The organism is Microbacterium ginsengisoli, from assembly GCF_000956535.1.
GTDB lineage: Bacteria > Actinomycetota > Actinomycetes > Actinomycetales > Microbacteriaceae > Microbacterium > Microbacterium ginsengisoli.
Genome location: NZ_JYIY01000072.1, coordinates 1 through 55,576, shown reverse-complemented (window position 1 = coordinate 55,576; position 55,576 = coordinate 1). Strand labels below are relative to the sequence as shown.

Annotated in this window: 59 protein-coding genes, 1 tRNA gene and 1 pseudogene (1 of these 61 cut by a window edge); 28 read left to right on the top strand and 33 right to left on the bottom strand. The window is 70.6% G+C overall.

The genetic code is table 11. The features are described 5' to 3' along the window. From RR49_RS07280 to RR49_RS07270, 3 genes are all read left to right on the top strand, one after another. Window positions 1-890, top strand: partial view of an ATP-dependent helicase gene (locus RR49_RS07280; RefSeq protein ID WP_045247414.1) — the end only. 3,742 nt of this gene lie to the left of the window's left edge; the window shows 890 of its 4,632 coding nt (coding positions 3,743-4,632); the start codon falls outside the window, past its left edge; it ends in the stop codon at window positions 888-890. Next, the gene (locus RR49_RS07275) at window positions 883-1,662 is read left to right on the top strand and encodes a DNA-formamidopyrimidine glycosylase family protein (protein ID WP_045247413.1); all 780 of its coding nucleotides are present in this window, start codon (window positions 883-885) and stop codon (window positions 1,660-1,662) included. Before RR49_RS07280 ends, RR49_RS07275 begins: the two co-directional genes overlap by 8 nt. A gap of 133 nt (window positions 1,663-1,795) precedes the next feature. Beyond that, window positions 1,796-2,440: a GntR family transcriptional regulator gene (locus RR49_RS07270; protein ID WP_045247412.1), complete on the top strand. Its 645-nt coding sequence runs from the start codon at window positions 1,796-1,798 to the stop codon at window positions 2,438-2,440. Between the two features lie 8 nt (window positions 2,441-2,448). Here RR49_RS07270 and RR49_RS07265 read toward each other — a convergent pair whose 3' ends face one another. From RR49_RS07265 to RR49_RS07245, 5 genes are all read right to left on the bottom strand, one after another. Next, the gene (locus RR49_RS07265) at window positions 2,449-3,198 is read right to left on the bottom strand and encodes an ATP-binding cassette domain-containing protein (RefSeq protein WP_045247411.1); all 750 of its coding nucleotides are present in this window, start codon (window positions 3,196-3,198) and stop codon (window positions 2,449-2,451) included. Next, the gene (locus RR49_RS07260; protein ID WP_045247410.1) at window positions 3,195-4,190 is read right to left on the bottom strand and encodes an ABC transporter permease; all 996 of its coding nucleotides are present in this window, start codon (window positions 4,188-4,190) and stop codon (window positions 3,195-3,197) included. Before RR49_RS07260 ends, RR49_RS07265 begins: the two co-directional genes overlap by 4 nt. 26 nt (window positions 4,191-4,216) lie before the next feature. After that, window positions 4,217-5,251: a substrate-binding domain-containing protein gene (locus RR49_RS07255; protein ID WP_048809108.1), complete on the bottom strand. Its 1,035-nt coding sequence runs from the start codon at window positions 5,249-5,251 to the stop codon at window positions 4,217-4,219. Between the two features lie 133 nt (window positions 5,252-5,384). Further along, complete coding sequence (locus RR49_RS07250) at window positions 5,385-6,452, bottom strand: LacI family DNA-binding transcriptional regulator (protein ID WP_045247409.1); 1,068 nt, start codon at window positions 6,450-6,452, stop codon at window positions 5,385-5,387. A 53-nt stretch (window positions 6,453-6,505) separates the two neighbouring features. Beyond that, window positions 6,506-7,891: an FGGY family carbohydrate kinase gene (locus RR49_RS07245; protein WP_045247408.1), complete on the bottom strand. Its 1,386-nt coding sequence runs from the start codon at window positions 7,889-7,891 to the stop codon at window positions 6,506-6,508. 132 nt (window positions 7,892-8,023) lie between these two features. Here RR49_RS07245 and RR49_RS07240 point away from each other — a divergent pair, with 132 nt between their 5' ends. Beyond that, window positions 8,024-8,992, top strand: a complete 969-nt coding sequence (locus tag RR49_RS07240; protein WP_045247407.1) for a ketose-bisphosphate aldolase — start codon at window positions 8,024-8,026, stop codon at window positions 8,990-8,992. Here the strand turns inward: RR49_RS07240 and RR49_RS07235 are convergent, their stop codons facing one another. Together RR49_RS07235 and gnd are read right to left on the bottom strand one after the other, a co-directional pair. Next, window positions 8,993-9,682, bottom strand: a complete 690-nt coding sequence (locus RR49_RS07235; RefSeq protein WP_045247406.1) for a YitT family protein — start codon at window positions 9,680-9,682, stop codon at window positions 8,993-8,995. It lies immediately after the preceding gene. After that, a complete protein-coding gene (gene gnd / locus RR49_RS07230; RefSeq protein ID WP_245610966.1) occupies window positions 9,679-10,749 on the bottom strand; it encodes a phosphogluconate dehydrogenase (NAD(+)-dependent, decarboxylating) in 1,071 nt (356 codons plus the stop codon). Before gnd ends, RR49_RS07235 begins: the two co-directional genes overlap by 4 nt. Before the next feature lie 275 nt (window positions 10,750-11,024). Between gnd and RR49_RS07225 the strand changes: the two genes are divergently transcribed. The 3 genes from RR49_RS07225 to RR49_RS07215 all read left to right on the top strand — a co-directional run bounded on the left by RR49_RS07225 (window position 11,025) and on the right by RR49_RS07215 (window position 13,072). Beyond that, window positions 11,025-11,432: a transferase gene (locus tag RR49_RS07225; RefSeq protein ID WP_045247405.1), complete on the top strand. Its 408-nt coding sequence runs from the start codon at window positions 11,025-11,027 to the stop codon at window positions 11,430-11,432. 114 nt (window positions 11,433-11,546) lie between these two features. Beyond that, the gene (locus RR49_RS07220; RefSeq protein WP_045247404.1) at window positions 11,547-12,311 is read left to right on the top strand and encodes a LysR family substrate-binding domain-containing protein; all 765 of its coding nucleotides are present in this window, start codon (window positions 11,547-11,549) and stop codon (window positions 12,309-12,311) included. Between the two features lie 44 nt (window positions 12,312-12,355). Further along, entirely contained in the window at window positions 12,356-13,072 is a 717-nt protein-coding gene (locus RR49_RS07215; protein WP_045247403.1) for a glutamine amidotransferase-related protein, read from the top strand. Between the two features lie 371 nt (window positions 13,073-13,443). Here the strand turns inward: RR49_RS07215 and RR49_RS07210 are convergent, their stop codons facing one another. From RR49_RS07210 to RR49_RS07180, 8 genes are all read right to left on the bottom strand, one after another. Continuing rightward, window positions 13,444-14,490, bottom strand: coding sequence for an isopenicillin N synthase family dioxygenase (locus RR49_RS07210; protein ID WP_045247402.1), 1,047 nt, complete (start codon window positions 14,488-14,490; stop codon window positions 13,444-13,446). Between the two features lie 156 nt (window positions 14,491-14,646). Next, window positions 14,647-16,392, bottom strand: coding sequence for a malto-oligosyltrehalose trehalohydrolase (gene treZ, locus RR49_RS07205; RefSeq protein ID WP_045247401.1), 1,746 nt, complete (start codon window positions 16,390-16,392; stop codon window positions 14,647-14,649). Window positions 16,393-16,414: 22 nt separating this feature from the next. After that, window positions 16,415-18,850: a malto-oligosyltrehalose synthase gene (treY, locus tag RR49_RS15970; protein ID WP_045247400.1), complete on the bottom strand. Its 2,436-nt coding sequence runs from the start codon at window positions 18,848-18,850 to the stop codon at window positions 16,415-16,417. A gap of 4 nt (window positions 18,851-18,854) precedes the next feature. Further along, the gene (gene glgX / locus RR49_RS07195) at window positions 18,855-21,068 is read right to left on the bottom strand and encodes a glycogen debranching protein GlgX (RefSeq protein WP_045247443.1); all 2,214 of its coding nucleotides are present in this window, start codon (window positions 21,066-21,068) and stop codon (window positions 18,855-18,857) included. Window positions 21,069-21,220: 152 nt separating this feature from the next. Next, window positions 21,221-21,715 carry a hypothetical protein gene (locus RR49_RS07190; RefSeq protein ID WP_045247399.1) on the bottom strand — a complete coding sequence of 165 codons (495 nt, stop codon included), beginning with the start codon at window positions 21,713-21,715 and terminating at the stop codon, window positions 21,221-21,223. An 18-nt stretch (window positions 21,716-21,733) separates the two neighbouring features. Beyond that, entirely contained in the window at window positions 21,734-22,405 is a 672-nt protein-coding gene (locus RR49_RS07185; protein ID WP_045247398.1) for a GTP pyrophosphokinase, read from the bottom strand. Between the two features lie 63 nt (window positions 22,406-22,468). Next, on the bottom strand, window positions 22,469-22,618 hold the full coding sequence (locus tag RR49_RS15700) for a hypothetical protein (protein WP_048809105.1): 150 nt from the start codon (window positions 22,616-22,618) through the stop codon (window positions 22,469-22,471). A gap of 95 nt (window positions 22,619-22,713) precedes the next feature. After that, complete coding sequence (locus RR49_RS07180) at window positions 22,714-23,037, bottom strand: DUF7882 family protein (RefSeq protein ID WP_045247397.1); 324 nt, start codon at window positions 23,035-23,037, stop codon at window positions 22,714-22,716. Window positions 23,038-23,165: 128 nt separating this feature from the next. Between RR49_RS07180 and RR49_RS07175 the strand changes: the two genes are divergently transcribed. Continuing rightward, window positions 23,166-23,852: a response regulator transcription factor gene (locus RR49_RS07175; protein ID WP_045247396.1), complete on the top strand. Its 687-nt coding sequence runs from the start codon at window positions 23,166-23,168 to the stop codon at window positions 23,850-23,852. Next, entirely contained in the window at window positions 23,849-24,859 is a 1,011-nt protein-coding gene (locus tag RR49_RS07170) for a sensor histidine kinase (RefSeq protein WP_045247395.1), read from the top strand. Before RR49_RS07175 ends, RR49_RS07170 begins: the two co-directional genes overlap by 4 nt. A gap of 28 nt (window positions 24,860-24,887) precedes the next feature. Here RR49_RS07170 and RR49_RS07165 read toward each other — a convergent pair whose 3' ends face one another. From RR49_RS07165 to RR49_RS07155, 3 genes are read right to left on the bottom strand one after another with little or no spacing between them, the layout of a single operon-like run. Then, window positions 24,888-25,703 (bottom strand): FAD:protein FMN transferase, encoded by an 816-nt coding sequence (locus RR49_RS07165; protein ID WP_045247394.1) that lies wholly within the window; start codon window positions 25,701-25,703, stop codon window positions 24,888-24,890. Beyond that, window positions 25,703-26,251 carry an FMN-binding protein gene (locus RR49_RS07160; protein ID WP_045247393.1) on the bottom strand — a complete coding sequence of 183 codons (549 nt, stop codon included), beginning with the start codon at window positions 26,249-26,251 and terminating at the stop codon, window positions 25,703-25,705. Before RR49_RS07160 ends, RR49_RS07165 begins: the two co-directional genes overlap by 1 nt. A gap of 50 nt (window positions 26,252-26,301) precedes the next feature. Next, window positions 26,302-27,729: a ferredoxin reductase family protein gene (locus RR49_RS07155; protein WP_045247392.1), complete on the bottom strand. Its 1,428-nt coding sequence runs from the start codon at window positions 27,727-27,729 to the stop codon at window positions 26,302-26,304. Between the two features lie 170 nt (window positions 27,730-27,899). On the opposite strand from RR49_RS07155, the gene RR49_RS07150 reads away from it, so the two are divergent. Beyond that, entirely contained in the window at window positions 27,900-28,223 is a 324-nt protein-coding gene (locus RR49_RS07150) for a DUF7882 family protein (protein WP_045247391.1), read from the top strand. Window positions 28,224-28,278: 55 nt separating this feature from the next. On the opposite strand, the gene RR49_RS07145 is transcribed toward RR49_RS07150, so the two are convergent. Beyond that, entirely contained in the window at window positions 28,279-28,665 is a 387-nt protein-coding gene (locus RR49_RS07145; protein WP_045247390.1) for a DUF1304 domain-containing protein, read from the bottom strand. Window positions 28,666-28,677: 12 nt separating this feature from the next. Beyond that, window positions 28,678-29,400, bottom strand: coding sequence for an NRDE family protein (locus tag RR49_RS07140; protein ID WP_045247389.1), 723 nt, complete (start codon window positions 29,398-29,400; stop codon window positions 28,678-28,680). A 53-nt stretch (window positions 29,401-29,453) separates the two neighbouring features. Here RR49_RS07140 and coaBC point away from each other — a divergent pair, with 53 nt between their 5' ends. Next, window positions 29,454-30,662, top strand: coding sequence for a bifunctional phosphopantothenoylcysteine decarboxylase/phosphopantothenate--cysteine ligase CoaBC (coaBC, locus tag RR49_RS07135; RefSeq protein ID WP_045247388.1), 1,209 nt, complete (start codon window positions 29,454-29,456; stop codon window positions 30,660-30,662). A gap of 21 nt (window positions 30,663-30,683) precedes the next feature. Here the strand turns inward: coaBC and RR49_RS07130 are convergent, their stop codons facing one another. Beyond that, window positions 30,684-32,411 carry an acyl-CoA dehydrogenase family protein gene (locus RR49_RS07130; protein WP_045247387.1) on the bottom strand — a complete coding sequence of 576 codons (1,728 nt, stop codon included), beginning with the start codon at window positions 32,409-32,411 and terminating at the stop codon, window positions 30,684-30,686. A 127-nt stretch (window positions 32,412-32,538) separates the two neighbouring features. Here RR49_RS07130 and RR49_RS07125 point away from each other — a divergent pair, with 127 nt between their 5' ends. Continuing rightward, a complete protein-coding gene (locus tag RR49_RS07125; protein ID WP_048809104.1) occupies window positions 32,539-33,021 on the top strand; it encodes a PaaI family thioesterase in 483 nt (160 codons plus the stop codon). Window positions 33,022-33,051: 30 nt separating this feature from the next. Here the strand turns inward: RR49_RS07125 and RR49_RS15150 are convergent, their stop codons facing one another. Beyond that, a complete protein-coding gene (locus tag RR49_RS15150; RefSeq protein WP_048809103.1) occupies window positions 33,052-33,993 on the bottom strand; it encodes a DUF4190 domain-containing protein in 942 nt (313 codons plus the stop codon). A gap of 163 nt (window positions 33,994-34,156) precedes the next feature. Between RR49_RS15150 and RR49_RS07115 the strand changes: the two genes are divergently transcribed. Continuing rightward, window positions 34,157-34,810: a hypothetical protein gene (locus RR49_RS07115; protein ID WP_157013175.1), complete on the top strand. Its 654-nt coding sequence runs from the start codon at window positions 34,157-34,159 to the stop codon at window positions 34,808-34,810. Window positions 34,811-34,913: 103 nt separating this feature from the next. Beyond that, on the top strand, window positions 34,914-35,279 hold the full coding sequence (locus RR49_RS07110; RefSeq protein ID WP_045247384.1) for a DoxX family protein: 366 nt from the start codon (window positions 34,914-34,916) through the stop codon (window positions 35,277-35,279). Here RR49_RS07110 and RR49_RS07105 read toward each other — a convergent pair. Then, a complete protein-coding gene (locus RR49_RS07105; RefSeq protein ID WP_048809102.1) occupies window positions 35,245-35,466 on the bottom strand; it encodes a hypothetical protein in 222 nt (73 codons plus the stop codon). The genes RR49_RS07110 and RR49_RS07105 overlap by 35 nt on opposite strands. A gap of 213 nt (window positions 35,467-35,679) precedes the next feature. Here RR49_RS07105 and RR49_RS07100 point away from each other — a divergent pair, with 213 nt between their 5' ends. Next, on the top strand, window positions 35,680-35,967 hold the full coding sequence (locus RR49_RS07100; protein ID WP_157013174.1) for a hypothetical protein: 288 nt from the start codon (window positions 35,680-35,682) through the stop codon (window positions 35,965-35,967). A 19-nt stretch (window positions 35,968-35,986) separates the two neighbouring features. On the opposite strand, the gene RR49_RS07095 is transcribed toward RR49_RS07100, so the two are convergent. Further along, entirely contained in the window at window positions 35,987-36,901 is a 915-nt protein-coding gene (locus RR49_RS07095; protein WP_045247381.1) for an NADP-dependent oxidoreductase, read from the bottom strand. Window positions 36,902-36,913: 12 nt separating this feature from the next. Further along, complete coding sequence (locus RR49_RS07090) at window positions 36,914-37,663, bottom strand: SDR family oxidoreductase (RefSeq protein WP_045247380.1); 750 nt, start codon at window positions 37,661-37,663, stop codon at window positions 36,914-36,916. A 97-nt stretch (window positions 37,664-37,760) separates the two neighbouring features. On the opposite strand from RR49_RS07090, the gene RR49_RS07085 reads away from it, so the two are divergent. From RR49_RS07085 to RR49_RS15845, 3 genes are all read left to right on the top strand, one after another. Then, the gene (locus RR49_RS07085) at window positions 37,761-38,384 is read left to right on the top strand and encodes a TetR/AcrR family transcriptional regulator (protein WP_045247379.1); all 624 of its coding nucleotides are present in this window, start codon (window positions 37,761-37,763) and stop codon (window positions 38,382-38,384) included. A gap of 105 nt (window positions 38,385-38,489) precedes the next feature. Then, window positions 38,490-38,717, top strand: a complete 228-nt coding sequence (locus tag RR49_RS07080) for a transposase (protein ID WP_048809100.1) — start codon at window positions 38,490-38,492, stop codon at window positions 38,715-38,717. Window positions 38,718-39,156: 439 nt separating this feature from the next. Then, a complete protein-coding gene (locus RR49_RS15845; protein ID WP_048809098.1) occupies window positions 39,157-39,522 on the top strand; it encodes a hypothetical protein in 366 nt (121 codons plus the stop codon). Window positions 39,523-39,643: 121 nt separating this feature from the next. On the opposite strand, the pseudogene RR49_RS16240 reads toward RR49_RS15845, so the two are convergent. Together RR49_RS16240 and RR49_RS16235 are read right to left on the bottom strand one after the other, a co-directional pair. Continuing rightward, window positions 39,644-39,991: pseudogene (locus RR49_RS16240) on the bottom strand (transposase); the annotation flags it as partial. 28 nt (window positions 39,992-40,019) lie between these two features. Next, window positions 40,020-40,397: a transposase gene (locus tag RR49_RS16235; RefSeq protein ID WP_273204780.1), complete on the bottom strand. Its 378-nt coding sequence runs from the start codon at window positions 40,395-40,397 to the stop codon at window positions 40,020-40,022. A gap of 344 nt (window positions 40,398-40,741) precedes the next feature. On the opposite strand from RR49_RS16235, the gene RR49_RS07065 reads away from it, so the two are divergent. The 3 genes from RR49_RS07065 to RR49_RS07050 all read left to right on the top strand — a co-directional run bounded on the left by RR49_RS07065 (window position 40,742) and on the right by RR49_RS07050 (window position 44,027). Further along, window positions 40,742-41,014: a helix-turn-helix domain-containing protein gene (locus RR49_RS07065; RefSeq protein WP_245610965.1), complete on the top strand. Its 273-nt coding sequence runs from the start codon at window positions 40,742-40,744 to the stop codon at window positions 41,012-41,014. Next, a complete protein-coding gene (locus RR49_RS07060; RefSeq protein WP_045247376.1) occupies window positions 41,011-42,255 on the top strand; it encodes a type II toxin-antitoxin system HipA family toxin in 1,245 nt (414 codons plus the stop codon). The genes RR49_RS07065 and RR49_RS07060 overlap by 4 nt, the downstream gene beginning before the upstream one ends. A gap of 612 nt (window positions 42,256-42,867) precedes the next feature. Continuing rightward, window positions 42,868-44,027 (top strand): IS3 family transposase gene (locus RR49_RS07050; protein ID WP_157013173.1). Its coding sequence is split into 2 segments (ribosomal slippage): window positions 42,868-43,156 and window positions 43,156-44,027, totalling 1,161 coding nucleotides; the frame shifts between segments, so codons are not numbered across the junction. Between the two features lie 143 nt (window positions 44,028-44,170). On the opposite strand, the gene RR49_RS07045 is transcribed toward RR49_RS07050, so the two are convergent. Next, window positions 44,171-44,261: transfer RNA gene (locus RR49_RS07045), tRNA-Ser, on the bottom strand. A gap of 62 nt (window positions 44,262-44,323) precedes the next feature. Next, a complete protein-coding gene (locus RR49_RS07040) occupies window positions 44,324-45,274 on the bottom strand; it encodes an LLM class F420-dependent oxidoreductase (RefSeq protein WP_245610964.1) in 951 nt (316 codons plus the stop codon). Window positions 45,275-45,321: 47 nt separating this feature from the next. On the opposite strand from RR49_RS07040, the gene RR49_RS07035 reads away from it, so the two are divergent. Both RR49_RS07035 and radA read left to right on the top strand, forming a co-directional pair. Then, a complete protein-coding gene (locus RR49_RS07035) occupies window positions 45,322-46,272 on the top strand; it encodes an L-lactate dehydrogenase (RefSeq protein WP_045247372.1) in 951 nt (316 codons plus the stop codon). Window positions 46,273-46,331: 59 nt separating this feature from the next. Then, entirely contained in the window at window positions 46,332-47,690 is a 1,359-nt protein-coding gene (gene radA / locus RR49_RS07030; protein ID WP_045247371.1) for a DNA repair protein RadA, read from the top strand. A 79-nt stretch (window positions 47,691-47,769) separates the two neighbouring features. Here radA and RR49_RS07025 read toward each other — a convergent pair whose 3' ends face one another. From RR49_RS07025 to RR49_RS07010, 4 genes are all read right to left on the bottom strand, one after another. Further along, the gene (locus RR49_RS07025) at window positions 47,770-48,174 is read right to left on the bottom strand and encodes a hypothetical protein (protein ID WP_045247370.1); all 405 of its coding nucleotides are present in this window, start codon (window positions 48,172-48,174) and stop codon (window positions 47,770-47,772) included. Window positions 48,175-48,178: 4 nt separating this feature from the next. After that, window positions 48,179-48,925 (bottom strand): gamma-glutamyl-gamma-aminobutyrate hydrolase family protein, encoded by a 747-nt coding sequence (locus RR49_RS07020; RefSeq protein WP_045247369.1) that lies wholly within the window; start codon window positions 48,923-48,925, stop codon window positions 48,179-48,181. A gap of 53 nt (window positions 48,926-48,978) precedes the next feature. Continuing rightward, window positions 48,979-49,653, bottom strand: a complete 675-nt coding sequence (locus tag RR49_RS07015) for a hypothetical protein (protein ID WP_245610963.1) — start codon at window positions 49,651-49,653, stop codon at window positions 48,979-48,981. A gap of 83 nt (window positions 49,654-49,736) precedes the next feature. Further along, window positions 49,737-50,279: an amino-acid N-acetyltransferase gene (locus tag RR49_RS07010; RefSeq protein ID WP_045247368.1), complete on the bottom strand. Its 543-nt coding sequence runs from the start codon at window positions 50,277-50,279 to the stop codon at window positions 49,737-49,739. A gap of 69 nt (window positions 50,280-50,348) precedes the next feature. Between RR49_RS07010 and RR49_RS07005 the strand changes: the two genes are divergently transcribed. The 5 genes from RR49_RS07005 to RR49_RS06985 all read left to right on the top strand — a co-directional run bounded on the left by RR49_RS07005 (window position 50,349) and on the right by RR49_RS06985 (window position 55,514). Further along, on the top strand, window positions 50,349-51,119 hold the full coding sequence (locus tag RR49_RS07005; RefSeq protein ID WP_045247367.1) for an isocitrate lyase/PEP mutase family protein: 771 nt from the start codon (window positions 50,349-50,351) through the stop codon (window positions 51,117-51,119). A gap of 86 nt (window positions 51,120-51,205) precedes the next feature. After that, window positions 51,206-52,339 carry an o-succinylbenzoate synthase gene (gene menC / locus RR49_RS07000; protein WP_245610962.1) on the top strand — a complete coding sequence of 378 codons (1,134 nt, stop codon included), beginning with the start codon at window positions 51,206-51,208 and terminating at the stop codon, window positions 52,337-52,339. After that, window positions 52,336-52,905, top strand: coding sequence for a hypothetical protein (locus RR49_RS06995; RefSeq protein WP_045247365.1), 570 nt, complete (start codon window positions 52,336-52,338; stop codon window positions 52,903-52,905). The genes menC and RR49_RS06995 overlap by 4 nt, the downstream gene beginning before the upstream one ends. A 79-nt stretch (window positions 52,906-52,984) precedes the next feature. Beyond that, a complete protein-coding gene (locus tag RR49_RS06990) occupies window positions 52,985-54,370 on the top strand; it encodes a glycine--tRNA ligase (RefSeq protein WP_045247364.1) in 1,386 nt (461 codons plus the stop codon). Between the two features lie 7 nt (window positions 54,371-54,377). Further along, window positions 54,378-55,514 (top strand): pyridoxal phosphate-dependent aminotransferase, encoded by a 1,137-nt coding sequence (locus RR49_RS06985; RefSeq protein ID WP_045247363.1) that lies wholly within the window; start codon window positions 54,378-54,380, stop codon window positions 55,512-55,514. The last annotated feature ends 62 nt before the right edge of the window (window positions 55,515-55,576 follow it).

Genomic DNA, 55,576 nt, shown 5'->3' with positions numbered 1-55,576 from the left:
AGGCGACGGGCGCCGAGAACGAGCAGTCGGTCATCGAGGCACTGTGGGCGCTCGCCTGGGCCGGACGCATCACGAACGACACGTTCGCGCCGGTGCGGGCGCTGCTCGCCGGCGGCTCCCAGGCCCACCGCGTCGCGCGGCGCGCCCCGCGGGCACGGATGTACCGCGGCACGCCGATCGCCCGGCCGGCGGCGCCGCCGCGCCCCGCGGCGATCGGCGGACGCTGGTCGCTGCTGCCGGAGCCCGAGACCGACCCGACCGTTCGCGCCACCGCGGCCGCCTCGCTGCTGCTCGACAGGTACGGCGTCGTCACCCGAGGCTCGGTGCAGAACGAGGGACTTCCCGGTGGCTTCGCGCAGGCCTACCGCGTGCTCGCCGGGTTCGAGGAGGCCGGGCACTGCCGCCGCGGCTACGTGATCGAGAAGCTCGGCGCGGCGCAGTTCGCCGCCTCGTCGACGATCGACCGGCTGCGCGAGTACGCCGCGCTCGCCGATCCGCCGCCGCTCGAGGCGGTCGCTCTCGCGGCCACCGACCCCGCCAACCCCTACGGCGCCGCCCTCGCCTGGCCCGGGCTCGACGGCATCACGCACCGCCCCGGCCGCAAGGCGGGCGCGGTCGTCGTGCTCGTCGACGGTGCACTGGCGCTCTACCTCGAGCGCGGCGGCAAGACCGCGCTCGCGTTCACCGACGACGAGGCTGTGCTCGCCGCGGCATCCCGTGCCTTCGTCGCGACGGCGCGCGGCGGGCGCCTCGACACTCTGACCGTCGAACAGGTCAACGGCGTGTTCGTGTTCGGCACGCCCGCCGGTCGCGCGCTGCGGGAGGCGGGATTCGTCGAGGCGACGCGCGGGCTCACGCTGCGGCGCCAGCTCGAGGGCGCACGTGCCTGAGGGCGACACCGTCTTCCAGACTGCGCGCCGGCTGCACGAGGCGCTCGCGGGCGACGTCGTCACCCGGTTCGAGCTACGCGTGCCGCAGGTCGCGACCGTCGATCTCACCGGCGAGAGCGTGCACGGCGTGATCCCCCGCGGAAAGCACCTGCTGCAGCGCATCGGCGACATGTCGGTGCACTCGCACCTCAAGATGGAGGGCCAGTGGCACCTCTACCGTCCCGGTGAAGCGTGGCGCGCGCCGGCCTTCAAGGCCCGGGCGATCGTCGGCACCGCCCGCGCCCTCGCGGTCGGGTTCGACCTCGCCATGATCGACGTCGTGCCCACGGACCACGAGGACGAGCTCGTCGGCTACCTCGGCCCCGACACGCTCGGACCCGACTGGGACGCCGCGGAAGCCGCCCGACGCCTCAGCGCCGACGAGCGGCCCGCGCACGTCGCCCTGCTCGATCAGCGCAACCTCGCCGGTCTCGGCAACGAATACGTCAACGAGCTGCTTTTCCTGCGCGGCATCGACCCGCACACCCCGGCGAGCGCGGTGGACACGCTCGCTCTCGCGCAGGCGGGGGCGCGCCTCATCCGGGGCAACCGCGACCGCGCCCGTCGCACGTTCACCGGCATCGACAAGCCGGGGCAGCGCACATGGGTCTACCGCCGCGCCCGCCAGCCCTGCCGGCGGTGCGGGACGACGATCGCCGAGACCACGCTCGGCGCCGACCCCACCGCGCAGCGCAACGTCTTCTGGTGCCCGCGCTGCCAGCCGGCCCTCTGACGCGGCATGATGCCGCGGCCCGCACGGCCGCGCGCCGCACCCCACAGAGCCATCCCCACACATCCACCCCCACGCAGCCGCCCTTCCCAGAGCAGCACCCCAGAACCAGAAGAGGTCTCCGTCGCTCGCAAAGGTGCGCACACAGGAAACACTCACATCGCAGGTCGTCACCTCGATCCGCGCCGCCATCAAGGACGGCACGATGCCGGGCGGCGTGCTGCACTCGGTCGGCTCGATCGCCGACCAGCTCGGCGTCTCCCGTACGCCCGTGCGCGAGGCAGTGCTGCAGCTCGCGAACCTCGGGCTCGTGGAGATCCAGAAGAACCGCGGCTTCATCGTCATCGAGCATGACCCGGCCGATCTCGAGCGCATCTTCCAGATCCGCTCGTGGCTCGAGGTGCCGGCCGCGGGCCTCGCCGCCCAGGCCGACGCGAAGGCCAAGCAGCGCATCCAGCACGCCTACGACCGCATGCTCGAGGTCGCCGCCGCCGGCCGCTCCGCCGACCTCGAGCGCTACGACGCCCAGTTCCACTCCGCGATCCTCAGCGCCACCGGCAATGCGCGACTCGCGAGCATCGTCGACGACCTGCGCGACCTGCTGATCAACCGTCGCCACACCACGACCGACCGCCTCCACAGCCCGATCGACATCGCCCACGATCACGACGAGATCCTGCGCGGCATCATGACGGGCGATTCGGCTCTGGCCGAGGCCGCGATGCAGGAGCACCTCAGCCGAATCCGCGGCGACGTGCTCCACATCCTCGCGACGTCGTAGCCGACACGTCAGACGGCGGTGATCGCGCCGGTCACGAGGCCGACGAGCTCCTCACCGGAGACGTCCTCGGTACGCACCCCCTGCACGACGTTGCCCGCTCGCATGACCCACACCTGGGACGAGAGGCGCTTTACCTGCTCGAAGTTGTGCGAGACCACGAGCACCGTCTCACCGGCATCGACGACGCGGCGGATCAGCCCCTCGACTTGAGCGGTCTCCCGCAGCCCGAGCGCCGCCGTGGGCTCGTCGAGGATGATGAGGCCGCGGGCCCACATCACACCCCGTGCGATCGCGACCGCCTGCCGCTGCCCACCGGAGAGGCGTTTGACCGCCCTCGTCACCGACGGCACGTTGACGGCGAGGTCGGCGACGAGACGATGCGCCTCGCGCTTCATCTCGCCGCGGCGGAGGAAACGCAGCGGACCGATGCCGGCGGTGAGCTCGCGGTCCATGTAGAGGTTCTGCCAGATGCTGAGCTGATCGCTCAGCGCGAGATCCTGGTACACCGTCTCGATGCCCGCCGCCCGCGCATGCTTGGGCGAGGAGAAGCGCACGTCCTTCCCATCGATGGTGATCGTTCCGCTGTCGGGCGTGATGAGCCCCGTCAGGCATTTGACCAGCGTCGACTTGCCGGCACCGTTGTCACCGACGATGGCCGTGACCTCGCCGCGACGAGCTGTGAGGGAGGCGCCCTTCAGCGCCTCGACGCTGCCGAACGTCTTGCGGATGTCGCGGAGTTCGACCTTGATGTCGTTCACTTTCGACCTCTCATGAGCATGGCGGCGGCGATCACGACGATGCCGATGACCAGGGGCGAGTAGAAGGCGCTTACGCCGACGAGCGTGAGGCCGGACTGCAGGAATGTCAGGAGGATGGCGCCCAGGATGGGCCCGATGATCGTGGCTCGACCTCCGAAGAGGCTCACCCCGCCGAGCACGACGGCCGCGATCGCCTTGAGCAGGTAGTCGGTATTGGTCGCCGGCTGGCTCGACCCGATGTACGAGGTCAGGAGCACGGCCCCCACCCCGCCCATCAGACCGCAGATGACATACCCGGCGAGCTTGACGCGGGCGACCTTGAGTCCCATGGCGCGGGCGGCGTCGGGGTTGTCGCCGACTGCGAGGAGGTGAGTGCCGAACCGAGTGTGGAACAGCACGATGTGCAGGAGGACACCGATCGCGAGCGCGATGAGGAAATTGAACCGGATGCCACCCACCGACGTGATGCTGACGAAGGTGAGAGCGCGTTCGGGGATCTGCACGGGCTTGCCCTGCGAGAAGATCAGGCTGAGCCCCATCACGAGGCTCATGCTCCCCAGGGTGACGATGAAGTCGGGGATCCTCACCCAGCCGATGATGACGCCGTTGAGCGCACCGACCGACAGTCCCGTTGCCATCGCGACCAGGCAGCACAGCCATAGCGGCAGTCCGGCCTGATAGGCGAGCCCCATCGTGACGCTGCCCAGGGCGACCGTCGACGCGAGCGACAGATCGATGCCGGCGAGCGTCACCGCGAACGTCGCTCCCAGAGCCAGCACGATCGGGATCGTGGAGTCGGCGAGCATGCTCGTCAGGCTCGGCCAGGTGAGGAACTTCGGGTTGACGATGGTGAACGTGACCGTGAGCACGACGAGTGCCACAGGAGCGGTTGCGCGGGTCCACAGGTCCTCGTTCGCGAGGCGACGGCGAAGGGTGCGCGTGCTGGCTGTGATCGGATTCGTCGTGTCGACGGGACTGGTCTGGGTGGACATGGGTGAAGATCCCCGATCGTTGCGGATTACTGGAAGGGGTTCGGGACCACGAAGTCCGACGGCGGCGCCGGGAAGGCGTCGAGTGCGGCCTGGGCGTTGTCCTTCGTCACGGTGAGCACGGGCGTCTCGACGCTGGTCGGGATGGTCTTGCCGCTGTGAGCCGCAATGCAGGCCTGCACGGACTGGGCGCCCATCAGGTACGGGAACTGCTCGATCGCCGCAGGCTCGCCGCCGGCCACGATGTCCTTGAGCTGGTCCTGGGTGCCGTCGATTCCGATCACCGCGACCTGGCCCTTCTTGCCCGCTTCTTCGACGGCTTGCTGGATGCCGAGGGCCATGTCGCCCGAGGGGGTGAAGAAGCCCTTGATGTTCGGGTTGGCGAGCAGGATCGTGGCGGCCGCGCTCTTCGCCTTCGCCTTGTCGAAATCGGCGGCGACGGTCTGCGTGATCGTCAGAGTGCCGTTGACCGCGTCGGTGAACCCCTTGAGGCGGGCGTTGCTGCCCGGATCGCCGACGAGCCCGCCGATGAGCGCGACGCCGTCACCCTTCGAGAGGAGGTTCATCATCGCCTTTCCTCCGGCCTGACCGGCAGTCTCGTTGTTGGTGCCGACGTAGGTCGTGATGTTCACGCCTGCGGACTTCGCGGCGCTCGTGTCGATCGGCAGGTCCAGGTTGACGATCGGCGTGCCGGCAGCCGAGATCGGAGCGAGTCCGGTCAGCAGGTTGGTCTGGCTTGTGGGGTTGACGATGTAGCAGTCGTAGCCTTCGGTGGCGAGGGCGTTCAGCTTCGCCGCCTGACCCGAGTCGTCGGTGACGTTGTCGGCGGCGACGACTGTCAGCGAGACGCCGTCCTTGGTCGCCTCAGCCTGGGCTCCCTGCGCCATCGCACCGAAGTAGGTGTTGTCGAGCGGCTTCAGCACGAGAGCGATCTTGATGGATCCGGAAGAACCGGTCGATGACGGAGTCGATGACGACGAACAGCCTGCGAGGGCCGTCACTAGAATCGAAGCCGTCGCGACAACGACGAGGCCGGCGCTGCGCTTGCGTACGAAAAGGGACATCTCTTTCTCTCCTTTGAGGGTGGGGATTGGTCCGCCTGTCACGCGGTGACGCGATGGCTGGTTGCAGCTGGGGTTCCCATACACCGCTGCAGCCAGCCGTTCTTCTGCCTGGCCCCGCGTCAGGGCCGTGGGCTCATCCCGGCGAGGAACCGGCGAGGAGCGGCGAAGCCGTGAGCGGCACGCAGCCGCAGGTGGTTCCGAACTCGATATCGATGTCGACCGTGAGCGTGCGGGGGGCACGCGCCGGATCTGCCGAGCGGTCGGCGAGCAGCTCCATCGTGCGCGCGGCCACTTCATGAGCGGGGACCACCCCTTGCGTGGGCTTGAGGCCGGTATAGGTCGCCTCGCCGATCGAATCGATCGTGGTGACCAGCACATCGCGAGGGATCTGGAGACCCAGCCGAGAGATCGCGGCGATGACGCCCCAGAACATGCGGTTGTTGGTCGTGAACACCCCGAACGGGGGCGTGAGATCGCGGAATATGCGGATCGCTCCCGCGGCGGCATCGTCGGGGGTCACGTGCTCACCGGACACCCGTTCGACAAGGCCGGCACGTCGCATCGCCGACTGGTATCCGCGCTCGCGTTCGGCGACGGACGAGACGGATCGGCGCCCGGCGACGAGAACGACATCGCGCATCCCGTGATGCCGGACGAGGTGCTCGACCAACCGATCGGCGGCGCGGTGGTCGTCCGCGAGCACATGATCGGCGAGGCCCTCGACGGCGGGCACCGTACGATCGACGATCACCGTCGGAATCTCGTGCACGGCATCGGGGAGGCTGGGCGCTCCGGCCGGAAGGACGATCAGGCTGTCGACTCGCTGCTGACGGAATGTGCGCAGGTATCGTTCCTCCTGCGCCTGCTCCTCGTCGGAGTCGCCGAGGAGCAGGGTCGGACTCGCCGATGTCAATCTCTCCTCGATCGCGCGCGTCAGCAGGCTGAAATAGCCGTTGCGCACGTCGGGGATGATCAGACCCACCGTGCCCGAGCGGCGGGTGCGCAGTCCGGCAGCGGCCGCGTCGCCCACGTAGCTGAGCGCATCCACCGAGTCCATGACCCGGCGACGCGTCGCCTCGGTGACGTACTGCTCGCCGTTCAGGACGCGGGAGACCGTCTTGACGGAGACCCCTGCATGCTCGGCGATGTCGACGAGCCGCGCCGGCGGTCGGAGCCCGGAGGCTCCTCGTTCGGCACTCATTCGCGCCACCACGAAGGCGATGATCCACGCGTCATAGCTCGTCCTCTCGCCTCTCACGATCGTGCGGCGCTCGTGGCGCCCGGCACGAAGGTCGTCCCGGTCATGTCGACGACATCCGCCGGCGGATACTCTTCCGCATCCCACCAGCCTGCGGCGACGCCGGCAATGAGCGCTGCACCGCGTGAGACTGCTTCACGCTCGGATGCCATCGCGAGGTTGCCCGTCGCCCGGTGCATCTTCGCCTCCACCCAGCGCCGCGAACGCAGTCCCCCGCCGATGAGTAGGGTGCGTCCCGTGACGCCGGCCATGCGTCGCATCTCGACCTCCGCCTGCGCGGCGGCGGCGGCGTACCCCTCGAGGGTGGCCGCCCATGCGACCTCCGGCGCGACCTGCCGGACGTGCTCGGGCACGTCGCCCGCCTGCATCGAGAGCAGGTCCTCGACGGCGAGCGGCTCAGCCTGCACGCGGATGGCCGCGAACTCGATGTCGTTGCGCGTGCCGCCGACATGCTCGAGGAGGGACGACATCGCAAGTCCCGGCCGCAGCGTCTCCCACAGCAGCATGTGCCGCGATGTGCCGGGCCACGCCGTGAGCGTGAGATCGCCCGGAAGGGCGGGCGCCACGGGATGCGGTGCACCCTTCACTGCCTGCCAGCTCACGACCAGGGGCTCCCCGGTTCCGAGCGAGTCGATCACCTCGTTCTTCTCGCCGCCTGCGCCGACCACTCCGACGGGGTGGTCGTGTCCGGCGATCGTGACCGGGATACCCGCGGGCAACCCGCTCCACTCCGCCCCGGGCCCGCCGATGCGCCCGAGCAGGGTGCCCGCTTGGCGTGCCGGCGCCCACGCGATGTGGTCGAGTCCGACGGCGGCGAGGATCTCGCGATCGTACCGATGGGATATCGGATCGTATGCGCCGCTCGTCGCAGCGAGCGACTGCTCCTGCCCGAGGGCGCCCGTGAGTCGCCAGAGCACGACCCCGGCGACGCCCGTCCACGTGCCCTCGACGACGGCTCCTGCCTGCTGGAGCCACCCGAGCTTCGCGATGCTCGTGACGTCTCGCGCCTCTCGTCCGGTTCGCCGCAGGATCTCCGACGCACCGAAACGGGAGAGCAGGATTTTCACGACCGACGCCCCGCGCCGGTCGTGCCAAGCGACGAGAGGAAGATCGGTCGGGCCGTCGGCGCGAATGGTGGTTCCCGTCTCACCCATGCTGGCGATTCCGACTCCCGCGACCCGGTGTCGCAGCTCACCGAGGTGGGCAACGGCGTCGTGAACGGCGTCGAGCAGAGCAGTCGGAGTCATCTCCACGCCGCTGCGGTTCGCGACGAACGGCGTCGGAGCGGTACCGATGCCGAGCGAGCGTCCGTGTCGATCGACGGCATTCGCCTTGATCGAGGACGTACCCAGGTCGATGCCCAGGAGCAACTCGTCGCGCATGATTCCAGGTCTCCTTCGACGCCGGTTCTGTCTAACGATGGACAAGCTAACAGAGGTCCCCTACTCTGTCTACCGTTGTCAGAAAATCGCAACCCCCGGCTGCGAACAACGTCGTTCAGCGAAGGAGCACTCGTGCCACTCATCACCCTGCGTCAAGCCCTCGATGCCGCCAAAGCTGGCGCGTATGGGGTCGGCGCCTTCAACGTCACCGACCTCGTCCAGGCGGAAGCCGTGCTGGATGCCGCACGGGAGACCGATTCACCCGTGATCCTGCAGACGATCGCGGGTTCCTCCGCCCACGGTGACGAGGGGGCGTTCTGGGAGGCGCTGGTCGCACTCATCCACCGCTACGACGAGGTGCCGGTCGTTCTCCACCTCGACCACGGGGCATCCTTCGAGGACTGCGCGCGAGCGATCGAAGCCGGCTTCACGAGCGTCATGATCGACGGCAGCCTTCTCCCCGACCGCGTCACGCACGCCAGCTTCGAGGAGAACGCCGCACTGACCCGAAAGGTCGTCGAGTACGCGCACGCCCGCGGAGTCTCGGTGGAGGGTGAGCTCGGCACGATCGGCGGCTCGGAGGACGGCGGCGCGACCGTCAAGGAGATCGTGCTCGCCGACCCCGACGAGGCGGAACGCTTCGTCGCCTTGACCGACGTCGATGCACTCGCCGTCGCGATCGGCACGTCCCACGGCGCGTACAAGTTCACCAGCCCGCCCGACGGGTCGGTGCTGCACATGGACCTCATCTCGGCGATTGCGGCGCGCATCCCCGAGACCGCGTTGGTGATGCACGGATCGTCGTCGCTGCCGGCGGACCTGCGTGACGAGATCAATCGGTACGGCGGGAGCCTGCCCGAGTCGTGGGGGGTGCCCGAGGACGAGAAGGCGCGATCGACGAAGCTCGGGGTTCGCAAGATCAACCAGGGCATGGACTCGCACATGGCCTATGCCGCGGCGGCGCGACGCTCCCTCGCCGAGGACGGCCTGACCGTCGACCCGGCCCCGTTCCAGCGGGCCGCACGGCAGGCGATGGAGAAGATCGTCGCTGAGCGCATGCACGTCTTCGGGCAGGCCGGACAGGCGTACCGCCACCGCTGATCAGCGCCCGATGTAGCGCCCCGGCCGGTGGTTCATGGCCAGCACCAGGTTCAGCACCACCGCGCCGGCGGCGCTCAGCAGCACTTTGTCCCACGACACGACAAGCAGTCCGGCGGCGATGATGAGCACGTCGAAGACCATCTGCGTCCAACCCGCACGGAAGCCCGTGCGCTCCTGCAGCACGATCGCGATGATGTTGATCCCGCCGAGGCTCGCGCGGTGGCGGAAGATGATGAGCACCCCGACGCCGACCATGAGGTTGCCGCCGAGGGTGCCGTAGACGGCATCGATGTGGCCGAGCTGCAGGAACGCGTGGTGCACGAGGGCGAACCCCGAGACGAGACCGATCGCGACGGCCGTGCGCACCGTGAAGTCCCAGCCCTTCTTCCAGATCGCGAGCACCGCGAACGGCAGGTTCACGACCGCGAAGAGCAGCGGGAACGGCCACGACGTCGCGTAGCCGAGAAGCAGGGCGAGACCGGCAGTGCCGCCCGTCACTGCGCCGGCCGTCTGCAGCAGGTAGAGGCCGAACGACACCAGGAACGTGCCCGTCACGAGACCGAGCACGTCTTCGAGCAGTGAATGCCTCGTGGCGCTCTTCTCGAAGACGAGCGTGGGCGCCGTCGTCGGATCCGGTTCGACGCCCGTCGATGCGCCGTCCGGGGCGGATGCCGCGTCCCCCGCGCTCACTCGGCCTTTCGCCCTCCGGCCTCCAGCACGTCGCCGGCGGGAAGCTCGTGGTGTCCGCCGAACTGCAGGCGCATCGCAGAGAGCACCTGGTTGGCGTAGTGGTCCTCCCCGCGGGACGCGAACCGCTCGAACAGCGATGCGGCGAGCACCGGCGCGGGCACACCCACATCGACCGCGGCCTTCACGGTCCACCGGCCCTCACCCGAGTCGGAGACACGGCCGGCGAGCCCGTCGAGGGTGGGGTTCTCGGCGAGGGCGGCGGCGGTGAGATCGAGCAGCCACGACGAGATCACCGAGCCGCGGCGCCAGAGCTCCGCGACCTTCGGGGTGTCGATGGTGAACTGGTAGAACTCGGGCTCCTCGAGCGGCGCCACCTCAGCGGAGTGCTCGGCCTCGCGCACTCCCGCGTCGGCGTTCTTGAGGATGTTCAGTCCCTCGGCGAGCGCGGCCATGATGCCGTATTCGATGCCGTTGTGCACCATCTTCACGAAGTGTCCCGAGCCACTGGGGCCGGTGTGCAGGTAGCCGAGCTCCTCGGGGGCGAGCTCCCCGGTGCGGCCAGGGGTGCGCTCCACGTCGCCCGAGCCGGGCGCGATCGTGCGCAGCACCGGCTCGATGTGCGCGAACGCCTCGTCGGGTCCGCCGACCATGAGGCAGTAGCCGCGTTCGAGCCCGAAGACGCCGCCACTCGTGCCGATGTCGACGAAGTGGATGCCGCTGTCCTTGAGCGCTGCGGCCCGCCGGACGTCGTCGTGGTAGTTCGAGTTGCCGCCGTCGATGATGATGTCCCCCGCCTCGAGGTGGGGGGAGATCTGATCGACGAGGGAGCCGGTGAGACCCGCCGGGATCATCAACCAGACCGTGCGCGGCACCTCGAGCTTCGAGACCAGGTCGGCGAGATCGGATGCCCCGACCGCGCCTTCGGCGACGAGGGCGGCGACGGAGTCTGGGTTGACGTCGTAGACGACGCAGTCGTGTCCGTCCCGCATCAGGCGACGAACGATGTTCGCCCCCATCCGTCCGAGTCCCACCATGGCGATCTGCATCGTCGTTCCCTTCGCGCTCATCCGATGTGCGGCGCTCGGGCGCCGTCGCTCGAGACCCGCGGGAAGTCTATTCCCGCCCCGCGACGGGGGCCCCGGCAGCCCCGGTTCTCCGCGTTCTGTCAAGCCCCGGGACGGTGTGTTCGGGCGGTGGCACGATCGGAGGGAACACGGCGACGGAGCCGGCCCACGAGGCATCCGTTGCGTCGTCCGCTCCGAATGGAGTGCACGGGAATGCATGCGGGTGCATCGGGGTTGATACCGAGTGTTCGGCGGGAGAGCCGCCGCAGGAGGGGAACGTGGGCAAGAACTACGTCGATATCGAAGACGACCGGGGCGAGACGCTGCGCTATCGCAAGCACGTCAACGGTCGCGGCCTGATCGCGAACGGCGCCAAGGTGCACGCAAGCGCCGTCGTCGAGGCGGGCGCCTACATCGAACCGGGTGTGCAGATCGCCGCGGGCGCGCACGTCGGACGCGGGGTGTGGATCGAGAACGACGTCGTCATCGGGCCGAAGGCCGAGATCGCCCCTCACGCGCACATCGGCGCGGGCGCCCGGGTGGGCGCGGGCGCGAAGATCGGCATCCGCACGTACGTCGGTGAGAACGCGCTGGTCGCCGGCGGCTCCCTCATCGGCGACGACCAGACCATCGCCGCGGGCGAGCGCGTCGCGACCGACCGTCGCGGGCTGCGTCTCGCGGCCTGACCGGCCATTCACGCGTGGGCGGATGCCGCGGTATCCGCTCTCTGACCGGCCGCCGCTCGCCCACCCGGCCGCCGTGGCGCGCGCTCGGCGCGGGAGATCGGGCATGCTGGACGGATGAGTCCGCGCACGCCTGACCGCCGCCCGTCGGGCGCGGGCGCCGGTGGGCGCGGCGCGGGCAAGAAGTCCGGCGCGAAGGGCGGCCGCTCCACCCAGAAGGCGCCGCGACAGACGGCCGCACGACGGCCCGCGCCGACCGCAGAGCCCCCGGCCGCTCCCGCGCCGCCGTTCCGCCTCGGTGCGGTGCCCGGTGCGACGCCCGGCATCTGGATCGAACGCTGGCGCGACCGCCACCCCGACACCCCGCTCGAGCTCGTGCAGCTCGACGTCGCCCGGCAGCAGACCGCTCTCGCGGCCGGCGACGTCGACGCCGTGATCGCCCGCCTCCCCGTCGACCGGGAGCGGTGGCACGCGATCGCCCTCTACGACGAGGTGCCGGTCGTGGTGATGACGGCCGACGCCTCGCTGTCGGTCGCCGAGCGGCTGGCGGCATCCGATCTGGCCGGCGAGGTGCTGATCGTGCCCGCCGACGACGTGCTCGGCCTCGCCGCGACCGCCGCGGCCTGGCCCGTCGAGCGGCCCCGGTTCGCTCCCCCCGCCAGCACCGAGGAGGCCATCGCGACGGTCGCCGCGGGCGTCGGCATCTCCGTCGTGCCCATGTCGCTCGCCCGGCTCCACCACCGCAAGGACATCACCTTCCGCGAGCTCGACGGGGGCCCGCTCGCCCCGGTCGGCCTCGTCTGGCCGCGGGAGGACGCCCACCCGCTGATCGACGCGTTCGTCGGCATCGTGCGCGGGCGCACCGCGCGCTCGTCACGCTGAGACCCGCCGGACGGCCGGCCCGTCCCTCGCCCTAGACTCGCGGGATGGACTCCCGGCCGCTGCTCTTCCTCGGCGCGCGCCCGGAGCAGAACGCGGCCGACGGCGAGTTCGCCGCGTTCGCCGCCGCCGCCGGCGTGTCGCTGGCCCGCCACGACCTCACCCGCTCCCCTCTCCCCGAGGGGGCCCTCGACCGTTACGCCGGGTTCATCGGCGGCGGCAGCCCGTTCAACGTCGGCGACCCCGAGGCCGGCAAGTCCGACACCCAGCGCCGCGTCGAGGCCGACCTCGCCAGGGTCGCGGGGGCCGCGGCATCCGGCGCCACCCGAGCGCTGCTCACCTGTTACGGCATCGGCATCGCGACGCGGCTGCTCGGCGGCACGATCGACCGGACGTTCGGCGAGGACACCGGCACGACCGAGGTGACCGTCGGCGCGGATGGGGCCGCCGACCCGGTCTTCGGTGCTCTGCCTGCGACGTTCACCGCCTACACCGCGCACAAGGAGGGGTCGGGGACGACGCCGACGGGGGCGGTCGCGCTGGCGACGAGCGACGGATGCCCCGTGCAGGCCTACCGGGTCGGGTCGCTGTGGACGACGCAGTTCCACCCGGAGCTGACCGCCGACTCGTTCGCCGCGCGCATCGCCGTCTACCGGGACTTCGGCTACTTCGACCCCGACGACTACGCCGCCGTGGTCGCGGGCGTGCGCGCCGCGACCGTCACGGTGCCGACGGCGATCGTCGCGGCCTTCGCGGCGCTCTGAGCCGCGCCGCACCGCCGCGTCCCTCGCTCGGACGCGCGATTCCGCTCGCGTGCCGTGCGTCAACTCCGGAGTTCCGCACACTGCCACCCGGCGAACCCGCCCGAACATGCGAATTTCCGGAGTTACGGCACGGCACGACCCGGCACGGCGCGTCGCCCCGCACCGACGCCCGGCCCCGCCCGCGTCGACCCGCTCGAACAGCACGGTCCGCCCCGACCGGCACCGCGCGCCCGGTCTGCTCGGCGCCGCACCCCGTTGCGCGTACTCCAACTCCGGAGTTCCGCACGCTGCCGCCCCGCGAACCCTCCCGACACCGCAGATCTCCGGAGTTACGGCACGGCACCCCGCACCGGAGGCCCGCACCCCGCCCCTCAGTACCGGTCGCTGGAGAGCACCCTCGCCGACTCGCGGTCGGCGGTCTCGTTGCGCACGCCCGCGCGCGATCCGGCGAGCTTCGCCCGGATGTGCTCCTGCACGGTGACGGGCTCGTAGATCGCCGGATGCTGCGGGTCGACGCACTGCGGCAGCGTCTCGATGAGCGCGTCGACGTTGCCGTCGTGGAAGAACGCCGCGGAGCGGCGCCGGCGGATCGTGCCGTCGATGACGGGCGGCTTCACGCGGTGCAGCGTCGACATCCACTGCTCGTTGGTGAGCCGTGCGGTCACGTCGCCGAGGTTGACCAGCAGCGCGCCCTCGGCGGGCTGCACGTCGTTCCACGAGCCGTCGGATCCGAGCACCTGCAGGCCCGCCACCCGGTCGGCCCACAGCACGGTCACGATGCCGTAGTCGGTGTGCTCGCCCATGCCGATGAGGTCGCCGTCGAGGGTGACGTCGGTGCCCGGCGGGAGGGCGTAGTTGTTCATCCGCAGCACGTCGAGGGAGTGGTCGGTGCGGGCGTCGAAGAAGGCGCGATCGATGCCGAGGGCGTCGGCGAAGATGTCGGTGAGCGTGCGGGCGACGCGCGCCGCCTCGCCGAAGTAGGCGCTGACGGCCGGCTCGAACCCGGCGACGTCGGGCCACACGTTGTCGGCGTAGTCGATCGGGTCGAGGTGCGCGACGTGCGGGTAGTGCGCCGCGGTCGCGCCCACATTGAACGCCTCGAAGAAGTCGTTCATGCGGCTGGCCTGCTCGACGCCGAGCGACAGGCTCAACGACTCCGACTTCGGCGGGCTGTAGCCGCGGTTGATCTCGGGCGGCGTGCGGTACGTGTTCTTCACATCGAGGTCGAGCCCGAAGAATCCGTCGATGGATGCCTCGAGCCCCGCGATGACCGCGGCCGGCACCCCGTGCCCGGTGATCTGGATGAAGCCGACCGTGCGGCAGGCGTCGTCGATCGCGCGGGCGACGGCGGCGCGCTCGGCGCCGGTGCCGCCGGTCACGTAGGGCGTGATGTCGACGAGGGGGACATGGAACGTCATGGCAACTCCGTGAGGTCGTGGCCCGCGGGCCGGTGTCAGGCAGTCGCTTCACGCTTTCCCGCCGCCGGTGGGCGGCTCGCTTTCATGAGCGCGGCCAGGCTACCGAGCGCACGTTTCCTGCGCGTGACGGCGCATCCGGATGTCCTCGCGCGGGGCTCAGCGGAGCGGTGGCCCGACGATCACGGCCGTGTCGGGCGCCACGGTCACGGTGCCGTCGGCGGATGCCGCGGCATCCGCCCCGCTCGTGAGCAGCACCGTCTCGCCGGGCTCGAGCGCGAGCGGCCACGCGTCGGCGCTCAGGTTGACGGCGATGCGCAGGGCGCCGCGTCCGAGCAGGAACCGCCGCGCGGCGGGGGGAGCGTCGGGGTCGAGGTCCTCCGCCGTCAGGTCGGCGAACGCCGGGTCGGTGAGCTCGGCCCGCGCGCGCCGCAGGTCGGCGAGCGCGCGGTAGAGCGCGAGCAGGCGGGCATGGGCGCCGTGCGTCTGCTCGGTCCAGTCGAGCTTGGCGCTCGCGAACGTCGCCGGGCTCTGCGGGTCGGGCACGACCGACTCGTCCCAGCCCATGCGCGCGAACTCCTCAGTGCGCCCCTTGCGCACGGCCTCCCCCAGCCACTCCTCGGGGTGGGACGTGAAGAACGGCCACGGCGTCGACGCACCCCACTCCTCGCCCATGAACAGCATCGGGGTGCCGGGGGTGGTGAGGGTCAGCACGGCGGCGACCGCGAGCCGGTCGGTCGAGAGGGTCGCGGTGAGGCGATCGCCGGCGGCACGGTTGCCGATCTGGTCGTGGTCCTGCGAGAAGGTCACAAGGCGGGAGGTGGGCACCTCGGACGGGATGGGGGAGCCGTGGTCACGCCCCCGGAACGACGAGTAGGTGCCGTTGTGGAAGAACCCGGCGGTCCACACCTTCGGCAGGGCGTCGACTGCCGCGAAGTCCTCGTAGTAGCCGCTCGTCTCACCGGTCAGGGCGACGTGGACGGCGTGATGCCAGTCGTCGCTCCACTGCGCGTGCAGACCGTAGCCGCCGGCCTCGCGCGGCAGGATCAGCCGCGGGTCGTTGAGGTCGCTCTCGGCGATGAGGGTGAGCGGGCGTCCCAGGTGCGCGGAGAGGGCATCGGATGCCGCGGCCAGCTCCTGCAGGATGTGCACCGGCTGCTCGTCGTGCAGGGCGTGCACCGCGTCGAGCCGCAGTCCGTCGACGTGCTGGTCGCGCAGCCACATGAGCGCGTTCTCGACGATGTACGCGCGCACCGCGGGCTCGTCGAGGTTCACGGAGTCGCCCCAGGTGTTGCGGCTGCCGGTGCGCAGGTAGGGACCGAACTCGGGCAGGTAGTTGCCGCTCGGTCCGAGGTGGTTGTAGACGACGTCCTGGATGACGGCGATGCCGTGCGCGTGGGCGGCGTCGACGAAGCGACGGTAGGCGGCGGGTCCGCCGTACGCCTCGTGCACGGTGTACCAGAGCACGCCGTCGTAGCCCCAGTTCCACTGGCCGTTGAAGCCGTTCACCGGCAGCAGCTCGACGTGGGTGACGCCGATCGAGGCAAGGTGGTCGAGTCGCGCGGCTGCGGCGTCGAGCGTCCCGTCGGGGGTGAATGTGCCGATGTGCAGCTCGTAGACGAGGCCGCCCGCGAGTGGACGCCCGGTCCACGCGGCATCCGTCCACGCGAAGGAGCCCGGATCGTCGACGGCCGAGGCGCCGTGCACCCCGTCGGGCTGCCGGCGCGAGCGCGGGTCGGGACGCAGCTCGCCGTCGTCGAGCACGAACCCGTACCGCTCGCCGTCGGCGAGGTCGACGTCGGCGCGCCACCAGCCGTCGTCGGCGGGGGTCAGGTCGATGTCGACGGATGCCGCCACCCGCCGCAGCCGCACGCGCGCGGCGTTCGGCGCCCACACCTCGATCACGTCGTCCTCCGCATCCGCCGGCTCAGCCGGCCCTCACGAGCAGTGCGACCGGGTAGGTCGCGCAGAGCTGGGCGACCGGCACGGCGCCCGACTCGACGCGCCCCGTGAGGGTGTCGACCCAGTCTCCGGGCGGCAGCAGCAGGGCGGTGTCGCCCCACCCGCCGCGGCGTCCGAGCCCCACGGGTAGTCGGGTCGCGGCGGCGATGACGCCGCCCCGGTCGAACGCGACGAGGTGCGCGGCGGCCTCGCCGACGACCTCCAGCGGCAGATAGCGGGTGAACAGCTCCGGGCGGTCGCGGCGCAGCCGCAGCACCCGCGACGTCACGAGGAGCTTCGCCCGCCCGGTCGCGTCGACCGGCGGCAGCAGCGGCTCCCCCATCCCCGGTCCGCCCTCTGCACCCAGGCGCGCATCGAGCTCGGTGGCCGCGACCGCCGCGTCGATGTCGTGCAGCAGCGCCGCGTGGGCCGTGAAGTCCACGGGTCGCCGGTTGTCGGGGTCGACGAGCGAGAGCTCCTGCACCTCGGACCCCTGGTAGACGTCGGGCACGCCGGGGCCGGCCAGCTGCAGCAGTTTCTGGCCCAGCGCGTTCGACCAGCCGGCCGGGGCGATGTGGGCCACGAGGTCGTCGACGAGCGGCCGCGCCGCGCCGAACGCGGCGTCGACGAGCGCGTGCACCCCGGCCTCGAACGCGGCGTCGGGGGCGAGCCACCCCGTTCGCTCCCCCGCTTCGCGCACGGCCTTCTCGGCGTAGGCGTGCAGGCGCTCGGCCGACGCGGGCCAGCTGCCGACGATCGCCTGCCACAGCAGCTCGTCGGTGGGACCGTGCCCGGTCGTCGCGACCGCGCGCAGCGCGCCCAGCGCGGTCGCCCAGCGCTCGGGCTGCTCGCTCAGCACGCTGAGGCGGGCGCGCACGTCTTCGCTGCGCTTGGTGTCGTGGGTCGACAGGGCCGTCAGCGCGTGGGGCCAGCGCGCGTGACGCTCCGCGAACGCCGCGTGGAACCCCTCGACGTCGAGCGAGGCGACCGACGGGTCGCCGCCGACCTCGGTGAGCGTGCCGAGCCGGGTGAACCGGTAGAACGCCGTGTCCTCGACGCCCTTCGCCATGACGGGCCCGGTGGTCTGCTCGAACCGGCGCGCGACCTCGAGCGTCGCATCCCCGAGCACCGGCAGCAGGGCGGCGATCGCGTCCGCGAGGTCGGGCCGGCGGGCGGATGCCTCCTCCCCCGCCCGCACCAGGTCGGCGGCACCCGCGGGCAGGTAGGAGCGGTACACCGGGAAGGCGGCCAGGATCTCGGCGAGCGCGGGGGCCGCGGCATCCGCCCCCACCGCCTCGAGCACCTCGGCCGGGAGCGTGCGCACGAGCCGCCGCACCTCGGACTGCAGGATCGTCGCAGCCATCGTGCGCTTCGTCTCGACGATCAGGTCGTCCCAGGCGGGCGCGGGCGGCAGGCCGGTCTGGGCGCGCAGGGCCGCGTCGAGCCCGTCGAGCGCCGCGACGCCGCGCGGGTCGATGAAGAGCCGGTCGAGCTCGGCCATCGCGTCGTAGCCCGTCGTGCCCGCGCTCGCCCACCACGGTGCGAGGCGCTCCGGGTGGTCGGTCGCGGCGTGCTCGAGGATCTTCTCGACCCACACCGGCAGCCCGCCGACGGCGGACCGCAGCCGCTCGAGGTAGCCGGCCGGGTCGACGAGGCCGTCGGGATGGTCGACGCGCAGGCCGTCGACGAGCCCCTCCGTCGCCCACCGCACGATCTCGACGTGGGCGGCAGCGAACACCGCGGGATCCTCGACGCGCACCCCCGCGAGGGAGGTGACGGCGAAGAAGCGCCGGTAGTTGAGGTCGGTCGCCTCGTCGCGCCAGAACCGCAGCTCATAGTGCTGCCGGCCGAGCACGGTGCGCACGTCGACGGTCGTGGGCGCGCTCCCGATGCCGTCGAGCGAGCCGGGCGCGAGAGGGAAGACGTGGTCGACGTACCGCAAGACTCCGTCGGGTGCGGATGCCGCGGGATCCCGGTCGATCACGAGATCGCCGATGACGTCGTCGAACTCGCCGCCGAGCACGGGGAGGCGCACGCGGCCGCCGCCGAACGCCCAGTCGATGTCGAACGCGCGGGCGTGGGCGGACGCCTCGCCGAGCCGCAGCACGTCCCACCACCACGGGTTCTCGCGCGGCACCGCGACGCCCATGTGGTTGGGCACGATGTCGACGAGCACGCCGAGGCCCGCCTCCCGTGCCGCCGCGACGAAGCGCGCGAACCCCTCCGCGCCGCCACGCGCCGGGTCGATGCGCGCCGGGTCGACGACGTCGTAGCCGTGGTCGGAACCGGTCGTCGCCGTCAACAGCGGCGACAGGTAGACCCAGCCGACGCCGAGATCGCGCAGGTACGGCACGATCGCGGCGGCGTCGTCGAGGCCGAACCCGGGTCGGATCTGCAGACGATAGGTCGACGACGGGTTCATGCGCTCACCTCGGCAGTTCGCTCTTGGGGGCGGCCCCCGGCACCTCGTCGATCGCCGCGGTGACCGCCTGCGCGAGCGACGCGGCCACCGAGTGGTCGACCTCGGGCGGGGCGGCACGGTGCTCGATCAGCACCAGCAGCGACGCCGCGCCGACGCCGACCACGTCGCCAGGATCGACGACGCCGGTGTTCGCGAGATGGCCGGCGGTGTCGACCAGCACGTCCCAGCTCGGCGAATACTCCACCTCGGGAACGGTGAAGTCGACCGCCTCGTCGCCCCCGTTGAAGTAGACGAGGAAGTGCGCGTCGACGATCTCGCTCCCGCGCCGATCGCGCTCGCGGATGCCGCCGCCGTTGAGGAACACCCCGACCGCGCGGCCGAAGCCGGCGTCCCAGTCCTCGGGCTGCATCGGGGTGCCGTCGGGGCGCAGCCACACGATGTCGGGCACCGGGCTCCCCTCCTCGCGGCGCACCGGGCGGCCGTCGAAGAAGCGACTGCGACGGAAGGTCGGGTGGTCGTGTCGCAGGCGCGCGAGGGCCGCAGTGAACTCGACGAGGGGCTGATCGACGTGCTCCCAGTCGATCCAGCTGAGCTCGTTGTCCTGCGCGTACGTGTTGTTGTTGCCCTGCTGGGTGCGGCCGAGCTCGTCGCCGTGCAGCAGCATCGGCACGCCCTGGCTGAGCAGCAGGGTGGCGATGAAGTTGCGCTGCTGCTGCGCGCGCCGGGCGAGCACCACCGGGTCGTCGGTCGGCCCCTCGACGCCGCAGTTGCTCGACCGGTTGAACGACTCCCCGTCGTTGCCGTCCTCGCCGTTCGCATCGTTGTGCTTCTCGTTGTACGACACCAGGTCGCGCAGGGTGAACCCGTCGTGGGCGGTCACGAAGTTGATGGATGCCACGGGCCGCCGCCCGCTGTGCTCGTACAGGTCGGCCGACCCGGTGAGCCGCGAGGCGAACTCGCCGAGGGTCGCCGCCTCGCCCCGCCAGAAGTCGCGCACGGTGTCGCGGTACTTGCCGTTCCACTCGGTCCACTGCGGGGGGAAGTTGCCGACCTGGTAGCCGCCGGGGCCGACGTCCCACGGTTCGGCGATGAGCTTGACCTGCGAGACCACCGGGTCCTGCTGCACGAGCTCGAAGAAGGCGGCCAGGCGGTCGACGTCGTAGAACTCGCGGGCGAGGGTCGCCGCCAGATCGAACCGGAACCCGTCGACGTGCATCTCGAGCACCCAGTAGCGCAGCGAGTCCATGATGAGCTGCAGCGCGTGGGGGTTGCCGACGTTGAGACTGTTGCCCGTGCCGGTGTAGTCGGTGTAGTAGCGCTTGTCGTCCTGCTCGAGCCGGTAGTACGCCTCGTTGTCGATGCCCCGCATCGACAGGGTCGGCCCGAGGTGGTTGCCCTCGGCCGTGTGGTTGTAGACCACGTCGAGGATCACCTCGATGCCCGCGGCGTGCAGCGCCCGCACCATCCCCTTGAACTCCTGCACCTGCTGGCCGCGCTGGCCGGTTGAGGCGTAGGTGTTCTGCGGGGCGAGGAAGGCAATGGTGTTGTAGCCCCAGTAGTTCGACAGGCCCTTCTGCTGCAGGGTGTCGTCGTTGACGAACTGGTGCACGGGCATGAGCTCGATCGCGGTGACGCCGATCTTCTTCAGGTGCTCGATGACCGCGGGGTGGGCGATCGCGCTGTACGTGCCGCGGATCTCCTCCGGCACGAGCGGATGCAGCTTCGTGAGGCCCTTCACGTGGGCCTCGTAGATGAAGGTCTCGGAGTACGGCGTCTTCGGCTGCCGATCGCCGCCCCAGTCGAAGAAGGGGTTGATGACGACGCCCTTCATCATGTGCGCGGCGGAGTCGTCGTCGTTGCGGGAGTCGGGGTCGCCGAACGTGTAGGCGAACAGCGCCTGGTCCCAGTCGATTTGGCCGTCGACGGCCTTCGCGTAGGGGTCGAGGAGCAGCTTGTTCGGGTTGTAGCGCGCCCCCGCGGCCGGATCGTATTCGCCGTGCACGCGGTAGCCGTAGCGCTGACCCGGCTCGATGTTCGGCAGGTAGGCGTGCCACACGAACGCGTCGACGTCGACGAGCTCGACGCGGGTCTCGGTGCCGGCGTCGTCGAACAGACACAGCTCGACACTCTCGGCGCCCTCGCTGAACAGGGCGAAGTTGGTGCCGTTGCCGTCGAAGGTCGCGCCCAGGGGGTACGCGGATCCCGGCCAAGCCTGCACGTGCGCCCCTCCCTGCTCGGGAGCCCCCACATTAGCGGGTGCGGATGTCGCGGACGTGTCGGCGGTCGGCTCGGCGTTCGGGTCACTCACCTTCCGAGCATCGGCCATCCGCGCGTCGTCGCGGCGGGGCTTGACGGGCGCGTCCTGCGGGCTCAGGTCGCGCCGGACGGCGGGTCGAGCAGCAGCGCGATGCGCTCGTCGAGGTAGGCGGCGAGCGGCCGCCACCCACCGCGGGCGCTCCAGCGCACCTCGGGTCCGTCCGTCCCCTGCCGCAGCGGGCCGGATGCCTCGCCCCGCCCGACCGCTGCGAGGTCGAGCCCCTCCCAGCCGAGGTGCACGACCTGCCCGTCGGCGAAGCCTCCGCGGGAGGCGGCGGCCGCGACATCCGCCCGTCGGCGCTGCGACTCGGCGGCGAACCCGCGGCGGACCTCGGGTCGCGCGCGCACGATCTCCCCGGTCGCGAAGACGTCCTCCGGGCCGATGAGCAGCACCCCGAGGTGCCAGGCGGCGCCCTCGGGAACCACGTTCGGCGCCAGCGGGATGCCGACGAACCGCCGGCTGCGCCACCGGCCCAGCGCCTCGCGCGGCGCTCCCGCGGCGGTCAGACGCGCGCGGGCACCCGCGATCAGCGCTTCGACGTCGTCCACCCGCTCATTCTCGTCGGATCAGACGTCGACCGCGTGGGGTCCGTGGAGTTCGCGGTGCAGCCGCTCCATGCGCCCGTCGAGCTCGGATGCGGTGTCGGCGGCATCCTTCAGACTCTCCACGAGCCCCGCCGGCACCTGGCGCGCGTACTTGTAGTAGATCTTGTGCTCGAGGCTCGCCCAGAAGTCCATCGCGATCGTGCGGAACTGCACCTCGACGGGGATCGGCATCGGCCCTGTCGAGAGGAACACCGGCACCTCGACGATCGCGTGCAGCGACTTGTAGCCGTTCGGCTTGGGCTCCGCGATGTAGTCCTTCACGGTGCGCACCGTGATGTCGGGCTGCGAGGTGAGCAGATCGAAGAGACGATAGGCGTCGGCGGTGAAGCTGCAGGTCACGCGCACGCCCGCGACATCCGTGATGTTCGCCCGGATCGAGTCGAAGTCGGGGGCGATGCCCTTGCGCAGCACCTTCTCGACCAGACTGTCCGGGCTCTTGACGCGACTCGAGACGTGCTCGATCGGGTTGTAGTCGTGCATGTGCAGGAACTCGTCCCGCAGGATCTGGATCTTGGTCTCGATCTCCTGCATGCCGAAGCGGTACTCCAGCAGGAAACGCTGCAGCTCGTCGCGCGCATCGCGCAACTGCGACGGGGAGACGGTGATGGACTGGTCGTCGAGCGGCACACTCACCCGGCCGACGCTACGACCGTCTCATCGGGGGACGCTGTGAGCGCCCGCGGAAAAGCATGACCGTCAGGGGCGCGTCCGGGGACTCCGCGGCACCAGCTCGCCGTCGATCACATCGATCGCCGGCACCTGATCGAACGCCGGGTGGGCGTCGATGGGCACCTCGGATGCCGCATCGATCCCCTCGTCCCTCGGCTCGGGTTCGCCTCGTGTCATCGCACGCATCACCTCCTGAGGACAGCAGGTTCCACTGTCCCGCGCGAGCGAGGATCCGCCCAGGTCTTGACAAGGCGGCGACGGATCCGAACGACTCAGTCCGCCGGGGGTCCGGCGGGAGGCTCTTCCGCCGGCTCCGGCGTGATCGTCAGGCCGTTCGGGCCGGATGCCGCGGCCATCAGATCCTCGACCCAGGCGCGGTTGATGCGCGGCTGGCGGCTGCCGAAGAAGTGGAACTGCAGCGGCACGGAGGGGTGCACCCAGAAGCTGCGGCGACCGCTGCCGTGGCCCATCTCGACGTCGAACATGAACGGCTCGGCACGACGCAGCTTGTTCATCACGACGATGCGCAGATGCGCGAGCGTGCGGTCCTCGATCTCCACCGAGTTGCCGATCGTGTCGTAGATGAATCTCCCCATGTGAGGAGCCTAAACGCGGGTGATCCTCCGCGCCGTCACCGTGTTCACGCCACGCCGTCGCGGGGCGGCGAGATGCGGCATCCGCTCGTCTTGGTGACATCTCAGCGCCCGCATGGTGTGCTGGGTGCGTGAGCACCCCCCAGGCCGACGGCGCCGAGCGACCCGCGCTGCTCTACGTCGAGGACGACCCCGAGATCGCGGAGATCACGGTCGAGGTGCTCTCGGAGGTCTACCGGGTCGACCACGTCGCCGACGGTGAGAGCGCCCTGCAGCGTGCGCTGTCGCGGCGGTACGAGGCGATGGTCGTCGACCGCCGTCTGCCGGGGATGGACGGCATCGCCCTCGTGCAGGCGGTGCGCACGGCCCACATCGCGACGCCCATCCTGCTGCTGACGGCGCTCGGGTCGGTGCACGACCGCGTCGAGGGACTCGACGTCGGCGCCAACGACTACCTCGTAAAGCCGTTCGACTACGACGAGCTGCTCGCCCGACTGCGAGCGCTGCGGCGCGGGTTCCGCACCGACGGCGTGCGCCGCGACGTCGGCGAGTGGCAGTTCGCGCCGGCAGCGCTCGCGCTCTTCTCACCCGAAGGACGCCGCGTCGCGCTCACGGCGACCGAGACCGCCCTGCTGCGCCTGCTCGCCGAGAGCCCCGACCATGTCTTCTCCCGTGCCGAGATCTCCGACGCGGTCTTCGCCTCGGGCGACTCGGAGAGCTCGGTCGACACCTACGTGCACTACATCCGTCGCAAGGCGACACCCGAGATCATCGAGACCGTGCGCGCGCGGGGATACCGGATCGGAGATCCCGGGTGAGCCCCCACACCGACTCCGAGCGCCTGCGGCGTGCCGCGCGGCGCATCGGGCTGACCGTCGGCATCGCCTCCGCCCTCGTGCTGCTCGGCGGTGCGGGCATCCTCGTGTGGCTCCTTCTGGCGACCGGACGGCCCGAAACGCGCGGCGACGTGGTCAGCCCCGACCCCGGCGTGACCGGCTCACCCTCGCTTCCCGACGGAATCCGCGCGTACGACCCCATCGTGGTCGACGTCGACCGCACTGTGCCAATCGTCATCGCGCTGTCGCTCGTGGGCGTCGCCGTGCTCGGGCTCATCGCCTGGTACGCGGCGCGGCGCGCCACCCGTCCGCTCGCCGAGGCGATGCGGCTGCAGCGCCACTTCGTCTCGGATGCGAGCCACGAGCTGCGCACCCCCCTCACCGCGCTCACGAGCCGTATCCAGCTGGTCGAGCGACGTCACCGCCGCGGGGAGGAGATCGACTCCACCCTCTCGGACCTGCGGCGCAATGCCGCCGCGATGGACGACGTGCTCACCGACCTGCTCGTCGCCGCGGAGGCCGACGCGCGCGATCCGTCGGCGCGGGCGGAGGTGGGCGAGGTCATCGCCGCGACACTCGACTCGCTGCGGCCGCTCGCCGACGATCGCGAGGTCACGCTCGCGATCGACGTGGCCGAGGCGGCATCCGTCGCCCTCCCGGCGACCAGCCTCACGCGCATGTGCGTCGCCCTCGTCGACAACGCCATCCAGCACACTCCGGGACGATCGACCGTCACGGTCTCCTCACGCATCGTGCGGGATCGGGTGCACATCCGGGTGACCGACGAGGGGTCAGGTATCCGGCCCGAAGACCGCGAGCGCATCTTCGAGCGCTTCGCGCGACTGGGCGAGACCGGTCGCCGGCGTGGCTTCGGCCTCGGGCTCTCCCTCGTGCGCGACGTCGCCGTGCGCCACGGCGGGTCTGTGGTCGTCGAGCAGACGGATGCCGCCGGCACCACGTTCCTCATCGACCTGCCGCTCGCGCGCTGACGCGTCCGGCGACCCGCCGGGCGTACGCTTACGCGCTCACGCGAAACGGATCGCCTGCCGCGGCGGCGACCTCCACCCCCGACACCCAGCGCCGGGTGCGCCCTCCGGCGCCGATCACCATGCCGCTGCGTCCCGGGCACTCGCGGATCCAGCCGAGGTCGTCGATGCCGGCGACCACGCCGACCGTCGCCCAGACGTCGGCGACGGCGAGACTGTCGGCGACCACCGTCGAGCTGGTCGCGCCGAGCGCCGCGCGACCCGTGCGCGGATCGAGGATGTGCGCCCCCCGCTCGGCCGTGCCCGACGTCGCGACGGCACCGTCGCGCAGTTCGACGACGGCGGCCAGCTGTCCGGGCCGCGCCGGGTCGGCGATGCCGACCCGCCAGTCTCGATCGAGACCCGCGGCCGTCGCGACCTGCATGTCACCGCCGGCGTTGATGGCCCAGGCGGCGACATCGGCGTTCTCTAACAGTGCTCCGAGATGCCCCCGGGCGACGCTCTCCACCGCCCAGCCCTTGACATACCCCGTCGGGTCGAACGCTCCGCCGAAGCGGGCGCTGAACAGTCCGCGGGTGACTGCCTCCGCCTCCTCGCACGCGCGGGCGACCTCCGCCACCCGTGGGTCGGCCGCCGCGAGGGTCAGCTCGCCGCGGCGGAGGCGGGAGACATCCGAGTCGGACCGATAGGTCGAGAACACGCGGTCGATGTCGCGCAGCTCGGCGAACGCGTCGGCCGTCGCATCGTCGACGCCCGCGACCGTGGGGGCGTGCGTGAGCACGTGCACGCTGATCACCATGCCCATGACATCGGCCACGCGCACGGTGCGGTGCAGCTCGGCGCTCATCACTTCGCCTGGTCGATCGCGCTCTGCAGCGACTGCAGGTAGCCCTCGCTCGTGTAGGTCGCGCCCGAGACCATGTCGATGTTCGCGCTCTGCGCAGACAGGGTCTCGCTGATCAGCTGCGGGAGCGAGTAGTTCGCGATCTCGACGTCACGGCCGTTGTTGTTCGGGTACTGCGGCACGGCGACGTTGGTGATCTTCCCGCCCGACACCGTGATGGCGACCTGCACGTCGCCGAAGCGCGTCGAGGCGGCCGACCCGGTGAAGGTGCCGTTCTTGAGGCCGGTCGAGGTCGACGTCCCGCTCGAGGAGGACGACGAGCTGCTACCGGTCGACGCGGACGCCGTCGCGCTCGCCGACGGCGTCGCAGCAGCGGCTGATCCGCTCGTGGTGCTCGAGCTCGTGCCGCTTCCCGTCGAGCCGCCGATGCTCCCCGAGAAGCCGGTCGTCGAGGAGGCGACGGTCGTTCCCGCCCCGAGGGAGGTGCGGTAACTGAACAGCAGCACGACGCCGCTGATGGTCACGAGGATCGTCCAGACGATCTTCTTCATGGTGTGCGCTCCGTAGGTGGTGAGAGACGAGAGGATGCCGCGGCATCCGCTCAGATCGAGAAGTTCTCGCTGTGGATCTGCGAGGGGAGGATTCCGGTCTCGAGCAGGTCATCGCGGATGCTGTCCATCCAGTGGCCCGGTCCGCACAGGAAGATGTCGTAGTCCTCGATGTCGGGAGCGATGTAGCGGAGAAGATCCTCCCCCGCCCACGACGCGTGAGTCGCGGGGATCCACGTCGAGTCGCCGTGCGAGCGGTGCCCGTCGAGCGTGTAGTGTCGCAGACCGCGCTTGGCGACCATCCGGGCGATCTGCGGTCGGCGGAGGGCATGAGCGGGATCGTGGTCGCGGGTGACGAGGATCGCCTCGCCGGGCACGAATCGTTCGGCTTCGAGGATCGCCACAAGCGGCGCGACACCGGCTCCCGCTCCGAGCATGAGCATCTTCGAACGGCGTCGTGCGTCGCCGGTCATCGCGCCGTAGGGGCCCTCGAACATGACCTTCGTTCCCTTGCGCATCCGCGTCATGCGGGAGGTGCCGTCGCCGACGATGCGCGCGGTCACGGTGAGCTCGTCGCCGCGCGGTGCGGTCGAGAGCGAGAAGGGGTGGGAGCGGGTCCAGCCGGGGCCGTCCAGGAAGCGCCAGTTGAAGAACTGGCCCGCCTGCGCGCCGAGCTTGTGGATGTCACGTCCGCGCATGCGCACGGTGACGCCGTTGGAGCCGTCTGCCTCCACGGCGACGACCCGTAGGTCATGCCGCATCGAGCGGCTCAACGGCACGAGGAGGCGGAAGACCAGCACCGCGGCGGCGGCGATCGCCCAGAGCGTCCACCAGTAGGCACTGACCAGCGGCTGCCCGATGAAGTCCGAGCCGGTCCACAGCATGTGCGGGATGGCCAGCCCCACGCCGAGGTAGGCGTAGAGGTGGATGAGGTGCCAGGACTCGTAGCGCAGCTTCTTGCGCGCCTTCCGGATCGAGGTGACCACGACGAGGATGAGCAGCCCCGTGCCCGCTGTCGCGAGCATCATTCCGGGGTAGTTCCACACGAAGTCCCACAGCTGCAGGAGGGGATTCACGTGCGCGTTGACGGCGTAGCCGATGCTGAGCAGCGCGATGTGGGCGAGCATCAGCCAGAACGACCAGAAGCCGGTCAGGCGGTGCGCCCGCACGAGGCCGTCGCGGCCCCATCCGCGCTCGAAGATCGGCACGCGCGCCATCAGGAGCACCTGGTAGAGGAGCAGGTTGGCCGAGATGAGTCCGGTGAGTCGACCGAGCGTGGAGTAGGTCTCCGCGTTGAGGCCGATGACCGCTTGAATGCCCCCGCCGTGGATCCACAGCGCGAGGATGACGAGGCTCGTCCCCCACACGATGGCGGTGGCGGCGAGGTTCCAGAGGAGTCGCGGCGACCGTCGCGAGCCGAGCAGCGCGTCGGTGGCGGCGTCCTGCCTGCGGACGGACCGTTCGGTGGCGTAGGTGGTCATGGCTCGATGGTGACCGCGCGGGCGCAAGATTTCGCCAAGAATGCGGGTTCCTCGGGCAACGCATAGGAAGCGCAGAGCCGGAGCAGATCGACGACGCCGTCTGAGGCGACCGAGACCGCGCGGGGCATCCGAGAGGCGCGGGATCGGCGCGCGGGGATTATGGTGGGCGCATGGGCACGATCTACTACGGCGGTTCTGAGACGCCGATCCACATCGAGGACCGCGCCCTCGCACACCTCAAGGTGGTCATCGCGACGAAGCTGCGTCGCGGCGAGAGCTTCACGCTGTCGTGGCGGCACCCCGAGGGCGAGCCGGTCGGTCGCAGCACCATCTGGCTGCACCCGTCGATCCCGCTGCGGTTCACGTTCCTCGACCCCGAGCCCGCTCTCCTGAGCCGGGAGTGGATCGAGGAGCTGGCGAGCTCGGCGAACTCCTCGGGCGGCATCATGCTCGTCGACGAGCACCTGCACGCCGGCGACGTGGCGTCGCGCTGATCACGCTGAACGGCTGACGACCGGCCGACGTCGGAAGTAGCCGGCGGCGTCGCGCTCAGATCAGCGCGAGCGCCGTCAGCACGACGGCGATGAGCGGGAACGTGCCCTGGATCGCGGCAGAGCGGGCGAGCTTCGGGCTCGAGAGCACGAGCACGAGGGCCGCAGCGAGCATCGACCCGGTGCCCACGATCACGAGGGTCGCGCCGATCGTGAGCGACCCGGTCGCGACGAGCACGATGCCGATCGCGGTCGCGAGGGCGAGGAACAGGTTGTAGAAGCCCTGGTTGAAGGCGAGCGACCTGGTGAGCTCGGCCTCCTCGGCGCTGCGCAGGCCGAAGATGCGGCGCGTGGCCGGCTCGGTCCAGCGCAGCGACTCGAGCACGAAGATGTAGACGTGCACGAGCGCGGCGAGCGCGGCGAACACGAGGGCGGCGATGATCATGAGCGCATCCTCTCAGGCCGGGTGCACGTGCGCCCACACGCCGGGCGCGGGAAGTTCGGCGTAGCGCACGTCGACGGCGTCGGCGGTCACCTCGGCGACGCACACGAGCAGCGACTGGGTCGGGATGCCCAGGTAGCGGTTGTCCCGCACGATCGCCGCGTCGCTCGAAGCCCCGTCGCCCGTCGACGCCGCGAGCACGTCGAACCAGTCCTCCCACCAGGCGCGGTCGCCGGTCGCCGAGAGGGGTGCGGCAGCGAACGCGGGAAGCCAGGCGGCGATGCGTCCGGTGGCGGGGTCGTCGACGTCGTCGTGGGCGACCATGTGGGTGCCCGGCCCGAGCACGGTCTCGTGCACAGCGGTGCCGTCCCACCGGGTGACGACGGATGCCGCGGCGCCCACGGTGAGCAGGTTGAACCCGCGCGTCCGGGGGGCGGCGGGCACGGCCTCGCCCTCGACGGCGGCGAGCGGCAGGGCTCCGCGGGAGACCACGGCGCTCTCGGGAAGATCGTGCCCCTCCGCCCGGTTGAGCAGCACGGCCAGGAGTCCGCGGTCGGGCGCGGCAGCGAGCCACGCGCCCCCCGCGCGGACGTCGCGCACGCCGATCACCCCCGGATGCGCCTCGGGCCACCAGTCGCCGAGCGGGTTCCACTCGCGCTCGGGATCCTCGTCGCGCACGGCGAGCACGCGGGTCGGATGCCGCGGGTCGTCGGGCACTCGAACGATCACGGTGCACATGGGGTCCTCCTGCAGCGGGCTGCCGTGCCCGCGGGTCGTGCGAGAATCGGGGCGTGTTCGTCGTCGTAGGGGTCACCGGCGGGATCGCCGCGTACAAGTCGGCGACGCTGGTGCGCACGCTGGTGAAGAACGGCCACGAGGTGCACGTCATTCCTACCGCGGATGCGCTGCGCTTCGTCGGCGCTCCGACCTGGGAGGCGCTCAGCCGTCACCCCGTGACGACGTCGGTGCACGACGACGTCGCGACGGTGCGCCATGTGGCGCTCGGGCAGTCCGCCGACCTGGTCGTGATCGCTCCGGCCACCGCCAACACCCTGGCCCGCATGGCGGCGGGTATCGCCGACGATCTGCTCGGCACGACGCTGCTCGCCACCACGGCGCCCGTGGTGGTCGCCCCCGCGATGCACACCGAGATGTGGCGGCATCCGTCGACCGTCGCGAACGTCGCGACGCTGCGCTCCCGTGGTGTCGTGATCGCCGGTCCGGCCGAGGGCGAGTTGACCGGGGGCGACTCCGGACCCGGACGCATGCTCGAGCCCGATGAGATCCTTCGGATCGCGCTCGCCGCCGTGCGCCCCCGTGACCTCGAGGGTCTGCGGGTCACCGTGACCGCGGGCGGAACCCGCGAGCCGATCGACCCGGTGCGCTTCATCGGCAACCGTTCCAGCGGGAAGCAGGGTGTCGCCGTCGCGCTCGCGGCGGCGGCGCGCGGCGCGCAGGTCGACCTGATCCTCGCGCACGTCGACGAGGGCGTGGGGGCCGCGGCATCCGTGCCCGGCATCGCCGTGTCGCACGCCGGCACCGCGGCGGAGCTGCTGACCGCGACGACGGATGCCGCAGCGACAGCCGACGTCGTCGTCATGGCGGCGGCCGTCGCCGACTACCGGGTGCCGCAGATCGCGGACGGCAAGGTCACGAAGGAGGCCGCCGGCGAGACGCTGACGCTCGAGCTGGTGCAGAACCCCGACATCCTGGCGGGACTGGCCCGTGACCGGCGGGCCGGGCAGACCGTCGTCGGATTCGCCGCCGAGACCGCCACTGGCGACGCGCTCGTCGAGCGCGCGCGCCGCAAGCGCGAGCGCAAGGGCGTCGACCTGCTCGCCGTCAACGAGGTCGGCTGGGAGGCCGGGTTAGAGGCATCCGAGAACAGTCTCTTCTTCGTCGACGCCGCGGGCGACATCGTCGGACGCACGAGCGGCTCGAAGCGCGAGACGGCCGACGCCCTGTGGGACGCGATCGTCGCGGTGCGCGCCGCGCACTGAGTCAGGGGCGGATGCCGCGCCTCACCCGATCTCGCCGGCGGCCACCGACTCGGCGAGCGCGTGCGCGTGCGCGAGCTGGTGCGCCCCGAAGAAGTCGGCCTCGGTGAGCCGGCGTTCGTCGTCGGCGTCGCGTCCGTCGTGTGCGAGGGTCGCGGCGACGATCAGCGCGTGCATCCACCCGCCGGCGACGAGCGCGAGCAGCCACAGGTAGTCGACGCTCACGGCGTGGGCGTCGCGGGGGCTGGCGCCGAAGCCGACCACGGCAACGGTCGCACGGTCGGCGGCGGCGACGGCGCGCTCGAGGCGCTCGGCCGTGCGGCGCGCGACCGGCTCGTCGGAGCCCGCCAGCGTCGCGACCGCGGCGCGCGCGAGGTCGAACATGCGGCGCGCGGTCTCGCCCTGGTTGCGCACCGTCTTGCGCCCGACGAGGTCGTTGGACTGGATCGCGGTGGTGCCCTCGTAGATCGGGATGATGCGGGCGTCGCGGTAGTGCTGGGCCGCGCCGGTCTCCTCGATGAAGCCCATGCCGCCGTGCACCTGGATGCCGTCGGAGGCGATGCGCACGGCCTCTTCGCTCGCCCACCCCTTGAGGATGGGCACGAAGAACTCGGCGAGCTGAGGGTTGTCGGCGTCGTCCGCGCGGTCGAACAGGTCGCCGACGTAGACGGCGAGCGCTCGCATCGCGCTGATGCTGCTCGACATCGACAGCAGCAGTCGACGCACGTCGGGGTGCTCGGCGATGGCGGTGCCGTCGGGGCGACCGGGCACGGGCCCCTGCAGACGGGCTGTGGCGTAGGCGGAGGCCTGCTGGTAGGCGCGCTCTGCAAGGCCGATGCCCTGGTGTCCCATGCCGAGGCGGGCGGAGTTCATCATGACGAACATGCCGGCGAGTCCGCCGCCGACCTCGCCGACCAGGTAGCCGGTCGCGCCGTCGTAGGCGAGCACGCAGGTCGGGCTGCCGTGGATGCCGAGCTTGTGCTCGACCGACACGGTCGTCACGGCATTGCGTGCGCCGAGCGACCCGTCGGGCTCGACGAGGAACTTCGGGGCGACGAACAAGGAGAGGCCCTTGGCGCCCGCGGGAGCGTCAGGGGTGCGGGCGAGCACGAGGTGCACGATGTTCTCGGCGACGTCGTGGTCTCCCCAGGTGATGAAGATCTTCTGGCCGGTGATCGACCAGCTGCCGTCGCCGTTCGGGGTGGCGGTCGTGCGGATCGCGCCGAGGTCGGTGCCGGCCTGCGGTTCGGTGAGGTTCATGGTGCCGGTCCAGCTCCCCTCGACGAGTCGTGCCAGGTAGGTCTCGCGCACCTCGTCGCCCGCATAGGCGTCGAGCGCGTGGATCTGACCGTGGGTGAGCATCCAGCACAGGGCGAGCGCCGGGTTGGCGGCGTTCCAGATCTCCCCGAGCCCGGCCTGCACGACGGCGGGGAGGCCCTCGCCGCCGGCCGACTCGGGCGCCTCGGCGGCCACCCACCCGGCCTCCACCAGCGCGGCGTAGGCCTCCTTGAAACCGGGGGCGGTGCGGGCGTCGCCGTCGACGACGACGGTGCCTTCGGCGTCGCCGATGGCGTTGAGGGGGGCGATGACCTCGGCGGCGAAGTCGCCGGCGGCCTCGAGCACGTCGACGGCGTCGTCGGCGCTGAGGGCGCCACTGGTCGCGCGGGCGACGACGTCGCCGCCGAACACCTCGCGATAGAGGAATCCGTACTCGGCGACGGGCGGGGTGTACGGCGAGGACTGGGCGGCCATGGGGTTCCCCTCGTTGGGCGGGCGGCGCGCGCGACGCGGGGTCGCGGGTGACATCGAGAACCATAGTACGTGAGACTGAGTTTCACGAGTAGGGTGTGACCCGACCACCTCGATGCAGAGGAGCAGCATGACCGAGCACACCCGCACCCTCACGTGGACGGACCCGATCGCCGTGCGCGACGGTGTCGCCGCGATGAGCGGACTCGACGCGATGCTGGCCCTGCGCGACGGACACCTCCCCCCGCCCCCGATCGCGCAGACGATGAACTTCCGCCTGACCGAGGTCGAGCCCGGACGCGTGGTGTTCGTGTGCGAGCCGGGCGGCGAGCACTACAACCCGATCGGCACCGTGCACGGCGGGCTCGCGTGCACGCTGCTCGACACCGTGTGCGGCTGCGCCGGCCACACCACCCTCGACGCCGGCCAGGGCTACACGTCGATCGACATCACCGTGTCGTACCTGCGCCCGATCACCCTGGCGACAGGTCCACTGCTCGCGACGGGACGGGTCGTGAAGCCCGGCCGACGCGTCATCTTCACCGAGGGCGCGATCACCGACGCCGCCGGCACCGTGCTCGCCACCGCCACCAGCTCGCTGCTGGTGCTGTGAGGAAGAGCGGATGCCGCGGCATCCGCTCGTTCAGGACGTGAGCGGCTCGAGCAGCTCGACGTGCGCGATGTCGAACGCGGGAGCGCTGACGTCCTCACCCGAGACCGCACCATAGGTGTAGCTGCCGGCGACCGTCACCCACAGCTTCAGATGGTCGCCTTCGAGGACACCCTCGAGCGTCGGGCACGTGATGCCGTCACCGCCGCCGCCGATGACGTCGTGCGGGTAGTCCCAGCTCGACGTCGACTGCGCTGCGCCGACGCCGAGAAGCGCGAGGCACGGCCCGGTCGCCTCGTCGAACTGGCTGACGAACCCGTAGACCACGACCTTCTCGCCGACGTGACCGTCGGGGTCTGCGACGATGTCGGCGAGGACGGCCGCGTCGACGTCGTCGAATCCGGTCGGCACCGCGCCCGCGCCGGGTGCGACGGATGCCTCGTCCCGCGGGGTGGCGGAGGGGAGAGTCTGCGGGCTCGCCGAGGCCGACCTCTCGACGATCGTCGGCAGCAGGGACAGCCCGACGATCAGGGCGATCGTCGTTGCGATCGAGGCCAGCACGCCGAGAGCGCCGAGGATGATGCCCGTGACCGGGAAGCCCTTCCGGGCGCCCTTCACGAGCGCCACGATACCCAGCACGACCGCAGTCCCGCCGATCAGGATGCCGAGCCCGGGAGCCAGCCCGAAGACGAACGCCGCGATGCCGACCACGAGCGCCGCGATCGCGAGGCCGCCGGCGCGGGGGCCGGACGACGGCCGGGGCGGCGCGGGATAGGCCGGCGGGGGCGGCAGCGCGGGTCCTGCCGGGGACGTCGAGTCCGGCGCTTCGATGGAAGGAGCGACGCCGCTCTCGCCGGCGCCGGACGCGGGCGAGGTGACCGGAGCGGGCGGGTCCGCAGCCGGTGCTCCCGTCGGAGGCGCCGCCTCGCCGTCGTTCGGAGGAGTGGGGCTCTCGGGCGGCGGCACGGAGGTCATGCCGCGAGTATGACAGAACCTGAGAGCTCACTATGCCGTACCTCTGCGTCGGCTGGATGCTCGAACCTTCCGGCGCAATGCTCGAATCCCCCTGTCGCGCGCCTCGACCGATCCCTAGACTGGCGGCCACAACTCCCGCCTCGCGTCGAAGGGCGTTCCGCACATGTCGGATCCCGCAGGCCCCACCGCACCGCTCCCGCCGACTCCGCCTGCGCCGCCACAACGATCGCGCCGAGGACTGATCGCGATCATCGCCGTGCTGGCCGCGCTGCTCATCGCCACCGCATCGGTGCTCGTCACCGTGCTACTCATGGGCGGTGCGCAGGTCGCGGGCGCCGCCGCGACATTCGTGTCGACGCCGACTCCGACACCGTCGGCGCCGTCGTCGCCGCCCGCCTCGGCCACCCCGACACCGGCGCACACATCGAGCACTTCAGGATCGTCCGGAGGAGGCGGAACGGGCACCACGACGACCGCGCCGTCGACGAGGTCGATCAGTCACGCGGCCGTAGGCGTCGAGAGCGGCGGCGGCGACTGCTCGAGCACGCCCAACCTCCCGCTCACGGCAGCGTGGAAAGCGACCGGCACGACGCTCTGGTTCGGCGTGAACACCACCGATGCGAGCGCCGCACCCTTCCAGGAGTGGTCGCTGGCGACGCAGACGCAGGGCACCGCGACGGGCTTCGTCTACGACTGCTCACGGTCCTCCGAGCCGTTCACGTTCACGCTGTTGCACACCGACGGCACCAAGACGAACTCGACCGTGACCCTGCGCCTGTGCCCCGGATCCGTCACGCCGAAGCAGACCTGCTCGTAATCCCGCGCGCGGCGATCCGCGGCGCGATACTCTCGCGACAGCGACGAAACCCGCGTGACGACGCCGAACGCGGCGTCGCACCCGCTCGACGAAAGGATGCCGCGTGCTCATCGCCCTCTGGATCGTCAACGTGGTGCTCGCACTCGCCTTCCTCGCGACCGGCGGCCTGAAGATCATCCGCACGCCGGATCAGCTGAGAACGGTCGGACTCGCATGGGTCGAGTCGTTCACCCGTGGCCAGGTGGTGCTCATCGGCGTCGCCGAAGTGGTCGGCGCGGTCGGATTGATCGCACCGCTGGCCACCGGCATCCTGCCCTTCATCGCGGCCGTCGCCGCCGCAGCGCTCGCTGTGCTCATGGTCGGCGCGACCGTCGTGCATGTGCGCCGGGGCGAGAATCCGGCGCCCGCCGCCGTGGCGCTGGTGCTGTCGCTGGTCAGTGCGGTGCTCGGGGTGCTCGCCCTCGGCTGAGCGCGCCCCCGCGAATCCCCGCCAGCACCAGCCAGATCGCGCCGAGCGCCAGCTGCGCACCTCCGATCAGCCCACCGCCGGTCGCGAGGCTCCAGGTTCCGAGCGCCACCCACATGAGCGCGAACACGAGAGATCCGATCCAGCCGATGCGGATCCGGCGACGGGCGGACGAGTCATCCGTCATCATCGTTCCCCCTCACGACGTTGCCGTGAGCATAGCGAGAGCGCGAGCGGCGCGCTCAGTCCGAGATCAGCGTGCCGCCGTTCCTCGCACTGACCCGCGTCTCGCGGGATGCCCGGCCGGCACGGCGGGCTCCCCGCGCCACCCCGTCCCCCGCACGGGCGACAGACGGATGCCGCATCCTCCCGCTACCGTGAGCGCACGGGGACGGGGGTCGACGTGGCCAGAGCTGCGCGCGAATGGTGGGCGATGTGGACACTGCAGGAGCAAGATCTGTGGGCGGCTGCGGGTGACGGCATGCTCGTTGCGTTGCTCATGCTCGCGATCGGCCTGAGCATCGCCCCCTCCGCCGTCTGGCAAGAGCCGGTGCAGATCGGAGCTCCTGCCGTCTGCATCGCAATAGCGACGTATGCGCGCCGCCCCCAACGGCGCGCGCAGCGCTGGCGTGAGGCCTATCGCACCGCCCCGGCCGGGCCGACTGACGGTCAGGTCGGCGCCTCGGTCTGATCCGCCGCATCCGCAACGATCAGGCCCGCAGCACGACCTTCTCCCGCACGTCTCCCGACTCGAGCAGCGCGTGCGCGCGGGCCGCGTCGGTGAGCGCGAACTCGCGGTGCGGCTTCAGGCGAAGCGTTCCAGCGGCGAGCAGCGGAACCGTGATCGCGAGCGCATCGGGTGCCCGATCGGGCGACGGGTGCGACAGGCGTGCGCCGCTGCGGGCGACCTCCGCCGACCCGACGAGGGTGACCACGCGCGAGGGGTCGCCGGTGGCGGCGACGGCCTCGACCAGTCCGCCGCGGCCGGCCGCGTCGATGACCGCGTCGATGCGGCGGACACCCGTGGCGGCGATCCGCTCGAAGACCCCATCGCCGTAGACGACCGGCTCCCCGCCGTAGGCGGCGACGGTGTCGGCGTCCCTCTCCGACGCCGCACCGATCACGCGCACTCCGCGCGCGCTCGCGAGCTGCACGATGAGCGCCCCGACCGATCCGGCCGCACCGAGCACCACGAGAGTCTCCCCCGCCTCAGCCCTGACCTCGCGCAGTGTGCCGACGGCGGCCTCCGCGGACGCGGGCAGGGCCGCGGCATCCGCCCACGACAGCGAAGCGGGCTTCGGGAACCACACCGGCGCGGCAACGAGCTCGCCATACCCGCCCTGCTGCGGCAGGTGCGCGACCACCTCATCGCCGACGGCAACATCGGCGACGCCCGCTCCGACCGACTCGACGACTCCTGCCGCTTCGAATCCGAGCACCGACCCAGGGCCCTGCGGGAAGACGGCAGCGAGACGACCGCGACGGATCTGCAGGTCGGTCGGGCCGATGCCTGCCGCCCTCACGCGCAGCAGCACCTCGCCGGGCGCGGGCACGGGCGCCGCCATCTCGCGCCACTGCAGCACCTCCGGCTCCCCGAAAGCGGTCACCACCATCGCATGCGACATTGCTCGCCCCTCTCAGATCTGGCTCGCGCCGCCGTCGACGTACAGTTCCGCGCCGGTCATGTAGGCGCTGCGTGCGCTCGCCAAGAACAGTACGGCCTGCGCGATCTCCTCCGGGCGGCCGAGGCGCTGCATCGGCACCCCGGCGGCGAGTCCAGAGAGCAGGGCGTCGGACTGCGCCGGATCGGTCGCGAGTCCGGCGAGTCCGGGGGTCTCGATCGGGCCCGGAGCGACGCTGTTGACCCGGATGCCGCGGCCGACGAGCTCTGCGGCCCAGCTGCGTGCGAGCGAGCGCACGGCCGCCTTGGAGGCGGCGTAGATGCTGAACGACGGGCTGCCCTTCACATCGATGTTCGATCCGGTCAGCACGATCGACGCGCCCGCGTTCAGCAGCGGCAGCACCTTCTGCACGGTGAAGACGACGCCGCCGACGTTCGCCCCGAACGTCTGGGTGACGTGCTCCCACGTGATGTCCTCGAGGGCCGCGAACTCGCCGCCGCCCGCGTTGGCGAACACCACGTCGAGGCCGGCGCCCCGCGCGGCGATCGCCTCGGCGACGCGGTCGAGGTCATCGAGCGAGGCGACGTCGGCCGCGACCGTCGTCACCGCATCTCCGAACTCCGCGGCCACGGCGGCAAGGCCAGCCTCCCGACGGCCGGTCACGACCACGTGCGCTCCCTCCGCCGCGAACGCACGCACGGCCGCGAGACCGATGCCCGCCGTCCCTCCGGTGACCAGTGCGGTCTTTCCCGCGAGCTCTTCCATGTCCCTCTCCTTCTTTATGTACCGATCGGTACTAAAGGCAAGATAGGCGCGCGGGGATCGCATGTCAAATTTTTGTACCGCACGGTATGATTCAGGCATGGCTGAGACGAGAGAACGCGGACGACCGCGCGCCTTCGACCCCGATGCTGCACTCGACGCCGCCGCACGGGTGTTCTGGGTGCACGGGTACGACGGGGCATCCCTGACCGATCTCACCGCCGCCATGGGCATCAACCGGCCGAGCCTGTACGGGGCGTTCGGCAGCAAGGAAGAGCTCTTCCAACGGGTCATCGCCCGCTACGCGCAGACCGACATGACCTACGCCGAGCGTGCGCTCGACCAGCCGACCGGCCCCGCCGTCGCGCGTGCCCTACTTCTCGACAACATCGATGCCGTGACGCGCTCCGATCGGCCCGCGGGATGCCTCACCATCCAGGGCGGACTCGCCAGCGCCGACGGCAACGAGACCGTGCCCGCCTTCCTCGGGCAGAGCCGCCTGGCGGGCGAACGACGACTGGCCGAGCGCCTCGCTCGCGCGGTCGCTGAAGGCGACTTCGTCGCAGGGACGGATGCCGCGGCTCTCGCCCGCTACCTCATGGTCGTCACCGAGGGGCATGCCGTGCACGCCACCGCGGGCGTCTCGAGACGGCAGCTGCGCGCGTCGGCCGACCTGGCACTGCTCGCGGTCGACGCACTCGCGGCGCCCGCGAGCACAGTGTGAGGCCGCACCCCACAACGCAGATCGGCCCCGGCCAAAACTGGGGCCGATCTGGTGAATGATTCTCCCTGCGTTTCGTTCCGTCCTTTCCTTTTGGAGGATGGAGTTATGCCAGGACCGTATCCGGACGAGTTCCGTCAGCGTGCGCTGCGGATGCTGAGCGAGGCTCGCCCCGATCACAAGACCGATCACGCCGCGATCACGCACCTCGCCGCCAACCTCCGGGTCAATCCCGAGACGCTGCGATTGTGGAAGAAGCGCCTCGACGTCGACGAGGGCCGTCAGCCGGGGACCTCGAGCGAGGCCCAAGCGGAGATCAAACGGTTGAAGAAGTAGATCGCCGAGTTGGAGGGGGCGAACGAGATCCTCCGGTCAGCGAGCGTGTTCTTCGCGACCGAGCTCGGCCGCCGCTCGTCGAGATGATCGCGTTCGTTGACAGGATGCGTAGTCGTTTCCTGGTCGAGCTCGTCTGCCGTGTGATGCGGCACGCCGAGGTGGGGTTCCTCACCGCCCGCGGATACCGGGCTGCGAAAGCGCGGCCCGCGTCCGCCCGGCAGCTTCGGGACGAGCTGTTGATCCCGGAGATCGTGCGGCTGCATGCGGAGAACTACGGCGTCTACGTGGTCCGCAAGATGCACGCGCTGCGGCGGCGACGAGGGCTAGGCCGTGTTGCTAAACGCGGTTCACTTACCGGACGTTGTGCCTACCGATGCGTCGATGCTGATGGATCAGGGCGTTCGGCATTGGTGTTCAGCGCGCGAGTTACTCTGGGCGCATGGCTCAGATAACTCGTGATGGCTCCGATGCCGTGGTCACTCTGTCGGTGTTCGAGAAGGTTGAAGGATTGCTCGCGTCGACTCGCTTCTCGTTGAGCAACGTCACCTCCGTGGAGGTTCTGGACGACGCACATGAGCAGATCAAAGGGTGGGGAAGAGACTTCAAGCTCGCGGGCCGATATGTTCCCGACACGACCGCCGTGGGAACCTTCCGCAACGGCGAAGAGCGCGGAATCACGCTCGCTCTCGTGCACTCAGACACGCCACGCGGGCTGCGGATTGAGTTGTCCGGCGAGCCATACAGCCGCGTAGTGATCGGCCTCGCGGATCCTGAAACCACGAAAGCCGAAGTGTTCGACGATTAGCCCGTATTGCTGGCGCTACTGGTGAGCCAGTGGAGGGTTGCGGCGAGGCAGAGGCCGGCGTGGTAGTTGCGGGGGTCTTGTCTGAGCGCATCGCGATCCCGCGCCACCGTTTGAGTTTGTTGAAGCACCTCTCGACGACGTTACGGCCGCGGTAGCGGGTCCGTTGCTGATCGCCGAAGTCGATCGGTCGGCCGCGGCGCTTGCGTCGGTGAGCGATCTGATCGTCGCGTTCGGGAATCGTCGAGGCGATCCCGCGCTCGCGCAGCCACGCCCGATTCGCCCTCGACGGGTAGCCCTTGTCAGCGAGCACCCGGTTCGGCCTCGATCTCGGCCTGCCTCTCGCGCCCGGGACGCGAATCTCGCTCAGCGTCGCGGCGAGCATGCTGGTATCTGCCGCCTGCCCCAGGGTGAGAATGAACGCGAGGGCGCGTCCCTTCCCGTCGCAAACCAGGTGATTCTTCGTCGTCAGCCCGCCGCGAGAGCGGCCGATCGCATGATCAGGTGGCTCGTCGCCGAACTTCTTGTAGTTCGATGTCGCCCCCTGTAGTCCGGGGAAGTGTCGCGCCGTGCTGGTGCACGCGCACGATCGTGGAGTCGATCGACGCGACCCAGTCCAGATCCCCGGACTGCTGCGCGAGCGACTGCGTCCTCTCCAGCACCCGCGCCCACACCCCCTGCTCGGACCACCGGTTGAAGTTCTTGTAGATCGTGTTCCAGTTCCCGAACCGCTCCGGCACATCCCGCCACGGTGCCCCGGTCCGGAACCGCCGCGCTGTCGCCTCGACGACCGTGCGCCGATCCACCGGCGGCTGCCCCGTCGACTTCACATTCGGGAACAACGGGCCGATCACAGCCCATGCTTCATCCGAGATCACATCACGCGACACGCATCCAAGACTCACCCCCGAAGCGCCCGACCACGTTTAGCAACACGGCCTAGGCGTAGCGCCGCGGCGCTACGATGCTGCGCCATACCGAAGGTTTCGGCTCGCACCTTCGATATGGAGCGGACACCCCTTTTACAGCCATCCGCGAAGACCGGCACACGGCAGTCGCCGCAGCGGTGAAGTCGTTCATGATGGCCGATGCGCGGCGTGACGGAGGCATGCGCCTCTTCTGAGTCCCGCACCGGTTTACATAATGACCTTTACAAGCGATAATGATCTGCATGTCTTCCATTAAGCGGCGTCCAGCGGACACCGCGCCGTTGCCTCCGAAGGTGCGCCGTGCCGCCGAGGAGATCGGTGACGACTTCGCTGCGTGGCGGAAGATTCTTGGACTGACAGCTGAGCAGGTGGCGGAGCGTGCCGACATCTCACGGGGGACTCTCCGTCGGTTGGAGCACGGCGATCCCGCGGTGGGCTTCCATGTCGTCCTGAGAGTCGCTCGCGCTCTCGGCGTGCTCGACACGCTCGCCGACGCGCTCGATCCACTGAACACAGACCTCGGCCGCGCCCGCGCTGGTCTCATCGGCCGGAAGCGAGTCCGATGACCGGTTTCGAGGCCCTTGAGGTGCACGTCAGCCTGGGGACAGAGACCGTTCGCGCCGGCCGAGCTCAGTTCAACCACACCCGGGGGCGGTTGGCCTCCACGATGTTCCAGTACGACCCTGACTACCTCGCTCATCCTCTGGCGTACGCGCTCGATCCAGGCTTGGAGCTCTACAGCGGGTCCCAGCAGGCCTCGGGGCTGCCCGGCGCGTTCTCGGACTGTGCCCCTGACCGCTGGGGGCGCAATCTCATCACCAAGCGGGAGCGGACTCTCGCCCTGGAGCAAAAGCGTCGGCCGCGCACGCTGGGTGACGTGGACTTTCTCGCCGGTGTCAGCGACTTCACCCGCCAGGGTGCGCTCCGATTCCGCGAAGATGCGAGCTCTCCTTTCCTCGATCCGGACCCCGTCGTGCCGAGCATGATTCGCTTGCCCGAACTCATGCGCGCATCGGAGGACGCAGCGCGCGACGACGGTGACCACGAGCTGACCGCAGTCAAGACGCTGCTCGATGCCGGAACTGGCTCTCTCGGTGGCGCCCGTCCAAAGGCTGCCGTGCGGGGCGACGACGACCAGCTCCTCATCGCGAAGTTCCCTCACCCCGACGACGGATGGGACGTGATGGCCTGGGAGGCTACAGCACTCGACCTCGCGAAAGCCGCCGGTGTCATCGTCCCGACGTATCAACTCATCCAGCTGGATGGTCGGCATGTGCTGCTCCTCGACCGCTTCGACCGCCATGCCGACGGCACACGTCTTGGCTACATGAGCGCGATGACTCTCCTCGAGCGGCGCGACGGCGACGGGGGCGACTATGTGGAGATCGCGGAACGGATCGAGGAAGCCGGCGGCCGGGTAAAGCACGACCTCGGTGAGCTGTTCCGGCGCGTCGCGGTTAGCGTTGGGCTGCACAACACTGACGACCACCTACGCAATCACGGGTTCCTGCGAAGCGAAGCCGGCTGGGCCCTTAGCCCCGCCTTCGACATCAACCCCGAGCCCGATCCGAAGGCGCGCCAGACCACGATCGCCGGGGCCAGCGACCCGGACGACGAGGCAGACGGTCTGAAAGAGCTCGCGCGCGCATGTCGACTCAGTGAGCGCGCCGCCCAAGCGGAACTGGATCGCATCGGCGACGTGCTGGAGGGATGGCGCGACGCCGCAGCCACAAACCGAATCCGACAGTCCGAGATCGAGCGCTTCGCGGACACCTTCGATCAGGGGATCAGGATTCTCCGCGGCTGACGTCCCCGGGCGCTACCGCCGCCGTGGCCGCCGCCCGCGTTGCTGCTCAGCCCCATCTCACTTCAAGGGGTCGGATCGATACCCGCGATATTTCCGCTTATCCGGACTATCGGGGGGTCTGTCCCCCGCTACGGTTCGGAAAGTGGCGGTCGATGCTGTCGCGTATGAGGCACCACGATCGAGCCGGCGAGGGGGCAGGGTAAACGGTCAAAGTAGAGCCGCCACCAGAGGCTCGCGCGATGGCGAGGCCGTAATCGACGGGTCGACGGCCGCCACCGCTCGTCGACCGGCCCTCCACCGGGCACGATGTCGACGGACCGAGGGGCCGGCTCGGGGCGCGCTCTCCCCTCAGAGGATCTGGTCACATCGGATCCGCGGGTCCCGAGCGGGTCAGTTCAAATGACAAACCCTCGTTCTTCTGCCGCAGCGATTAGCGGCTCTACGGCAGTATCGCCGCGCGAACAAGCGGACCGACTTCGGGCTCCGCTCAGCAGCGTGGCTAGTCCGACAGCAGCGCCAGCACCCGAGCAGTAAGGGAACCCAGCAGGGAGTGCTGAGGGTTTAGGTGACTCCTGACCTGTGGCGATTTGTCGCCGCTGGAAGGATGTCCTCATGCCTAAGCCGTTTCCCAAGGAGTTCCGGGATGACGTGGTCGCGATCGCGTTGCGTCGGGAGTCGTCGTTCTCGCAGATCGCGAAGGACTTTGGGATCTCCGAGTCGTGTGTGCAGCGCTGGGTGAAGATCGCCGACGTCGACGGTGGTCGCCGCTCCGGCGTGACCTCGAGCGAGGCCGCGGAGAACCATGAGCTGCGTAAGCGGGTGAAGCTGCTCGAGCAGGAGGTCGAGATCCTCCGCCGCGCGGCGGCGTATCTGTCACAGGCGAACCTGTCTGGCCCAAAAGGCTCTACCCGCTCGTGAGTGAACTCGCCGCCGACGGTACTCCCGTCGCGGTGACGTGTCGGGTGCTGACGTTCGCGAAACAGCCGTACCACTGGCGGCTGCAAGATCCCGTGTCTCAGCGGGACTGGGACGATGCTCATCTGATCAACGCGGCGATCGACGTGCATGCCGACGACCCGGCGTTCGGTTACCGGTTCATCGCGGACGAGCTCGCTGCGGCGGGGTTTACCGCGTCGGAGCGGCGGGTGTGGCGGGTGTGTTCGGAGAACGAGATCTTCAGCGCGTTCGTCCGCAAACGTCGCGGGAAGGGGCGCCTGGTCGGCCCTCCGGTGCGGGATGACCTCGTCCGGCGCGAGTTCACCGCACCCGGCCCTGACCAGCTCTGGCTCACCGACATCTCGGAGCACCCGACCGGTGAAGGGAAGATCTACCTGTGCGCCGTGAAGGACGTCTGGTCGAATCGGATCGTCGGCTACTCGATCAACGAACGCATGACGTCCGAGCTTGCCGTCTCGGCCCTGCGGATGGCGATCCAACGCCGCAACCCCGCCGGCACCACCGTTCACAGCGATAGAGGCAGCCAGTTCCGTTCCCGGCGCTTCCAAGCAGAACTCGACCGCCACGGGCTCGTCGGCTCCATGGGCAGAGTCGGCGCTGCCGGAGATAACGCGGCCATGGAATCGTTCTTCGCGCTCCTGCAGAAGAACGTGCTCAACAGCCGCCGATGGGCCACCCGCGAAGACCTCCGCCTCGCCATCGTGACCTGGATCGAACGGACCTACCACCGGCGACGTCGGCAACGGGTCCTAGGCAAGTTGACCCCCGTCGAGTTCGAAGCAATCATGACCACACAGGCCGCGTCCGCGGCCTAAATCGAAGAGTCACCAAGACCCTCAGCAGTCCCGCATCTACATCGCCAGGGTCACGTCCTCGAGGACCCACTCAGATCTGCACCACAGATGCACCGCGTCGACCCCCAAACGTACGAAAACCCCCGACTAATCGGGGGTTTTCATGGCGGTGACGGTGGGATTTGAACCCACGGTAGGGGGTTACCCTACACAACTTTTCGAGAGTTGCACCTTCGGCCGCTCGGACACGTCACCGCCGACGAGTGTACGTGAGGGTGACGGATGCCGCCAATCGGCGCCCGTCTGACGGTGCCGTCTCAGGCGACGCGGGCTGCGACATCCGAGACGATGTCGACCACCCGCGCGGGCTCGTCGATGCCGACGGAGAACACGTAGGTCGCCGTGAAGCCGAGGCCGGCGAGCGCCTCCACCCGCTCGGCGACGTCGTCGACGGTCGAGGCCGGGGAGACCGCGATCATGGCGGTCTTCTCGATCGTGTCGTAGTCGCGGCCGACGGCGTCGCAGTGGCCGCGCAGCACGTCGAGCTTGTGCGCGGGCACCTCGAGGTCTGCCATCGCCGACAGGTTGCAGGCGTCGGCGTGCTCGGCGACGAGGCGCAGCGTCTTCTTCTCCCCGCCGCCGCCGATCATGAGGTAGGGCTTGGTGATGTTCTGCGGCGAGTTGATGGTGCGCTCGAGCTGCCAGATCCTGCCCTCGAACGGCCCGTCGTCGTCCGACCACATCTGCGCGCAGATCTGCAGGGTCTCCTCGAGCTCGCGGAAGCGCTGCGCGACCGGCGGGAACGGGAACCCCAGCCCGACGCACTCCTGCTCGTTCCAGGCGGCGCCGATGCCGAGCCCGACGCGACCGCCTGAGAGCACGTTGAGCGTGGAGATCTGCTTCGCCAGCAGCGACGGATGCCGGTAGATCACGCCCGTGACGAGAGTGTGGAGAAGCGCCTTCTCCGTGTGGGCCGCGATGAAGCCGAGCGTCGCGTACGCCTCGAGCATCTCGTGATCCTCCGGGCCGATACCGGGCAGTTGCCAGAAGTGGTCCATGACGGTCAGTCGCTGGATGCCGGCGGCCTCCGCATTGCGCACGTGCGCCGCGAGCGCAGGGCCGAGCTGGGCGGGTCCGGTCTTCCAGGTGAAATCAGCGATGTGCAGTCCGAACTCCACGACGCGCTCCGATCCGACGGGTGCCGCACCCGTCTCCTCGCACAGGCTACGACCGCTCGCGCGACGCCGGGCCGTCTGGTCGATTAACACGGTGCGAACCGGGGGCACGGGGCATCCGTCACTGCCAGACTGACCCCGTGAGCGCGATCGAGAACTCGAAGGTCACCATCGTCGGCGCGGGAGCCGTCGGGTCGAGCGCCGCCTACGCCGCCCTCATCCGCGGGTCGGCGCGGCACGTCGCCCTGTACGACGTCGCGACCGAGAAGGTCGAGGCCGAAGTGCTCGACCTACAGCACGGCACCCAGTTCACCGGGTCGAGCGACATCATCGGCGGCGGTGACGTGAGCGTCGCCGAAGGCTCGCACGTCGTGGTGATCACGGCCGGCGCGAAGCAGAAACCGGGGCAGACGCGCATCGAACTGGCCGGCGTGAACGCCGGCATCCTGCGCACGATGATGCCGCAGCTGCTCGAGGTCGCCCCCGACGCCATCTACGTCATCGTCACGAACCCGTGCGACGTGCTGACAGTGCTCGCGCAGGAGGCCACCGCCCTGCCGCCCGAGCGGATCTTCGCCTCCGGCACCGTGCTCGACACGTCCCGGCTGCGGGTGCGGCTCGCGCAGCGCGCCGGGGTGTCGCCGTCGAGCGTGCACGCCTACATCGTCGGCGAGCACGGCGACACCGAGTTCCCACTGTGGTCGTCGGCCACGATCGGCACCGTGCCGATCCTCGACTGGCAGAGCGCGGGCCACCCGCCGATGACCGTCGACGAGCTCGACCAGATCGCCGTGGAGGTGCGCGACGCGGCCTACAAGGTGATCCAGGGCAAGGGCGCGACCAACTACGCGATCGGCCTGTCGAGCGCCCGCATCATCGAGGCGATCCTGCGCGACGAGCACGCCGTGATGCCGGTCTCGACCGTGCTGAGCGACTTCCACGGCGTCGATCGGGTCGCGCTCTCGGTGCCGTCGATCGTGAGTTCCCGCGGGGCGGTGCCGGTGCGCGAGAGCGCGTTCTCGCCCAGCGAGCTGGGCCTGCTGCGCCGCTCGGCCGACGCGCTCGGCGCCGTCGCCGCCTCGCTGCGATAGTCGCCGCGCCGGTCACCGCGCGGGGCGCCGATGTCGCACCCGCGACCTAACCTGGACGCATGCCGACCCGCAAGGCCGCTCCGCCCGCCTACCGCTGCACCGAGTGCGGGTGGACGACGGCGAAATGGGCCGGCCGCTGCGCCGAATGCCAGCAGTGGGGCACGGTCGTCGAGGCCGCCACCGAGACGGGCATCGTGCGGCAGGTCAGCGCGGTCGCGCCGACGCGCTCGGCGCGACCGATCACGACGATCGACACCCGCGACGCCCAGCGACGCACCAGCGGGGTGGCCGAATTCGACCGTGTGCTCGGCGGCGGACTCGTGCCCGGGGCGGCGATACTCCTCTCCGGCGAGCCCGGCGTCGGCAAGTCGACGCTGCTGCTCGAGGTCGCCGCTCAGAGCGCCCGCGCAGGCCGACGCGTGCTCTACGCGAGCGGCGAGGAGTCGACCGCTCAGGTGCGACTGCGGGCCGAGCGCACCGGCGCGCTGCACGACGAGCTCTACCTCGCCAGCGAGACCGACCTCGCCACGATCCTCGGCCACATCGACGAGACCCGACCCGACCTCGTCATCGTCGACTCGGTGCAGACGGTCACCTCGTCGCTCTCCGACGGCGCCGCCGGCCAGCCCGCGCAGGTGCGCGAGGTGGCGGCATCCCTGATCCGGGTCGCCAAGGAGCGCGACCTGCCGATCATCATCGTCGGCCATGTCACGAAAGACGGCCAGGTGGCCGGGCCGCGCATCCTCGAGCACCTCGTCGACGTCGTCTGCCACTTCGAGGGCGACCGGCAGACCTCGCTGCGGTTCGTGCGCGCGCTCAAGAACCGCTTCGGCCCCACCGACGAGGTCGGATGCTTCGACATGACCGGATCGGGCATCGTCGAGGTCGCCGACCCCAGCGCCCTGTTCCTCGGCACCGGCGCCCCCGTCGCCGGCACCTGCGTCGCCATCGCGATGGAGGGACGCCGGGCACTCCCCGTCGAGGTGCAGGCCCTCACGATCCACACCGGCGCACCCAACCCCCGCAGGGTGGTCAGCGGGGTCGATGCGTCTCGCGTGGCGATGGTGCTCGCCGTGCTCGAACGGCGCGCGGGCGTCAAGCTCTCGGACTGCGACGTCTACGTCTCGACGGTCGGCGGGGTGCGCCTCACCGAGCCGGCGGCCGACCTCGCGATCGCGATCGCCGTCGCGGGGGCCGTCCGCGAGAGCGCCGTGCCCCGACAGGTCGCCGCGATCGGCGAGCTGAGCCTCGCAGGCGAGATCCGTCACGTCACCCAGGCGCCGCAACGCCACAGCGAGGCCGAGCGCCTCGGCTACCGCACCGTGCTCGACGCGTCGGTCGGCACGATCGCGAAGGCCCTGCGGCATCCGTCGCTCATCGCCGCCCGCACGCGCGACGAGGGCGAACCAGGGTTCTGAGCGGCGCCGCGGCGGGCGGGCGCTCGGGCGCGGCGGTACCGCGCTCTCGCAGCGATCGCGGCTCGCGGTCGCGCCGCGCTCAGGCCTCGAGCGCCGCGATCAGATCGTCGGGTGTCGCCTGCATGGGATGCGGCCCGGCGATGTCGAAGAACACCGTCGTCAGCTCGTCACGGTGCGCCCGGAGGAAGAGGAGCAGGGCGGCCGGTGACTGCAGCGCCACCTCCTTCGGAAGCGTGGCCGGCTTGTGCGCCGCGTCGCTGAACAGCAGCAGCGCGACATTGCCGTTCGCCGGGTCGCGGTAGGTCCACACCTCGCCGACGTCGAGCGGGTTGTCCCGCGCACCGGGTCGCATGAGCGGCACCACTGTCGGGCCATGACGCAGCGCGAACGCGACGGCCGCGACATCCTGCGTCTGCAACGCGTCGCTCAGCTGCGTGTTGCGGAACTCGGCCTGCGCGCTCGACGCCTTCTTCTTGCCCGGCATCCGATCAGCGTAGCCGCGCCGCGCGGGCCGCGGCCTGGTCGATGACCGCGGCGAACAGGCGAGGGTCGGACGGATCCTGCTCGGGGTGCCACTGCACCGCGACGAGGTAGTCCTCCCCCGCCGTCTCGATGCCCTGCACGAGACCGTCGGCGCTGCGAGCCGAGACGACGAGACCATCACCGACCCGGTCGATGCCCTGGTGGTGGTAGCTGAGAATGCTCGTGCCACCGGCGCCGAGCGCATCGGCGAGCCGTGTCCCGGGCTCGACTGTCGCCTCGCCGCGGGCGAAGACTCCGCCGCCGATCTGGTACCGCGAATCGCCGAGCACGTCGGGCAGGTGCTGATGCAGGGTGCCGCCGAAGGCGACGTTGATCAGCTGCAGTCCGCGGCAGATGCCGAACACCGGGATGCCGCGGCGTCGCGCCCCCGCGAGCAGAGCCAGCTCCCACGCGTCCCGGTCTTCGCGCGGCCGATCGGTGGTCGGATGCGGTGCCTGTCCGTATCGCGCCGGGTCGACGTCGAGGCCCCCGGTGATCACGAGCGCGTCGATGCCGTCGAGCGTCGCCTCCACCGCGGCATCCGTCACGGGCTGCGGCGGCAGCAGCACGCCCACACCGCCTTGGGTGGTGACAGCGTCGAGGTACGTGGCGGGAAGGTAGGGCGCGCGAAGGTCCCAGATGTCCTGCTGGATGCGCTCGAGGTAGGTCGTGAGCCCAATGACGGGCGGGCGGCCTGCGGGTGCGGCGGTCATACCGAGAATCCTGGCACCCCCTGCGACCCGTCGCCGCGCGGCGGCGGGACCGGTCAGTTCAGCTGGAACGACGCGGTCTGGGTCGAGGGGATCCCGCCGATCGACACCGACAGATGGTAGGTCGCCCCGCCCGCACCCGCGCGGGGGCGCGAGGTGCTGTTGCACGTGTCGACGGACGATCGGGTGCGGTCCCAGGTGAGCGGGCTCGCACTCTGCACACTCTGCCCGGCGGTGAGGGTCACGACCTGATCGCTCGGGTCGGTCTGGCAGTCGGTGGAGCGCCACCAGGTGTCGGAACCGCTCGTGATCGTGAACACCTGCTGCGCGGAGCCGACGTTGATGGTGCAGTCGACGCCTGATGTGTTGGTCAGCTTGATCGACAGCTTCGGGTTCTGCCCCGACGCGTACGAGGTCTGGTCGACGACCGGGTCGACAGTCACCTCGTTCGCCGTGCAGGCGCCCGGCGTCCCGCCGGGAGTCGGAGTGGATGCCGCGGCCCCCGGTGTCACCGCACCGGGAGGCGCAGACGGGCTGGCCGCTCCGGTCGCGGCGGGCGAATCGACAGGGGAGAGAGACGAGGACGACTGCGGCGCCCCGCGCCACGGCTGGGCGATGACGACGAAGACGACCGCGGCGATGACGACCACCAGCACGAACAGCACGGCCAGGCGCCGGCGCCGATAGACGGCGCGCGAGTGCCGACGACGGCGGAGCGGCGGGGTGGTCACCGTTCCAGGCTAGGCGGCGGGTCGACGGCGACGCGACGCCCGCGCCGGGGGCGGCGGCATCCGTGCGTCGCGACCGGGACGGGTCAGAGGTTCTTGAGCATGCGCGTGTTGCCGAGGGTGTTCGGCTTCACGTGCGCGAGGTCGAGGAACTCGGCCACACCCTCGTCGGGACTGCGCACGAGCTGCGAGTAGACGTCGTTGTCGACGACGTGCTCGCCGATGGGCGCGAAGCCGCGACGGGTGAAGAAGTCGACCTCGAAGGTGAGGCAGAACAGGCGTGTGAGGCCGAGCAGGCGGGCGTGCTCCTCGAGGGTCTCGACGACGGCACGGCCGACGCCGGTGTGCAGCCACGGGTCGGCCACGATGAGAGTGCGCACCTCGCCGAGGTCCTCCCACATGACGTGCAGAGCACCGCACGCGATGACCTCGCCCTCAGCGTCGACGGCGACGACGAACTGCTGCGTGGCCTCGTAGAGCACGACGAGGTCTTTGCCGAGCAGGATGCGACGCTGCACGTACGGCTCGAGCAGGCGATGGATGGCGCGCACATCGGCGGTGCGCGCACGGCGGATCTCGAACGATCCGGTGTTGACGGGGGACGCTCCGGAGGATGCGGCGTCGGTCATGCTGACCACAGTAGACCGCACACCCCGTGGCATCCGGGCGTACCGGCGTCACCGGTGTTGACTCGTGCCATGTCGATCGTCGAGAAGGGCGCCGCGCTGCGCGCGCTGCACACCGATCCGCCGTTGCTGACCCTGGTGAACGTGTGGGATGTCGCCTCCGCCCGGGTCGTGGCCGCCCACCCGCGCACCCGCGCGATCGCGACGGCCAGTCACGCGATCGCGGCAGCCTTCGGCTACGACGACGGCGAGCGGATCCCGCTCGAGCTGCACCTCGCCACCGTCGAGCGCATCGTCGCGTCGACCACGCTGCCGGTGACCGCCGACCTCGAGGCGGGCTACGGCGACCCCGCGGCAACCGTGCGCCGCGCGATCGACGTGGGCGTGGTGGGCGCGAACCTCGAGGACGAACTGCGACCGCTCGCGGCGGCGAGCGCGGCGGTCGCGGCCGCTGTCGAGGCGGCGGATGCCGCGGGCGCGCCGTTCTCCCTCAACGCCAGAACGGATGCGTTCCTGCGCGCCGAGGGCCGTGGCCGTGCGGAGTCGCTGGCCGACGCGATCACCCGTGGGCGCGCCTACCTCGCGGAGGGCGCCACCTGCGTGTTCGTGCCCGGCGTGCTCGACGAGCCCGAGGTGCGCGAGCTCGTCGCCGCGTTCGGGCCCGGAAGGCTCAGCGTTCTCGCCGCTCCGGGGTCGCTCCCGCTCCCCGTGCTCGCCGCGCTCGGCGTCGCCCGCGTCTCGTTCGGTCCGTGGCCGCAGCGTGCCGCCCTCACGGCGCTCGACCGGCTCGTCGACGAGGTCGCGGACGACGGGCTCCCCGTCGGCATCCGCCCCCTCGTCTGAGACCCGGCTCCGCACCCGATCACGATCCGGTGACGGCGGGCGTTCTTCAGCGGGGGCACAGCATGCCCCTCGGTACCCTGAAAGGCGTGCCTTCCCCACAATCCTGCCGATCCGTCACGCTCGACGGCATCGAGCTGCGGGTGCTGCACATCCCCCTCGTGAGTCCCTTCACGACCTCGTTCGGCACCGAGTCGGTGCGCGAGGTCATCGTCGTGCGGGCGCTCACCTCCGACGGCGACGGCTGGGGCGAGATCGTCACGCAGGAGGCGCCGCTCTACTCGAGCGAGTACACGCAGGGCGCATGGGACGTGGCGCGCCGCTTCCTGATCCCGGCGCTGCTCGACCGTCACCGCCTCGCCCCCGAGGAGGTCGCCGGCACGCTCGCCCCCATCGTCGGCCACCGCATGGCCAAGGCCGGCCTCGAGCTCGCCGTTCTCGACGCGTCGCTGCGCAGCGAGGGCCGCTCACTCGGTGAGCGCCTGGGCGCCGTCGTGCCGCGGATCCCCTCGGGCGTCTCGGTGGGCATCCAGCGCGACGCGTCGACGCTCGTCGACACCGTCGCCGGCTACCTCGCCGAGGGTTACCGCCGCATCAAGATCAAGATCAAGCCGGGCCGCGACGTCGCCGACACCGCAGCGGTACGCGACGCGTTCGGCGACATCCCCCTGCAGGTCGACGCGAACTCCGCCTACACGCTCGCCGACATCGACACGCTCGTCGAGCTCGACCGCTTCGACCTGCTGCTCATCGAGCAGCCCTTGCAGGAGGACGACCTGGTCGACCACGCCACCCTCGCCGAGCGCCTGTCGACGCCCGTCTGCCTCGACGAGTCGATCACCTCGTTCAAGGCCGCCGGAGACGCGCTCGCGCTGGGCGCGGCATCCGTCATCAACATCAAGGCCGGACGCGTGGGCGGCTACCTCGAGGCGGTGCGCATCCACGACCTGTGCCGCAACGCCGACGTGCCGGTGTGGTGCGGCGGCATGCTCGAGACGGGCATCGGCCGCGCCGCGAACGCCGCCCTCGCCGCGCTCCCCGGCTTCACCCTGCCCGGCGACGTGTCGGCCTCGAACCGCTTCTACACGCAGGACATCGTGCGCGACCCCATCACCCTCGTCGACGGGCACGTCGACGTTCCCACCGGTCCCGGCCTCGGCATCGATATCGATCCGGTCGCCCTCGATGAGTTCACCGTCGTGCGCGAGGAGGTGCGCCGATGATCCGGATGCCGCGCCTCGCCGCCACGGCCCTCGTCGCCGTCGCCGCGATCGGCCTCCTCGCCGGCTGCGCCGGCCGCGCCGTCGCGCACCCGGCGCCGTCGGCGACCGCGCTGCCGACGGGCATCACCGCGTGGCTCGCGACGTCGCCCGAGACGGCGCCGAGCATCGTCACCTCGACGAGCGGCCAAGAGGCCTACCTCGTGGTGCGCAACGACACCACCCAGCCGATCGTCATCAACCGGGTGCGCATCGACGACCCCCGCTTCCTCGGCCTCGGCTACCGCGTCGGCGCCGTCTCCAGCTCGGTCGCCGCCGGTGAGGAGGCGCGCATCGCCGTGCAGCTTCCGGAGATGATCTGCGACGAGACGGGCAGCGCTGCCACGGCGGCCGCCGAGGCCCTGACGGACGCCTCCCCGCGCGCCACGCCCGCGGCGACCAGCGCCGCCAGCGCCACCGTGTCGGTCGGATTCGCCCTCGGGGCGGCCGTCGGCGTCGCCTACACGCCGCTCGACGACCCGAACGGCGTCCTCGACTCCGCCTACGCCGCCCAGTGCGGCGCCCGCTGACGATTAGACTCGGGGGATGCCGCCGGCCCGCGGCATCCGCGATTTCTCGCACTCTCCCCCTCCGACCATTGGAGCCACCGTGGCCGTGCAGTCCCGCCTCGACAAAGTGATCGCCCTCGCCCGCCACCGCGGGTTCGTGTTCCAAGCGGGCGAGATCTACGGCGGATCCCGGTCCGCATGGGACTACGGACCCCTCGGCACCGAGCTGAAGGAGAACATCCGTCGGCAGTGGTGGCAGACGTTCGTGCGCGGTCGCGCCGACATGGTCGGCCTCGACTCGTCGATCGTGCTGCCCAAGCAGGTGTGGGAGGCGTCGGGTCATGTCGCGACGTTCACCGACCCGCTGGTGGAGTGCCTGAGCTGCCACAAGCGCTTCCGAGCCGACAATCTGCTCGAGGACTTCGAGGCCCGCAAGGGCCGCCCGGCCGAGAACGGCCTCGCCGATGTGCCGTGCCCGAACTGCGGCACCAAGGGTCAGTACACCGAGCCGCGTGCGTTCTCGGGTCTGATGAAGACCTACGTCGGCGTCGTCGACGACGAGTCGGGCCTGCAGTTCCTGCGCCCGGAGACCGCGCAGGGCATCTTCGTCAACTTCGCGAACGTGCTCACCGCGAGCCGCAAGAAGCCGCCGTTCGGCGTCGGCCAGATCGGCAAGGCGTTCCGCAACGAGATCACCCCCGGCAACTTCATCTTCCGCACCCGCGAGTTCGAACAGATGGAGATCGAGTACTTCACCCCGGAGGCCGAAGCCGACGAGTGGTTCGAGCACTGGGTCGAAGCCTGCTGGAACTGGTTCATCGACCTCGGCATCGATGCCGACAACATGCGCCGCTTCGACGTCCCCGAAGAGGACCGTGCGCACTACTCGGCCGGCACGATCGACGTCGAGTACCGCTTCGGCTTCCCGGGCAAGGAGTGGGGCGAGCTCATGGGCATCGCGAACCGCACCGACTTCGACCTCGGCAACCACTCGACCGCGTCGGGCCAGTCGCTCACGTACTTCGACCAGGCGTCGGGCGAGAAGTACACGCCTTACGTCATCGAGCCCTCCTTCGGCCTCACGCGGTCGATGATGGCGTTCCTCGTCGATGCCTTCGTCGAGGAGGAGGTGCCGAACGCGAAGGGCGGCACCGACGTGCGCACGGTGCTCAAGCTCGACCCGCGCCTCGCCCCCGTCAAGGTCGCGGTGCTACCGCTGTCGCGCAACGAGAACCTCTCGCCGCTCGCGCGTGAGGTCGCCGACGATCTGCGCGGTGCGTGGAACGTCGACTTCGACGACGCCGGCGCGATCGGTCGCCGCTACCGCCGCCAGGACGAGATCGGCACGCCGTTCTGCGTCACCGTCGACTTCGACTCCCTCGAGGACAGGGCGGTCACTGTGCGCGAGCGCGACACGATGAGCCAGGAGCGGGTGCCGCTCGAGGCCCTGCACGGCTACTTGGCCGAGCGGCTGCGCGGCGCCTAGGCTCCGGATGCCGCGCCCGTCCCCTCTCGCGCAGTCGGTGCCACCCAGCGGCATCCGTCGCATCTTCGAGCTCGCCCAGACGCTCGACGACGTGATCGCACTGTCCGTCGGGGAGCCGGAGGTCGCTGTCGCCCCGCACGTGCTCGCCGCGGGGGCGGATGCGTGGGAGCAGGATGTCACCAACTACACCGCGAACTCGGGCATCGCGCCGCTGCGCGCGGCACTGGCCGCGAAGCTCGCGTCGTTCAACGGCTACACCGGCGGTGCGGATCACGTGCACGTCACGGCAGGCGGATCGCAGGCGCTGCATCTCGCGATGACGCTGACCCTGTCGCCGGGCGACGAGATCCTCATTCCCGACCCCGGCTACTCGACGTTCGCGATGGCGCCGCGGCTCGTCGGCGCCGTGCCGGTGCCGTACACGCTGACGGTGGCCGACGCGTTCGTGCCCGACGTCGACCGGCTCGACTCGCTCGTCACCGAGCGCACGCGGGTGCTGCTGGTCAACAGCCCGTCGAACCCGCTCGGCGTCGTGTACCCGCCGGAGGTGGTGGACGCGCTGGTCGCGTTCGCCCGCCGTCATGACCTGTGGATCATCAGCGACGAGGTCTACGAGTACCTCACGTTCGGGGTGCCGTTCACGAGCGTGCTCGCGGCCGCCCCTGAGCGCACCGTCGGTGTGTTCTCGCTCTCCAAGACCTACGCGCTCACCGGCGCGCGCATCGGCTACCTCGTGACGCCGCCGCCGCTCACGCCCCTTTTCGGTCCGGCGAACGAGGCGATCGTCAGCTGCGTCAACGCGCCCGCGCAGTACGCGGCGCTCGCGGCGGTCACAGGCCCTCAGGATGCGGTCGAGTCCGCCCGCGCGACCTATGCCGCGAACCTCGCCGCCGCCCGCGAGCTGCTCGACGCCCGCGGCATCCCATACCTGCGCTCCGACGGGGCGTTCTACCTCTGGATCGATGTGTCCCACGCGTCGGGCGGCGACGTGTCCAGCTGGGCGGAGCGGTTCCTCGTCGCCGAGCGGGTGGCCGTGGCACCGGGGTCCGCGTTCGGCGCGGCCGGCGAAGGGTGGGTGCGCGTCTGCTACGCAGGCCGCGTCGAGCCGCTGCTCACCGGGCTGTCACGCCTGCCGCAGCCCTAGCGCGCGGCGCCCGCCGCCGGCCGGCGCGCCGCGCGCTAGGGCTGCGGCAGGCGTGACAGCCC

Coding starts and splice junctions, on each gene's coding strand:
- RR49_RS07260 (WP_045247410.1), bottom strand. CDS start 4,190: ATGTCCACCCAGACCAGTCCCGTCGACACGACGAATCCGATCACAGCC.
- RR49_RS07255 (WP_048809108.1), bottom strand. CDS start 5,251: ATGTCCCTTTTCGTACGCAAGCGCAGCGCCGGCCTCGTCGTTGTCGCG.
- RR49_RS07250 (WP_045247409.1), bottom strand. CDS start 6,452: ATGAGTGCCGAACGAGGAGCCTCCGGGCTCCGACCGCCGGCGCGGCTC.
- RR49_RS07245 (WP_045247408.1), bottom strand. CDS start 7,891: ATGCGCGACGAGTTGCTCCTGGGCATCGACCTGGGTACGTCCTCGATC.
- gnd (WP_245610966.1), bottom strand. CDS start 10,749: ATGAGCGCGAAGGGAACGACGATGCAGATCGCCATGGTGGGACTCGGA.
- RR49_RS07220 (WP_045247404.1), top strand. CDS start 11,547: ATGAGTCCGCGCACGCCTGACCGCCGCCCGTCGGGCGCGGGCGCCGGT.
- RR49_RS07215 (WP_045247403.1), top strand. CDS start 12,356: ATGGACTCCCGGCCGCTGCTCTTCCTCGGCGCGCGCCCGGAGCAGAAC.
- RR49_RS07210 (WP_045247402.1), bottom strand. CDS start 14,490: ATGACGTTCCATGTCCCCCTCGTCGACATCACGCCCTACGTGACCGGC.
- treY (WP_045247400.1), bottom strand. CDS start 18,850: ATGAACCCGTCGTCGACCTATCGTCTGCAGATCCGACCCGGGTTCGGC.
- RR49_RS15700 (WP_048809105.1), bottom strand. CDS start 22,618: ATGACACGAGGCGAACCCGAGCCGAGGGACGAGGGGATCGATGCGGCA.
- RR49_RS07180 (WP_045247397.1), bottom strand. CDS start 23,037: ATGGGGAGATTCATCTACGACACGATCGGCAACTCGGTGGAGATCGAG.
- RR49_RS07165 (WP_045247394.1), bottom strand. CDS start 25,703: ATGAGCGCCGAGCTGCACCGCACCGTGCGCGTGGCCGATGTCATGGGC.
- RR49_RS07160 (WP_045247393.1), bottom strand. CDS start 26,251: ATGAAGAAGATCGTCTGGACGATCCTCGTGACCATCAGCGGCGTCGTG.
- RR49_RS07155 (WP_045247392.1), bottom strand. CDS start 27,729: ATGACCACCTACGCCACCGAACGGTCCGTCCGCAGGCAGGACGCCGCC.
- RR49_RS07150 (WP_045247391.1), top strand. CDS start 27,900: ATGGGCACGATCTACTACGGCGGTTCTGAGACGCCGATCCACATCGAG.
- RR49_RS07145 (WP_045247390.1), bottom strand. CDS start 28,665: ATGATCATCGCCGCCCTCGTGTTCGCCGCGCTCGCCGCGCTCGTGCAC.
- RR49_RS07140 (WP_045247389.1), bottom strand. CDS start 29,400: ATGTGCACCGTGATCGTTCGAGTGCCCGACGACCCGCGGCATCCGACC.
- RR49_RS07130 (WP_045247387.1), bottom strand. CDS start 32,411: ATGGCCGCCCAGTCCTCGCCGTACACCCCGCCCGTCGCCGAGTACGGA.
- RR49_RS07125 (WP_048809104.1), top strand. CDS start 32,539: ATGACCGAGCACACCCGCACCCTCACGTGGACGGACCCGATCGCCGTG.
- RR49_RS15150 (WP_048809103.1), bottom strand. CDS start 33,993: ATGACCTCCGTGCCGCCGCCCGAGAGCCCCACTCCTCCGAACGACGGC.
- RR49_RS07115 (WP_157013175.1), top strand. CDS start 34,157: ATGTCGGATCCCGCAGGCCCCACCGCACCGCTCCCGCCGACTCCGCCT.
- RR49_RS07105 (WP_048809102.1), bottom strand. CDS start 35,466: ATGATGACGGATGACTCGTCCGCCCGTCGCCGGATCCGCATCGGCTGG.
- RR49_RS07095 (WP_045247381.1), bottom strand. CDS start 36,901: ATGTCGCATGCGATGGTGGTGACCGCTTTCGGGGAGCCGGAGGTGCTG.
- RR49_RS07090 (WP_045247380.1), bottom strand. CDS start 37,663: ATGGAAGAGCTCGCGGGAAAGACCGCACTGGTCACCGGAGGGACGGCG.
- RR49_RS07085 (WP_045247379.1), top strand. CDS start 37,761: ATGGCTGAGACGAGAGAACGCGGACGACCGCGCGCCTTCGACCCCGAT.
- RR49_RS07080 (WP_048809100.1), top strand. CDS start 38,490: ATGCCAGGACCGTATCCGGACGAGTTCCGTCAGCGTGCGCTGCGGATG.
- RR49_RS15845 (WP_048809098.1), top strand. CDS start 39,157: ATGGCTCAGATAACTCGTGATGGCTCCGATGCCGTGGTCACTCTGTCG.
- RR49_RS07060 (WP_045247376.1), top strand. CDS start 41,011: ATGACCGGTTTCGAGGCCCTTGAGGTGCACGTCAGCCTGGGGACAGAG.
- radA (WP_045247371.1), top strand. CDS start 46,332: ATGCCGACCCGCAAGGCCGCTCCGCCCGCCTACCGCTGCACCGAGTGC.
- RR49_RS07025 (WP_045247370.1), bottom strand. CDS start 48,174: ATGCCGGGCAAGAAGAAGGCGTCGAGCGCGCAGGCCGAGTTCCGCAAC.
- RR49_RS07020 (WP_045247369.1), bottom strand. CDS start 48,925: ATGACCGCCGCACCCGCAGGCCGCCCGCCCGTCATTGGGCTCACGACC.
- RR49_RS07010 (WP_045247368.1), bottom strand. CDS start 50,279: ATGACCGACGCCGCATCCTCCGGAGCGTCCCCCGTCAACACCGGATCG.
- RR49_RS07005 (WP_045247367.1), top strand. CDS start 50,349: ATGTCGATCGTCGAGAAGGGCGCCGCGCTGCGCGCGCTGCACACCGAT.
- RR49_RS06995 (WP_045247365.1), top strand. CDS start 52,336: ATGATCCGGATGCCGCGCCTCGCCGCCACGGCCCTCGTCGCCGTCGCC.
- RR49_RS06985 (WP_045247363.1), top strand. CDS start 54,378: ATGCCGCGCCCGTCCCCTCTCGCGCAGTCGGTGCCACCCAGCGGCATC.